The 56,510-nt window shown below is 67.5% G+C and carries 54 protein-coding genes (1 of these 54 running past the window's edge); 48 read left to right on the top strand and 6 right to left on the bottom strand.

Annotated features, from left to right (window positions below):
- Positions 1–523: 523 nt before the first annotated feature.
- From AC5JDC_RS09215 to dhaL (AC5JDC_RS09330), 24 genes are all read left to right on the top strand, one after another.
- Entirely contained in the window at positions 524–1,036 is a 513-nt protein-coding gene (locus AC5JDC_RS09215) for an RNA polymerase sigma factor (RefSeq protein WP_495841079.1), read from the top strand.
- Positions 1,037–1,143: 107 nt separating this feature from the next.
- A complete protein-coding gene (locus tag AC5JDC_RS09220) occupies positions 1,144–2,115 on the top strand; it encodes a FecR family protein (protein ID WP_495841081.1) in 972 nt (323 codons plus the stop codon).
- A gap of 198 nt (positions 2,116–2,313) precedes the next feature.
- On the top strand, positions 2,314–4,524 hold the full coding sequence (locus AC5JDC_RS09225; RefSeq protein WP_495841083.1) for a TonB-dependent receptor: 2,211 nt from the start codon (positions 2,314–2,316) through the stop codon (positions 4,522–4,524).
- A gap of 51 nt (positions 4,525–4,575) precedes the next feature.
- On the top strand, positions 4,576–4,860 hold the full coding sequence (locus tag AC5JDC_RS09230; RefSeq protein ID WP_106771739.1) for a DUF2218 domain-containing protein: 285 nt from the start codon (positions 4,576–4,578) through the stop codon (positions 4,858–4,860).
- 88 nt (positions 4,861–4,948) lie between these two features.
- Positions 4,949–6,733, top strand: a complete 1,785-nt coding sequence (locus tag AC5JDC_RS09235; protein WP_495841086.1) for an IucA/IucC family protein — start codon at positions 4,949–4,951, stop codon at positions 6,731–6,733.
- Positions 6,717–8,417: an IucA/IucC family protein gene (locus tag AC5JDC_RS09240; protein WP_495841088.1), complete on the top strand. Its 1,701-nt coding sequence runs from the start codon at positions 6,717–6,719 to the stop codon at positions 8,415–8,417. The genes AC5JDC_RS09235 and AC5JDC_RS09240 overlap by 17 nt, the downstream gene beginning before the upstream one ends.
- Positions 8,418–8,429: 12 nt before the next feature.
- On the top strand, positions 8,430–9,704 hold the full coding sequence (locus tag AC5JDC_RS09245) for an AMP-binding protein (RefSeq protein WP_495841090.1): 1,275 nt from the start codon (positions 8,430–8,432) through the stop codon (positions 9,702–9,704).
- Positions 9,704–11,011: a DUF6005 family protein gene (locus tag AC5JDC_RS09250; RefSeq protein WP_495841091.1), complete on the top strand. Its 1,308-nt coding sequence runs from the start codon at positions 9,704–9,706 to the stop codon at positions 11,009–11,011. The genes AC5JDC_RS09245 and AC5JDC_RS09250 overlap by 1 nt, the downstream gene beginning before the upstream one ends.
- Complete coding sequence (locus tag AC5JDC_RS09255; protein ID WP_495841093.1) at positions 11,008–11,889, top strand: sugar phosphate isomerase/epimerase family protein; 882 nt, start codon at positions 11,008–11,010, stop codon at positions 11,887–11,889. Before AC5JDC_RS09250 ends, AC5JDC_RS09255 begins: the two co-directional genes overlap by 4 nt.
- A 40-nt stretch (positions 11,890–11,929) precedes the next feature.
- A complete protein-coding gene (locus AC5JDC_RS09260) occupies positions 11,930–12,835 on the top strand; it encodes a siderophore ABC transporter substrate-binding protein (protein ID WP_495841096.1) in 906 nt (301 codons plus the stop codon).
- Entirely contained in the window at positions 12,832–13,800 is a 969-nt protein-coding gene (locus tag AC5JDC_RS09265) for an ABC transporter permease (protein ID WP_495841098.1), read from the top strand. The genes AC5JDC_RS09260 and AC5JDC_RS09265 overlap by 4 nt, the downstream gene beginning before the upstream one ends.
- Positions 13,801–13,867: 67 nt before the next feature.
- A complete protein-coding gene (locus AC5JDC_RS09270; protein WP_495841179.1) occupies positions 13,868–14,761 on the top strand; it encodes an iron chelate uptake ABC transporter family permease subunit in 894 nt (297 codons plus the stop codon).
- Positions 14,758–15,516, top strand: coding sequence for an iron ABC transporter ATP-binding protein (locus AC5JDC_RS09275; protein ID WP_495841100.1), 759 nt, complete (start codon positions 14,758–14,760; stop codon positions 15,514–15,516). The genes AC5JDC_RS09270 and AC5JDC_RS09275 overlap by 4 nt, the downstream gene beginning before the upstream one ends.
- A 229-nt stretch (positions 15,517–15,745) precedes the next feature.
- Positions 15,746–17,236, top strand: coding sequence for an ABC transporter substrate-binding protein (locus AC5JDC_RS09280; RefSeq protein WP_495841101.1), 1,491 nt, complete (start codon positions 15,746–15,748; stop codon positions 17,234–17,236).
- Positions 17,237–17,309: 73 nt separating this feature from the next.
- Positions 17,310–18,221 carry a carbohydrate ABC transporter permease gene (locus AC5JDC_RS09285; protein WP_106771732.1) on the top strand — a complete coding sequence of 304 codons (912 nt, stop codon included), beginning with the start codon at positions 17,310–17,312 and terminating at the stop codon, positions 18,219–18,221.
- Positions 18,221–19,054 carry a carbohydrate ABC transporter permease gene (locus AC5JDC_RS09290; RefSeq protein ID WP_106771731.1) on the top strand — a complete coding sequence of 278 codons (834 nt, stop codon included), beginning with the start codon at positions 18,221–18,223 and terminating at the stop codon, positions 19,052–19,054. The genes AC5JDC_RS09285 and AC5JDC_RS09290 overlap by 1 nt, the downstream gene beginning before the upstream one ends.
- 2 nt (positions 19,055–19,056) lie before the next feature.
- Positions 19,057–19,341 (top strand): hypothetical protein, encoded by a 285-nt coding sequence (locus AC5JDC_RS09295; RefSeq protein ID WP_106771730.1) that lies wholly within the window; start codon positions 19,057–19,059, stop codon positions 19,339–19,341.
- A 1-nt stretch (position 19,342) separates the two neighbouring features.
- Complete coding sequence (locus tag AC5JDC_RS09300) at positions 19,343–20,422, top strand: ABC transporter ATP-binding protein (RefSeq protein WP_495841105.1); 1,080 nt, start codon at positions 19,343–19,345, stop codon at positions 20,420–20,422.
- 1 nt (position 20,423) lies between these two features.
- A complete protein-coding gene (locus AC5JDC_RS09305) occupies positions 20,424–21,503 on the top strand; it encodes an ABC transporter ATP-binding protein (RefSeq protein WP_495841107.1) in 1,080 nt (359 codons plus the stop codon).
- A 41-nt stretch (positions 21,504–21,544) separates the two neighbouring features.
- A complete protein-coding gene (locus AC5JDC_RS09310; RefSeq protein ID WP_495841109.1) occupies positions 21,545–22,492 on the top strand; it encodes a carbohydrate kinase family protein in 948 nt (315 codons plus the stop codon).
- 39 nt (positions 22,493–22,531) lie between these two features.
- Positions 22,532–23,539, top strand: coding sequence for a dihydroxyacetone kinase subunit DhaK (locus AC5JDC_RS09315; RefSeq protein ID WP_495841111.1), 1,008 nt, complete (start codon positions 22,532–22,534; stop codon positions 23,537–23,539).
- Between the two features lie 12 nt (positions 23,540–23,551).
- On the top strand, positions 23,552–24,193 hold the full coding sequence (gene dhaL, locus AC5JDC_RS09320; protein ID WP_106771725.1) for a dihydroxyacetone kinase subunit DhaL: 642 nt from the start codon (positions 23,552–23,554) through the stop codon (positions 24,191–24,193).
- Between the two features lie 572 nt (positions 24,194–24,765).
- Positions 24,766–26,832 carry a bifunctional sugar-binding transcriptional regulator/dihydroxyacetone kinase subunit DhaK gene (locus AC5JDC_RS09325; RefSeq protein ID WP_495841112.1) on the top strand — a complete coding sequence of 689 codons (2,067 nt, stop codon included), beginning with the start codon at positions 24,766–24,768 and terminating at the stop codon, positions 26,830–26,832.
- Positions 26,833–26,886: 54 nt separating this feature from the next.
- Positions 26,887–27,552, top strand: a complete 666-nt coding sequence (gene dhaL, locus AC5JDC_RS09330) for a dihydroxyacetone kinase subunit DhaL (RefSeq protein WP_495841114.1) — start codon at positions 26,887–26,889, stop codon at positions 27,550–27,552.
- A gap of 226 nt (positions 27,553–27,778) precedes the next feature.
- Here dhaL (AC5JDC_RS09330) and AC5JDC_RS09335 read toward each other — a convergent pair whose 3' ends face one another.
- The gene (locus AC5JDC_RS09335; RefSeq protein ID WP_495841116.1) at positions 27,779–28,672 is read right to left on the bottom strand and encodes a LysR family transcriptional regulator; all 894 of its coding nucleotides are present in this window, start codon (positions 28,670–28,672) and stop codon (positions 27,779–27,781) included.
- A 101-nt stretch (positions 28,673–28,773) separates the two neighbouring features.
- On the opposite strand from AC5JDC_RS09335, the gene AC5JDC_RS09340 reads away from it, so the two are divergent.
- The gene (locus AC5JDC_RS09340) at positions 28,774–29,484 is read left to right on the top strand and encodes a glutathione S-transferase family protein (RefSeq protein WP_495841117.1); all 711 of its coding nucleotides are present in this window, start codon (positions 28,774–28,776) and stop codon (positions 29,482–29,484) included.
- Positions 29,485–29,509: 25 nt separating this feature from the next.
- Here AC5JDC_RS09340 and AC5JDC_RS09345 read toward each other — a convergent pair whose 3' ends face one another.
- From AC5JDC_RS09345 to AC5JDC_RS09360, 4 genes are all read right to left on the bottom strand, one after another.
- The gene (locus AC5JDC_RS09345; RefSeq protein WP_495841119.1) at positions 29,510–30,574 is read right to left on the bottom strand and encodes a hypothetical protein; all 1,065 of its coding nucleotides are present in this window, start codon (positions 30,572–30,574) and stop codon (positions 29,510–29,512) included.
- Positions 30,575–30,700: 126 nt separating this feature from the next.
- A complete protein-coding gene (locus AC5JDC_RS09350) occupies positions 30,701–31,825 on the bottom strand; it encodes a Gfo/Idh/MocA family protein (RefSeq protein WP_495841121.1) in 1,125 nt (374 codons plus the stop codon).
- Positions 31,815–32,780, bottom strand: coding sequence for a hydroxyacid dehydrogenase (locus AC5JDC_RS09355; RefSeq protein ID WP_495841123.1), 966 nt, complete (start codon positions 32,778–32,780; stop codon positions 31,815–31,817). Before AC5JDC_RS09355 ends, AC5JDC_RS09350 begins: the two co-directional genes overlap by 11 nt.
- On the bottom strand, positions 32,780–32,953 hold the full coding sequence (locus tag AC5JDC_RS09360) for a hypothetical protein (protein ID WP_495841125.1): 174 nt from the start codon (positions 32,951–32,953) through the stop codon (positions 32,780–32,782). Before AC5JDC_RS09360 ends, AC5JDC_RS09355 begins: the two co-directional genes overlap by 1 nt.
- Before the next feature lie 498 nt (positions 32,954–33,451).
- On the opposite strand from AC5JDC_RS09360, the gene iolE reads away from it, so the two are divergent.
- The 12 genes from iolE (at position 33,452) to AC5JDC_RS09420 (ending at position 46,458) form a co-directional block, all read left to right on the top strand.
- Complete coding sequence (gene iolE, locus AC5JDC_RS09365; protein WP_495841127.1) at positions 33,452–34,351, top strand: myo-inosose-2 dehydratase; 900 nt, start codon at positions 33,452–33,454, stop codon at positions 34,349–34,351.
- 2 nt (positions 34,352–34,353) lie between these two features.
- Positions 34,354–35,166 carry an SDR family oxidoreductase gene (locus AC5JDC_RS09370; RefSeq protein ID WP_495841129.1) on the top strand — a complete coding sequence of 271 codons (813 nt, stop codon included), beginning with the start codon at positions 34,354–34,356 and terminating at the stop codon, positions 35,164–35,166.
- A 421-nt stretch (positions 35,167–35,587) separates the two neighbouring features.
- Positions 35,588–36,580: an inositol 2-dehydrogenase gene (gene iolG / locus AC5JDC_RS09375; protein ID WP_495841131.1), complete on the top strand. Its 993-nt coding sequence runs from the start codon at positions 35,588–35,590 to the stop codon at positions 36,578–36,580.
- A gap of 133 nt (positions 36,581–36,713) precedes the next feature.
- Positions 36,714–37,754, top strand: coding sequence for a hydroxyacid dehydrogenase (locus AC5JDC_RS09380; RefSeq protein WP_495841133.1), 1,041 nt, complete (start codon positions 36,714–36,716; stop codon positions 37,752–37,754).
- A 138-nt stretch (positions 37,755–37,892) separates the two neighbouring features.
- Positions 37,893–38,756: a MurR/RpiR family transcriptional regulator gene (locus tag AC5JDC_RS09385; RefSeq protein WP_495841180.1), complete on the top strand. Its 864-nt coding sequence runs from the start codon at positions 37,893–37,895 to the stop codon at positions 38,754–38,756.
- Between the two features lie 143 nt (positions 38,757–38,899).
- A complete protein-coding gene (gene gntR / locus AC5JDC_RS09390) occupies positions 38,900–39,925 on the top strand; it encodes an HTH-type transcriptional regulator GntR (protein WP_495841135.1) in 1,026 nt (341 codons plus the stop codon).
- A 208-nt stretch (positions 39,926–40,133) separates the two neighbouring features.
- Positions 40,134–41,258: a sugar ABC transporter substrate-binding protein gene (locus AC5JDC_RS09395; protein WP_495841136.1), complete on the top strand. Its 1,125-nt coding sequence runs from the start codon at positions 40,134–40,136 to the stop codon at positions 41,256–41,258.
- A 252-nt stretch (positions 41,259–41,510) separates the two neighbouring features.
- Positions 41,511–43,058, top strand: coding sequence for a sugar ABC transporter ATP-binding protein (locus AC5JDC_RS09400; RefSeq protein WP_495841137.1), 1,548 nt, complete (start codon positions 41,511–41,513; stop codon positions 43,056–43,058).
- Positions 43,059–43,209: 151 nt separating this feature from the next.
- A complete protein-coding gene (locus tag AC5JDC_RS09405; RefSeq protein WP_495841138.1) occupies positions 43,210–44,190 on the top strand; it encodes an ABC transporter permease in 981 nt (326 codons plus the stop codon).
- Positions 44,187–45,176, top strand: a complete 990-nt coding sequence (locus AC5JDC_RS09410) for an ABC transporter permease (RefSeq protein WP_495841139.1) — start codon at positions 44,187–44,189, stop codon at positions 45,174–45,176. Before AC5JDC_RS09405 ends, AC5JDC_RS09410 begins: the two co-directional genes overlap by 4 nt.
- A 12-nt stretch (positions 45,177–45,188) precedes the next feature.
- Positions 45,189–45,719, top strand: coding sequence for a gluconokinase (locus AC5JDC_RS09415; protein ID WP_495841140.1), 531 nt, complete (start codon positions 45,189–45,191; stop codon positions 45,717–45,719).
- 70 nt (positions 45,720–45,789) lie between these two features.
- On the top strand, positions 45,790–46,458 hold the full coding sequence (locus AC5JDC_RS09420) for a 2'-5' RNA ligase family protein (protein ID WP_495841141.1): 669 nt from the start codon (positions 45,790–45,792) through the stop codon (positions 46,456–46,458).
- Between the two features lie 122 nt (positions 46,459–46,580).
- Here AC5JDC_RS09420 and AC5JDC_RS09425 read toward each other — a convergent pair whose 3' ends face one another.
- Complete coding sequence (locus AC5JDC_RS09425) at positions 46,581–47,381, bottom strand: hypothetical protein (RefSeq protein ID WP_495841142.1); 801 nt, start codon at positions 47,379–47,381, stop codon at positions 46,581–46,583.
- A 406-nt stretch (positions 47,382–47,787) separates the two neighbouring features.
- Between AC5JDC_RS09425 and AC5JDC_RS09430 the strand changes: the two genes are divergently transcribed.
- From AC5JDC_RS09430 to AC5JDC_RS09480, 11 genes are all read left to right on the top strand, one after another.
- Complete coding sequence (locus AC5JDC_RS09430; RefSeq protein WP_495841143.1) at positions 47,788–48,108, top strand: hypothetical protein; 321 nt, start codon at positions 47,788–47,790, stop codon at positions 48,106–48,108.
- A 12-nt stretch (positions 48,109–48,120) separates the two neighbouring features.
- Positions 48,121–48,507: a hypothetical protein gene (locus tag AC5JDC_RS09435; RefSeq protein WP_495841144.1), complete on the top strand. Its 387-nt coding sequence runs from the start codon at positions 48,121–48,123 to the stop codon at positions 48,505–48,507.
- Between the two features lie 10 nt (positions 48,508–48,517).
- Positions 48,518–48,685 carry a hypothetical protein gene (locus AC5JDC_RS09440; RefSeq protein WP_165816027.1) on the top strand — a complete coding sequence of 56 codons (168 nt, stop codon included), beginning with the start codon at positions 48,518–48,520 and terminating at the stop codon, positions 48,683–48,685.
- Between the two features lie 9 nt (positions 48,686–48,694).
- Positions 48,695–50,089 carry an APC family permease gene (locus AC5JDC_RS09445; protein WP_106771703.1) on the top strand — a complete coding sequence of 465 codons (1,395 nt, stop codon included), beginning with the start codon at positions 48,695–48,697 and terminating at the stop codon, positions 50,087–50,089.
- Between the two features lie 12 nt (positions 50,090–50,101).
- Positions 50,102–50,845, top strand: coding sequence for a hypothetical protein (locus tag AC5JDC_RS09450; RefSeq protein WP_495841145.1), 744 nt, complete (start codon positions 50,102–50,104; stop codon positions 50,843–50,845).
- A gap of 10 nt (positions 50,846–50,855) precedes the next feature.
- A complete protein-coding gene (locus AC5JDC_RS09455) occupies positions 50,856–51,131 on the top strand; it encodes a hypothetical protein (protein ID WP_106771701.1) in 276 nt (91 codons plus the stop codon).
- A 127-nt stretch (positions 51,132–51,258) separates the two neighbouring features.
- Positions 51,259–52,155, top strand: a complete 897-nt coding sequence (locus tag AC5JDC_RS09460) for a class II glutamine amidotransferase (protein ID WP_495841146.1) — start codon at positions 51,259–51,261, stop codon at positions 52,153–52,155.
- Between the two features lie 4 nt (positions 52,156–52,159).
- Positions 52,160–52,897 carry a GltB/FmdC/FwdC-like GXGXG domain-containing protein gene (locus AC5JDC_RS09465; protein WP_106771699.1) on the top strand — a complete coding sequence of 246 codons (738 nt, stop codon included), beginning with the start codon at positions 52,160–52,162 and terminating at the stop codon, positions 52,895–52,897.
- Positions 52,898–52,908: 11 nt separating this feature from the next.
- The gene (locus tag AC5JDC_RS09470) at positions 52,909–54,237 is read left to right on the top strand and encodes an FMN-binding glutamate synthase family protein (RefSeq protein ID WP_106771698.1); all 1,329 of its coding nucleotides are present in this window, start codon (positions 52,909–52,911) and stop codon (positions 54,235–54,237) included.
- Positions 54,238–54,424: 187 nt separating this feature from the next.
- On the top strand, positions 54,425–55,765 hold the full coding sequence (gene glnT, locus AC5JDC_RS09475; RefSeq protein WP_495841147.1) for a type III glutamate--ammonia ligase: 1,341 nt from the start codon (positions 54,425–54,427) through the stop codon (positions 55,763–55,765).
- Between the two features lie 28 nt (positions 55,766–55,793).
- On the top strand, positions 55,794–56,510 hold the 5' portion of the coding sequence (locus AC5JDC_RS09480; protein WP_495841148.1) for a sarcosine oxidase subunit beta family protein. The gene runs 537 nt beyond the window's last position; only the first 717 of its 1,254 coding nucleotides appear in the window; its start codon is at positions 55,794–55,796; its stop codon lies beyond the right edge, outside the window.

Here is a 56,510-nt window from a genome sequence, read left to right on the forward strand (position 1 = left end):
GGCATGCGCCTGCGGCATTTCGATTCACCAATAACTTTCCCCGGACAGCCCTGCCTCAAGGGGGAGGGGGACTTACGGCCGCCATGCCGAGCGAAATCGTCACCGTTTCATGTCTGGCACAACAGCGGCAAGATCCCCCTCCCCCTTGAGGGGAAGGGTTAGGGGTGGGGGTAACTACATATGCGATCGCCCTGCCTGCGCTAACGGGGGAGGATCGGGCGTGCAGGCGGCACCGCCAATCCTCCCCTGCGAAGCGGGGCGAGCGCGAAGCGGGCAGCTTCCATGCTCCCGGCACCGCTCATACCGAGCGCGTAGCCTGCGACAATTCGCCGCGTGAAGCTTTGGCTCCGACCGTTAGCGCAGCAGAATCAAGCACTAAACATGACGAAAAGAGTAAGGTTTTAGCGAGAGTCCTCGGAAACCCGCCGCTTTCCCTAACGCGTTGGGCTTGCAGGGCATTTTTTCGTGGCCTAGTGGAGCGCTGAAGCTGCTGCTGCCGGCGGTGCCACGAAACGAGGTCCGGATGGAACTCACCAGGCTGCTCTCCAATTTCGCTGCGATGCGCCCGCGCGTCGAAGCGCTGACGCGTGGCCGGGTTGGATGCAGCGCCACCGCCGAGGACCTCGTCCAGGACGTCTGGATCAGGCTCGCCAGCGTCCGCAACGACGACTCCATCGACAACCATACGGCCTTCACCATGCAGGCGGCCAAGAACGCGGTCATCGGGCATTTCCGCAAGCAGAAGCGGCGCGGCGAGATCGACGCCGAGGTGCAGGACCTGCTGTGGCAGTCGGTTGACGAAATCTCGCCCGAGCGCGTGGTCATGGGCCGTGACCTCCTGCGGGCGGTCGAGACGGCGCTGCAGGCGATGCCGGAAAAGAGCCGCCGCATCTTCCTGATGAACCGTCTCGGCGGCGTCTCGCATCGCGAGATCGCGCGCCGCCTCGGCATCAGCGAAGAGGCCGTCTACTACCACATCCGCCGAGTGGTCGAGCGGTTGGCCGAACTGCGCGACACGCTCGACAGCCCGTCTTAGCAAATTTTTTTGCCCAAGAGCTTAGGCGTAGTGCCTTCTCGCCTGTCTATGATAGGCAAACGAGGGAGCATGCCCGGTACCGCGGGCTTTTGCTGCGTGACCGGGCAATGGGCAAAAGGCTGGGACAATCCGAAATCGACCGCAAGGTGGCGCTGGACGCCCGCGACTGGATCGTCCGGTTGTCGTCCGGCAATGTCAGCCGGGCGGAGCTGGAGCGTTTCCATGCCTGGCGGGCGCAGTCGCCGGAGCATGACCGGGCGTTCGCCCGCGAGCAGGAGTTCTGGCAACTGCTGGAGGGCGTGAGCGACCGTGGCGAGCTTGCCGCGATGGCGCCGCCCGCCGCTGCGCGGTGGACCTTCAGCCGCCGTGCGATTCTTGCCGGCACGGCCTTCGCCGGGGCGGCCGCCGCGATCGCCGCGCCGCGCCTGCTGACCTGGATGACCAGCGACTTCGCCACCCGCTCGGGCGAGCAGACGACCGCCCGTCTGCCGGACGGCTCGACCATGCTGCTCAACACCAACAGCCGCGTCGCCCTCGATTTCGGCCCCGACCTGCGCCTGGTGGAACTCATCGACGGCGAAGCCGAGTTCACCGTCCGTCCGGACATCCCTGCGCCGTTCCGCGTCGCTGCGCTCGGCGGCCAAGGCGAAACGGCGGCCGGGCGCTTTGCCATGCGCAGCGTCGAAGGCGAGGTGGCCGTCACGGTGGCCGAAGGCGTGGTTTCGGTCGCCAGCGGCGATCCGGCGGGCGCCCGATCGGCCGTGCTCGTCGCCGCCGGCCAGCAGACCCGCTATGCCGAGGGTGGCGTGCCGCTGCCGGCCGCCGCCGTCGATCTCGACGTCGAGCTCGCCTGGCGGGCCGGCCGGCTGGTGTTCGAGGGCGAACCGTTCCGCGCGGCGGTGCGGGAACTCGGCCGCTACGTGCCCGAGCGGCTGGTCATCGCCACCCACGCCTATGACGACAGCCCCGTCAGCGCGGTCGTGCAGACGCGCGACGCCCATGCCGCCATCGAGGCGCTGGCGCATGTCCACGGCCTCGCCGCGCACCGGATTCCCGGCGTCGTCATCCTGATCTCCTGATCGTCGGCGGGATTCCGAAAAATTCTCAGAAAAAGTGCGGACGGCCTTTAGGCGGCGATCCCCCTCGCGCGTCTTTGCGATCGAGGGCGGCCGATGAACGGATGCGCCCGAGAGTTTCTTGGGGGTTGCTGGATCGTGGGCAAGGATGGGGTTGAATTTGAGGCCGGGGCGACGCGTCGCCTGCTGGCGAGGCTCGGCTTGGCGACGGCGCTCGGCGCGGGGCTGCTGGCGTTGCCGGGTGTGCAGGGCGCGGCTCTTGCCCAGTCGGCCGCGGTCCACAACGTCAACCTTCCGGCCCAGCCGCTCGGCCGCTCGCTGAACCAGCTTTCCCGTCAGACCGGCCTGCAGATCGTCTTCGGCACGTCCGACGTCGCTGGCGCGCGGGCACCGGCGGTGAGCGGGGCGATCCCGGCCGAGCAGGCGCTGGCGCAGCTGCTCGCCGGCACCGGCATGCGATACCGCTTCACCGGGCCGAACACGGTGTCGATCCAGTCCGGCACCGCCGCTGCCGCCGGAGCGCCGAGTATCGCCGCGCCGGCAGCGGACGGCTCGGTGATCCTGGATCCCGTCACAGTGGCGGGCGGAGCCTGGGACGGCGGCGTCAACCAGGTTGAGATCACCGCCGAGGATCTGGAGCGCAAGAACCCGACCGATCTGCGCGACGTCTTCGCCGACGAGCCGAAGATCGCCGTCGGCAGCTCGATCCCGATGTCGCAGAAGGTCTATGTGCAGGGCATCGAGGAGACCAACCTCGCCGTGACGGTCGACGGCTCGCGGCAGAACGCAAAGGTCTTCCACCACAACGCCACCAACCTGATCGACCCGGCCCTGCTCAAGGCCGTCAGCGTCGATGCCGGCGTCGCCCCGGCCGACGCCGGTCCGGGCGCGCTCGCCGGCTCGATCAACTACGAGACCAAGGATGCGCGCGACCTTCTTGAGCCGGGCAGGACCTTCGGCGGGCTTGCCACCGCGAGCTACGACTTCAACAGCAACACCCACACCGTCGGCCTGTCGGCCTTCGGCGCGGAGGATGGCTTCGAATATCTCGGCTACCTGAACTTCGCCAAGGGCGACAATTATACGGCCGGCGACGGCAGCGTGGTTGACGGCTCGAGCTCCGACCTGATCAGCGGCCTCGGCAAGGTCGCCTACGAGATGGAAAGCGGCCACCGCTTCGAGATCAGCCACGAGCAGGTCCGTGACGACGCCCCGCGGCCGTTCCGGGCGAATATCCGTGAACTGACCAATCCCAGGCCGTGGGAGCCGAAGGTCCGCGACTATACGCTGAACCGCACCAACACGGTTTTCACCTATACGGACGTGTCGCCGGAAGGCTGGTGGGATCCGAAGGTGGTGGTCGCCTATTCCCGCAGCGAGGTCGAGACGCCCATCTACACGCGCTTCGACATCTATCCCGGCATCGGTACGACCGACAGCTTCAACGGCAAGGCAGAGAACCGCTTCGCCCTCGAGAACGGCAGCATCACCGCCGGCTTCGACTTCTACAAGGACGATGCCGAACTCGACGCCCGCGAGGATTCGTCCACCGAGCACGCCAGCAATGTCGGCATCTACGCGCAGGCCCGGCTCGAGCCGTGGGACCGTACGCGCCTGTCTTTCGGCGCGCGCGGCGACCACCAGTGGTTCGAGGGCACGACCGGCGAGAAATGGGAAAATGCCGGATTCAGCGGCAACGTGTCGGGTGAATACGACCTCGTCCCTGATTTCCTCACGGCGAAGGCCGGCTTCTCGCATGTCTGGGCCGGCGTGCCGCTGGCCGAGAACTTCATCTTCAACCCGAACTGGAACTACGGCGACGGGCCCGAGCCGGTCACCTCCAACAACGTCACGGCCGGCCTTGTGGCGACCTACAACGGCTTCACGCTAGAGGGCAATGTCTTCCGCACCGACATCTATGATGCGCGGGTTGCTAGGTGGGCGGTGGACAGTTCCATCGCCACGAGTGATGTCCGCTCGGAGGGTTTCGAGATCGGGTTCGGTTATGACTGGGGAGCGGGACGCGCCAGCGTCAAATATGCCGACATCGACGTCACCATCAACGGGGCTGCTGCCAATTCGGACATTGGCACCTATCTCGCCACCCCCGTCGGCCAGATCATCACGCTGATGGCCTATCACCGCTTCGACGAATGGAACGTGACCGTCGGCGGCGACGTCGAGATCGCGCTGAAATACGACAACCCGTCCCTGCCAAGCTACGAGGTCGTCAACGTCTTCGCTGAATACCGGCCGGAGGCGGCGCCGAATTTCACCTTGCGCGGCGACATCAAGAACCTTTTCGACGAGACCTATGTGAGCCGGGCCACCTACGGGCAGGAGTTCGCCAATGTTAAGCCATTGCTCGAGCCTGGCCGCAGCTTCCAGCTCACGGCGACGGCGCGGTTCTGAATAGATGAACGGGCCGGGGGCGGCACGAAGAATCTGACGAGGAAGATCATCATGGTCGAGTCGACGGGACGCTTCGAGACCGCGCACGGTCCGAAATATCTCACCCAGCTGTGCAAGCACTTCGCCCACAAGATCGAGGTGGTGCATGGCGAGCGCCACGGCGAATGCCGTTTTTCATTCGGCACCGCCGTCATGGATGCCGACGACGAGGCGCTGACGGTCCGCCTCGCCGTTTCCGAGGCGGACCAGTTGCCCCAGGCGAAAGCGGTGATCGCCGACCATCTCGCCCGTTTCGCCTTTCGCGAGGAAGATCGGGCCATCGCCTGGAGCAGCTGACGCTCCTGGGAAATCCGTTTCCAACAAACCGTCAGAACCCCAGCCGCTGCCACGGATTCTAATCGGTCAACCCTCGTGGTGGTGACAGATGAAGCAGACCTCGCGGCAGGTCGCGGAACAGGCGACGTTCCAGAATTTCGCCAATTGTTATGTGCGCGAGGTATCGCCCGGCCGGGTGATCCAGCACTGGAGCGACCCCGAAGATGCGGTCGACTGCATCGAATGGACGCTGCCGGCGCAGCAGGCGACGCTCCGCGCGGAACTCGTTTCGCATTCCCGGTGCGGGCCGCATCGTTTCGGGCGGGCGTGGCTGCGGCGCGGCGGCGATGCCGGCTGGCGGCAGGCGGAGCCATTCGCCGCCCTGCAGATGCTGCTGCAGGAAGCCTACCGGCAGCTGCCGGAGGAGCGCAGCGACCGGCTTCGCGGCCATGAGCTCGAACTGCTCGGCCGCGCCCTGCTGAGCTACCAGCAGACGGAGCGCTACATCGACGCGCGGCGGTGGCCGGCCGACGACGATTCTTTCATCGCCGCCGAGCAGTCGCTGGTCTTCGGGCATGCACTGCATCCGACGCCGAAGAGCCGCCAGGGCATGACCGGCTGGCAGGAGCCGGCCTATGCGCCGGAGCTCGGCGGGAACTTCCAGCTGTTCTGGTTCGCCGCCGATGCCACGATGGTGAGCCACAAATCAGTGGCGGACCTTTCGGCGCCGCAGATCGCTGCGTCGCTGATCGGGCCTGAGGCCGCCGGCCTAAAGCTGCGCGACGGCGAAGTGCCGCTGCCCATGCATCCGCTGCAGGCCGAGGCCTTGCTGCTCGATCCCGACGTGCGCGCGCTGGAACGCGCCGGCAGGCTGCGAGCACTTGGTCCGGCCGGTCCCGCCTTCACCGCCACTTCCTCGGTCCGCTCCGTCTACAGCCCGGACGTGCCGTGGATGCTGAAGTTCTCGCTGCCGGTACGCATCACCAACTCCATCAGGCTCAACCGCCGCAAGGAGCTGGAGGCGGGGGTCGCGATGGCCAAGCTGGTCGGACGGACCGGCATCGCCACCGCCAATCCGCGCTTCCGCATGATCCTCGACCCCGCATTTCTCACGCTGGACATGCCGGACCGCGCCGAGAGCGGCTTCGAGGTGATCCTGCGCGAAAACCCCTTCGTCGCCGGCGCCGCACGGGGCAAGGTCACCGTGGCCGCCCTGACCGCGGAGCCGCTTAGCGGCGAGCCGTCTCGGCTGGAGCGCATCGTGCGGACCATCTGCGCCCGCGACGGCGCGCATCCCGCGCTGGTCGCCGAGCAGTGGTTCCGCCGCTATCTCGACTGCGTCCTCGACCCGTTGGTGATGCTCTACGACGACTATGGCGTCGCCCTCGAAGCGCACCAGCAGAACAGCCTGCTGGACGTGAGCGAGCTTTATCCCACGGCCAGCTACTATCGCGACAACCAGGGTTTTTACCTGTCCCGGCGCCACCGCGCCCGCTTCAGCCTGCATGTTCCGGAAACCGCCGGGATCGGCTCGCTCTTCTACGACGACCGCGAGATCCAGGATCGTTTTGCCTATTACCTGATCGTCAACCAGGTCTTCTCCGTCGTCGCCCGCATGGGCCATGACGGCCTGGCCGACGAGGAGCTGCTGCTGCGCATCCTGCGCGACCGCCTGGAGCATCTCGCCCGCACCACCGGCGGCGTGGGTCGCGAATTCGTCCGCGGCCTGCTCGACCGGCCCACCGTCACCTTCAAGGCGAACCTGACGGCCCGGCTGTTCGACGTCGACGAATTGCAGACCGACAACGAGCGCGCGCTCTATGCACGCCTGCCCAATCCGATCTTCGGCCTTACCGCCAGCTTCCATGGAGATGGCAGTGCCATTGCCTCTTGACCTGGGATCGGCACCTGAGCGGCGGGTCGTGCGGCAGCTGGCCGAGGCCATGCTGTTCGAGGGGCTTGTCGACCCCGAACTGCGCAAGAACGGCGACCGGCTCCGCTTCGAATGGCGGGCGGGTGGCAAGCACTTCCGTTGCCTGGGTGCCATCGCCGCTTATGACAGGGTGCGGGTGGAGGCGGATTCGGTCGAGGCCGATTCCGGCAAGGGATGGCGTGCAGCCCGACTCGCGGAACTCGTCGAATGCCTGCCCGGCGAACCGGAGCGCAGGCTGCGCTTGCTGGACGAACTGGAGCGCACCGTCGCCAACTGCCGCTGGAACGACGCCAACCTGCCCGTTGCGCACCGTCGCCCGATGGACTTCGCCGCGCTGGAGGGTGCCCTGGACGAGGGGCACGCCTATCACCCCTGCTTCAAGGCGCGCACCGGCTTCAGCGAGGACGACCAGCGCCGCTACGGGCCGGAAGCGGGCAATGCCTTCCAGCTCGCCTGGCTGCTGGTGGACCGCAGCGAGGTCCACCAGCGCCTGCCGCGCAGCGAGACGGCTTTCTGGACCGAGGAGCTCGGCGAGCCGGTCCTTCGCGAGTTGCAGCAGCGGAGGGCCGAGCGCAGGCTGGACAATGACCGCTTCGCCCTGCTGCCGCTGCATCCCTGGCAGTGGGAGGCGCTCAAGGACGGGCTGCTGGCGCCGTGGCTGGCCGCCGGCAAGGCGCATTTCCTCGGCCTGGCCGGCGACCGCTACACGGCGAGCCAGTCGGTCCGCACCCTGCTCAACGCCGACCGTCCGGCCAGCGCCAACGTCAAGCTGTCCATGAACATGGTCAACACCTCGTCGCTGCGCACCATCGAGCCGCATTCGGTCTGCACCGCACCGCTGCTGTCGCGCTGGCTGGGCGACGTCGTCGCCGGCGATCCGCTGTTCGAGACGCGTTACCCGCTCGCCGTCCTCGACGAATATGCCGGCATCATAGCCGGCCGCGAGGGACCGCTCGCCGGCCAGCTCGCCGCGATCTGGCGCCGCAGCACGACCTCTATCCTCGGCCCCGGCGAGGCCGCCGTGCCGTTCAATGCGTTGATGATGGTCGAGCGCGACGGGGAGCCGTTCGTCGACGAGTGGATCCGACGCTACAGCTTCCATGCCTGGCTGGCGCAGCTGCTGCAGGTCGCCGTCCTGCCGGTCTGGCACCTGCTGGTCGGCCACGGCATCGCCACCGAGTCGCACGGCCAGAACATGGTGCTGATCCATCGCAACGGCTGGCCGGTGCGGCTGGCGCTGCGCGATTTCCACGACAGCCTCGAATACGTCCCGGATTTTTTACGCGACCGGGACCGCGTCCCCGATTTCATGGCGCTCGACCCCGTCTACCGTTCCGCCCGACCGGACCAGTTTTACTGGATGGAAACCGTCGAGAGCCTCGGCGAGCTGGTGAACGACGCGCTTTTCGTCTTCAACCTCGCCGAGGTCTCGCACCTTTTTCACACCTGCTACGGCCTTCCCGAAGCCGATTTCTGGGCGACGGTGCGGCAGTTGCTGGCGGCTTACGCGCGCGAGCGCGGCCTCGTCGCTCGCCAGGATCGCCTTGGCCTCTTCCGGCCGAAGATCGCCGTGGAAACGCTGCTCGCCCGCAAGCTCGGCACCGGCCGATCGAGCCGGCTGGTCGCCAACGCCCTCCATGCCTGAAGGAAAACGACGATGATCGAGATCGACGACAGGTATTTCGACAAACGGCAGTTCGATGAGCTGGTGGCCGGGACCGCCCGCGAGGCAGGTCTGAGCGAAGACCCGGACCGGCGCTATGCCGTCTGCTTCTCCGACACGGCGCGCTGGCTGGCGCTGTTCTTCGCCATCCGCGGCATCGGCGCCAGCGTCTTTCCGATCCATCCGGCGACACCGCACGCGGCGGCGCGGCGCATGGCCGAGGCGGCGGGCTGCGACACGCTGTTCTGCAACAGCCTCGCGGCGGAAGCCTTGTCGTCCGAGCCTTCCCGGGCGCCGCAGGGCCAGCTCATCCAGATGAGCTCCGGCACCACCGGCGCGCCGAAATGCATCGCCCGCGGCTGGCGGGAGATCGACGCCGAAGTGGCGAGCTACGCCGCCGCCTTCCGCGAGCCGCGGGACATGACGCCGGTCGTGGCCTGCCCGACGACGCATTCCTATGGGCTGATCTGCGGCATACTGGTGGCGCTGCATCGCGGCAGGACGCCCGTCGTCGTCGATGCCGGCAATCCGAAATACCTGCTGCGCCGGCTGCGCGGCATCGAGCGGCCGCTGCTCTATTCCTCGCCGGCGGTGCTGCACACGCTGGCGCGGCTCTTGCCGCAGGGCGAGGCGATCCACGCCGCCATGACCTCGGGCACCATCCTGCCCGGGCCGTGGTTCGAGCGCATCCGCGCCCGCACTACCCATCTCTTCCAGCAATATGGCTGCTCGGAAGCCGGCTGCATCGCCGTCAATCCCGACCTCGCCGACCCCGCCGACATGGGCTTCGTGCTGCCGCATCACGTTATGACAGCAAGCAACGATCCGACGGCGCCGGCCGAGATCGTCGTCTCCGGTCCAGCCGGCACGGTCCTCACCCGCGATCTCGGCTATCTCAGGCCCGACGGCATGCTCGTCTTCGTCTCGCGGCTCGACGACACCATCAACGTCTCCGGCCTCAACGTCTATCCGAAGGAGGTCGAGGACGTGGTGATGGCCATGCCTGGCGTCACCGATGCCGTCGCCTTCCGCAAGGCCGATGCGCTGGCGGGCGAGCGGGTCGGTCTGCTGTTCAGCGCCGACAGGGCGCTCGATGGCCAGGCGCTGCGCCAATGGTGCGCCGGGAATCTCGCCGGCCATCAGGTGCCGATGGAATTCGTCCAGGTCGAGGCCGTGCCGCGCCAGGCCAACGGCAAGATCAGCCGCCGCGAGGTGGCGGCGCAGTATGCCGCCGGCCGCTTCGCTGTCCCGGCGCGGGAGGTGGCGTGATGACGAAGGACCAGGTGATCGAGGCGATCCGAAGCGTGCTGCGCGATCAGCTCAACCACGCCCATCTCGACCGCTTCGCGCCCGAGGCGCGGCTCAACGAAGATCTCTATCTCGACTCGGTCCTCATCCTCGAAATCTTCCTCGCCCTGGAACTGCAGTTCGGCCTGTCGGCGCCGGAGGAAGTGATCAACCGGCAGGACATCGCCACCGTGGCGGAACTCGCCGGGCTGTTCACCGGTGACGCCATTGCCGCCGTCGCTCCCGCCAAGGCGGAGCCGGCGGGGGAGGGCGTCCATGGCGAGGACTATATCGACATCAAGGTGCATTGTTTCGTCAGCAGCGTCTGCGACGCGCTGAAGCGCTCCGGCATCGACCAGCGGCCCTTCTATTTCGGTGTCTGGGACGCGGATTTCGCCATCACCGAGCGCTGGGCGCTCGCCTATCACCACGGCTCCGTCGACCACCAGTTCTTCCGCTCCTGGTACGAGCGTCTCTACGGCGTGCGCATGCAGGAATGGTACGACCGCGCCCGCTCGAAGGACGAGAACGTCGCAGTCATGCTCGACCTCATCGAGCGCCGGCGCGACGGCCAATACCTAATGGTGATGCTGGACCTGTTCCACCTGCCGGAGCGCGAGAACAAGTTCAACCAGAACCCTTTCCCGCATTACCTGATGCTGGAGAAGACCGAGGACCCGCGGGTCTGGCAGGTCAACGACCCCGACTTCCGCTGGGAAGGCCGGATAGAGCACGACAAGATTCTTGCCGCGATAAACCAGCCGAGCGTGGCCGGCGGCTTCCTCTTCGACCGCCACGAAGCCCGCCCCCCTGCGGATGCCGACCTGCGCGACTACTTCCTCGCCTGCCACCAGCCGCATGCCAACCCGCTGGTCGCCGCCGTGCGCCGTATCGTCCGCGCCCATCTCGACGGCCGGGACGGCGTGACGCTGGCCGACCTCGCCACGGCGCTGCGCGAACTGCCGGTCATCTCGATCCGCAAATACGCCTATGAGCACGGCTTCGCCTTCTTCTGGCGGTCGCTGAAGCTCGCCAATGCCGATTTCGACTTCTGGTGCGACGAGATCGAGCGGCTGATCCAGGAGTTCAAGGCCGTGCATTACGCCGCCATGAAGCTCGCCCAGACCGGCGACCGCGATCTCGCCACCAACCTGTTCCGCCGGCTCGACACGCTCGACGGCATCGAGAGCCGCATCAAGGCGCGGCTGGGCGAGGTGTTCCGCGACTGGTGCGCCGCCCGTGGACTTGCCCCTGAAAATCCCATCCCGATGCTGGGAGCCGCCGAATGAAGATCTCGCTCTGCACCATCAGCTTCCGCCATCATCTGGTCTCGCTCGAGGACATCGCCGTGTGGGCGGCCGCGAACGATTTCCAGGGCATCGAATTGTGGGGCGTGCACGCCCGCAACCTCGTGCATCAGCCGCACCGCAACGCCGACTGGCTCGCCGGCCTCGGCTTGACCGTGCCGATGCTGAGCGACTACCTGCCGCTCGAGGGCGACGAAGAGGCGCTGCGGAAGAAGACGGTCGATCTCTGCCGCCTCGCCTGCAATTGGCGGGCCGGCAAGCTGCGCACCTTCGCCGGTAGCCGCGGCAGCCGCGACACGCCGGCCGACGTCAGGCGTCTCATCGCCGCGCGGCTGCGCGAGATATCGGCCATCGCCGCCGATTTCGGCCTGTCCATGCTGGCCGAGACCCATCCCGGCACGCTGGCCGACACCTGCGCCTCCACGCTCGACCTGGTCACGGAAGTCGACCACCCGGCCTTCCGGCTGAACTTCGATACCCTGCATGTCTGGGAGGGCGGCGACGACCCGGTCGCGGCCCACGCCGCGCTGCGGCCCTATGTCAGCCACTACCACCTCAAGAACGTCCGCTCGCGCGCCGATCTGTCGGTGTTCGAGCCGGCCAACGTCTATGCCGCCGCCGGCAGTCGCGAGGGCCTGACGCCGCTCTTCGAGGGAGAGGTGGACTATGCGCCGTTCCTCGACGAACTGGCCGGCGATCCGCAGGTCGAAGCCTCGCTCGAATGGTTCGGCAACGACTGCTTCAACGTGCTGCGCAAGGATCGGCTGGCGATAAAACGCCGGATGAGCCGACATGACGCCTTGCCGCGCACCGCCACCTTCCCCTATGTGCAAAACCAGAGCATTGCGCGAAGGATTTAGCGGGCCCGCGGCAACCCGGCCGCCGAGGACGGAGACGGATATGAAGCATGTTCGGCTGCTGGCCGGCCTGATGGCTGCCATGGTCCTTGCCGCGGCGCCCGCCGTCGCTGTCGAGATCGAGACCGCGCGCGGTCCGGCGACGATCGACGCGGTTCCCGCCCGGGTTGCCGTCTACGACATCGCGGCGATCGACACGCTGCTCGCCCTCGGCGTCGTGCCGGCCGGCATTCCCGACAAGCTTTACCTGCCGGAACTGTCTCCCCTGGCCGACAAGGCGACGGTTGTCGGCACCCTGTTCGAGCCCGATCTCGAGGCACTCAATGCGCTGGAGCCTGATCTGGTGATCGTCGGAGGCCGCTCGTCCACCAAGGTCGAGGCCACCGCCCAGGTCGCGCCGACCATCGACATGACCGTCACCGGCGACGACCTTTTGGCCGAGGCGAAGGCGCGCGTCGCCGCCTATGGCGCGGTCTTCGGCAAGACCGAGGAGGCCGAGGCCGCCGCCGCGGAACTGGATGCCGATATCGAGGCCGTCCGGCAGGCGGCGAAGGGCAGGGGCAGGGCGCTGATCGTCATGACCAACGGCCCCAAGGTCACGGCCTACGGCCCGGGGTCGCGCTTCGGCTGGGTGCACAAGACGCTCGGCGTCGAGCCCGCCGTGCCCGATGTCGAGGCGGCGAGCCATGGCGAGGCCGTGTCCTTCGAGTTCATCGCCAAGGCCAACCCCGACTGGCTGCTGGTGCTGGATCGCGCTGCGGCGATCGGCACCGGCGAGCAGAATGCCAGGGCGACGCTCGACAACGAGTTGGTAGTCGGGACGACCGCCTGGAAGAAGGGGCAGGTGATCTATCTGCCCGCCGCCGACTTCTACATCGCCGCCGGTGGCCTGCAGGCGACCCGCCGCGTGCTTTCGGCGATCGAGCAGGGCTTCGCGAAACCGCGATGACGGAAGCGGCACGGCCGGGTTTCCGGCTCCTGCTCCTCGCCGGCCTCATCGCGCTGTTCGTGACAAGCCTCCTTGTCGGCGTCGGCGACCTGCCGTTGCGGCGGGTCGCGGCGGATCCGGCGGCGCTCCAGCTTCTGCTGGTCAGCCGGCTGCCGCGCACGCTCGCCGCGCTGCTCGCCGGCGCCGGCCTGGCGATCTCCGGGCTGGTCCTGCAGATCCTGGCCCGCAACCGCTTCGTCGAGCCGGCGACGACCGGCACCGGCCAGAGCGCCGCGCTCGGCATCCTGATCGTCACGCTGCTGTTTCCGACGGCCTCGATCGCCATGAAGACGGCGGCTGCGACGGTCGCGGCGCTGGCCGGCACGTCGCTCTTCCTAGCCGTGGCGCACCGGCTGCCGCCGACCCAGCCCTTCCTCATCCCGCTGTTCGGCCTGGTCTATGGCGGAGTGGTCGGCGCCGCCGCCACCTACATTGCTTGGCAGGCCGACCTGCTGCAATTCATCGAGGTGTGGACCAATGGCGAGTTCTCCGGCGTGCTGCGCGGCCGCTACGAGCTGTTGTGGATCACCGCGGCGGTCGTCGCCCTTGCCTGGTGGATCGCCGACCGGCTGACCATCGCCTCGATGGGGCGCGAGGTCAGCGTCGGCCTTGGGCTGGACTACCGGCGGATCGTCCAGCTCGGGCTGGTGATGATCGCGGTCGTCTCCTCGCTCTGCGTCGTGGTGGTCGGCATCATCCCCTTCGTCGGGCTGGTCGTGCCCAATCTTGTGTCGCGCCTGCTGGGCGACAATCTGCGGCGCGCCCTGCCGTGGGTCGCGGCGGCTGGCGCGGCGCTGGTGCTCGCCTGCGACATCGTCGGCCGGCTGATCCGCTACCCCTACGAAGTCCCGGTCGGCACCGTGCTCGGCGTTGTCGGCGCCGGCCTGTTCCTGTGGATCCTATTCGGGCGGGCGGCGCGTGCGTAGCCTCGCTGTCTCGCGCCTGTCGGCAGCCACCCGGCTGTGGCTCCTCGCGGCGCTGGCCGTGGCGGCCATGGTGGCGTTCATGACACTCGGCCTGCGCGGCAACCTCACCTTCGCGCTCGAATTGCGGGCCGTGCGGCTGCTGGCACTGGTGCAGGTCGGCGTTGCCGTGGCGGTGTCGACGGTGGTGTTCCAGACGGTCACGGCCAACAGGGTGCTGACCCCTTCGATCATGGGGTTCGACGCCCTCTACGTGTTCGGGCAGATGCTGCTCGTCCTGCTTCTCGGCGCTGCGGGATTCGCGGCGCTCGACCCGCGCCTGAAATTCGCCGGCGAGGCGGTCGTGATGGTGGCGATGGCGCTGCTTTTGTTCGTTCCGCTGCTGCGCCGCCGCTTCGACATCGGCCTGCTGCTGCTGGCCGGGGTGGTGCTCGGCGTGCTGTTCCGCAGCCTCGCCAGCCTCGTCGCCCGGCTGATCGATCCCAACGAGTTCGCCGTGGCCCAGGGCATGAGCTTTGCCAACTTCAACACGGTGCGCCCCGACCTTCTGGCGATCGGCCTGGTCGTTACCGTGGCGGCGGCGGCGATCGTCTGGCGGCAACGCCACCTGCTCGACGTGCTGTCGCTCGGCGCCGACAGCGCCATCGGCCTCGGCGTCGACTGGAGCCGCGTGCTGATCGGCTTGTTGCTGCTGGTGGCGCTGCTGGTCGCGGTGTCGACGGCCCTGGTCGGCCCGGTGACGTTCCTGGGCCTGCTCGTGGTGGCGATCGCCGAGCGGGTGGTCGACAGCCGGCGCCACTTCCTGCTTCTGCCGGCCGCCGTGCTGACGGCGGTCGTCGTGCTGGTCGGCGGGCAGACGGTCCTGCAGCACGGGCTGGGCCAGGCGACGACGCTGGGCGTGGTCATCGAATTCGTGGGGGGCCTGGTGTTTTTGGGCATGCTTCTGGCGGCGGGCAGGCGATGATCGAGATCGAGAACGTTTCGCTGCGGCTGCAGGATACGCGGATCCTGCACGATATCTCCCTCACCCTGCCGAAGGGCGGGCTGACCGCGCTTGTCGGACCGAACGGCGCCGGCAAGTCGAGCCTGCTGTCGCTGGTCGCCCGCCTCCAGCCGCTGCAGTCGGGCAGGATAGTGGTGGATGGGCTGCCGGTGGACGCGACGCCCGGCCGGCAGCTCGCAAAACGCCTCGCCATCCTGCGCCAGGACCCCGCCGTCGCGGCCCGGCTGCGGGTGCGCGAACTCGTCGGCTTCGGCCGCTTTCCGCACGGGCGCGGCCGCCTGGACGATCGCGACCGGGCGCTGATCGACGCAGCCTTGCGGCAGTTCGATCTCGAGGATCTGGCCGACCGCTTCCTCGACACGCTCTCGGGCGGGCAGCGCCAGCGCGCCCTGGTCGCCATGGCCTTCTGCCAGGGCACCGACTACATGCTGCTCGACGAGCCGCTCAACAACCTCGACATGCAGTTCGCCCGCCAGTTGATGCGCGACCTGCGCAGGGCGGTGGAAGAGGAGCGGCGCACCGTCATCGTCGTGCTGCACGACATCAACCATGCCGCCGTCTATGCCGACCGCATCGTCGCGATGAAGGCGGGCAGGGTGGTCGCCGACGGACCGCCGTCGGCCGTGCTGCGGACGGAGGTGCTGGCCGAGGTCTTCGGCTATCCCATGCAGGTCGTCGAGATCGACGGCGCCCCGCTGGTGCTGCATCACCGGTAGATAGTCGATCGATCGAGCGGTCGGATCACCCCTCACCGGCCCCTGCGTCGCTCGCGTTCGGCGGGAGAACTGGTCGCTGGGGACATGGCCATCGACCATATTGACATTTGTCTGGTCTCAGTCGACATATGTCAAAGCTGATGGGCGATCGGAATGGTCCGGCACGCCGGTCGGTTCCCGTCGTCCGCCGGTAGGTGGCGGACGCCAGTCCTTTGGGAGGAAAATCGATATGACTGTTGGTTCCGGATCCCGTGCCGGAAACGGCCTCGTGCTGCCTCGTCGCACGCTGCTCAAGAGCGGCGCGGCGCTCGGCCTCTCCGGCCTCGTTTCGGCTCCGTTCATCAATCGGCTCGTGGCGCAGGAGAGCCACCCGCTCGCCGGCCAGAAGATCGAGATGAACATCCTCGGCATCGCCGGCTGGCTGCCGTCCTCGCTCGGCGTGCAGATGTCGCCGCTGTTCGCCGAGTTCGCCAAGGAGAAATACGGCTACGACGTCAGCTTCGGCTTCGCCGAGGCGCCGTTCTCCGACCTGTTCCAGAAGGCCGCCACGTCGCTCGCGACCCGCAGCCAGGAATACAACATCATCATTTCCGACAGCCAGTGGCTCGGCGCTCTCGCCCGCCCCGGCTGGATCCTGCAGCTCGACGACATCATCGCCAAGAACCCGAACCTGCAGCTCGAGTGGTACTCGCAGACGGTCGTCGACACCTACATGACCTATCCCGACAACTCCGGCAACCGCTGGGGCCTGCCGCAGGAGGGTGACACCATCGCGCTGTTCGTGCGCAAGGACCTGCTCGAGAACGAGGAGGAGAAGTCGGCCTTCCAGGCCAAGTACAACATCCCCCTGCCGCAGACCTTCGAGGACTTCGAGAAGCTGACGATGGAGGACTTCGAGAGGGTCGCCGAGTTCTTCACCCGTCCGGACCAGCAGCTCTGGGGCACCGCCTCGCAGTACAGCCGCGTCTACGACTTCTGCACCTGCTTCCTCTACCCCTATATGTGGAGCCAGGGCGGCGAGATCTGGAACCCGGAAACCGGCCAGGTCGAGGGCATCCTGAACTCGGACATCAACGCCACCGCGATGGACCAGTACAAGGGCCTGCTCAAGTACCAGCCGCAGGGCGCGCTCAACTACGGCATCGCCGAGATCATCGACGTGTTCACCCAGGGTAAGGTGTTCTCGGCCTTCCAGTGGGCGGCCGTCGGCCTCGGCATGATCACCGACGCCAACCGCGACAAGGTCATGGTCGTGCCGCCGCCCTTGCACGGCAAGGGCGCCGAGGCCAAGCGCGTCTATTCGATGGGCGGCCAGCCCTGGGTGCTGAACGCCTTCAACGACGACACCAAGATGCGGGTCGCCATCGACTTCCTGAACTGGTGGTACCTGCCGGAGACGACGCTGGAATTCGCCAAGCGCGGCGGCAATCCGACCGACAAGGCGACGCTGTCCAATCCCGACTTCGACAACATCAATCCGTGGAACCGCGCCTACAAGTACATGCTCGAGCCCGGCCGCTCCCGCGACTTCTGGCACCATCCGCGCTACTCGGAAATGCTGGCCGTCCAGCAGGAGGGCTTCACCTCCTTCATGACCGGCACCACTGCCTCGGCCAGGCAGGCGCTCGACTACATCGCCTGCCAGCAGCAGCAGATCCTCTACGATGACGGCTCGGCCGCCGAGCGTCCGTCGGACGCCTGCTCCGCCGTCTCGCTCTGAGTATCCGACCGTGATGGCGATTGCCGGGGCCGCGCGCCTCGGCAATCGCCGCTTTCCCGAGGGCCGATAAGCGATGTCTTCCCGATTGATGCCCGGCGTGCTGGACAACCGGCGCTTCCTGGTGTTTGCGCTGCTGGTTCCGGTGCTGGCGTTCTTCGTGGTGTTCAACACCATCCCGACGCTGTGGCTGCTGGGCCTGTCCTTCCACAAGTTCTCGCTGATTTCCGGCATGCCGCCGGAGTTCTTCGGCCTGCGCAACTTCGAGGACATCTACTACAACAAGAACGGCATCTGGGGCGATCTCGGCCGCACCTTCCTGTTCGTCGGCGTCGGTGTCACCGTCCAGACGGTGCTCGGCGTGCTGCTCGGCTTCCTGTTCTGGGGATCGAAGGACATGCCCGGCCGGCGCATCGCGCTGACCCTGCTGTTCACGCCGATGGTGCTGACGCCGGTCGCCACCGGCACCTTCTTCCGCTTCATCTACGACCCGACCTTCGGCGTGCTCAACGCCCTGCTGACCGGCGGCCTCGGCATGGGCGTTGTCGATTTCCTAGGCAATCCGAAGATCGCCTACTGGGCGGTGCTGGCCGTCGACTGCTGGATGTGGACGCCGTTCATGACGCTGATGACGCTGGCCGCGCTCGGCTCCGTGCCAAAGGCCGAGCTGGAGGCCGCCGAGATCGACCGCCTGTCATGGCCGAAGCGCATCTCGCTGGTGATCTGGCACCACGGCAAGTTCATCCTGATGCTCGGCATCCTGCTCAGGACCATCGACGCCTTCAAGACGCTCGACCTCATCATCCCGATGACCAAGGGCGGACCCGGCCAGACCACCCGCCTCGTCGCCGTCGAACTCAACAAGCAGAGCTTCGAGAGCTTCAACATGGGCTGGTCGTCGGCCTATTCGGTGCTGTTGCTGCTGATCTCGATCGCCATGACCTCGATCTTCATCTACATCCTCAACCGCCGCAGGAGGGCACGCTGATGTCCCACCGCCTGCGCACCTGGACCTATTACGGGGTCCTCTGGCTGGTCTCGCTGCTGTTCTTCTCGCCGGTCGCCTGGATCATCCTGTCGTCCTTCAAGACGCGCAACGACATCCTGGCGACGCCGCCGAAGCTCGTCTTCACGCCGACGCTCGACAACTACATCGACCTGTTCACGCGCAACACGTCGTTCCTGCTGCAGCTCGGCAATTCGATCCTGCTGTCGGTGTCGGCGGTGGTGATCGCGGTGTTCGTGTCCTTCCTCGCGGCCTTCTGCTTCTCGCGCTTCAAGCCGAAGGGCACCGACTTCCTGATGTTCCTGCTGTTGTCGATCCGCATGCTGCCGGGGCCGGCGGTGATCCTGCCGGTGTTCCTGATGTATGTGGCCTTCGGCTGGAAGGACAATCACCTGGCGCTGATCCTGTTCTACGCGATGTTCTCGATCCCCTTCTCGGTATGGATACTGAAGGGGTTCCTCGACGGCGTGTCGACGCGCTTCGACGAGACCGGTCGCGTCAATGGCGGCTCGTGGTTCCACGTCATCTTCAAGGTGGTGCTGCCGCAGGTAAAGCCCGGCCTGATCGCCGCCTTCATCTTCAACCTGATCTTCGTGTGGAACGAGTTCCTGTTCAACTTCATCATCGGCGGCGTGACCACCCAGAACATCCCCTATGCGCTGGCGGTCGGCGCCTATTCCGATGGCGGTCTCAACTGGACCTTCATCTCGGCGCTCACCTCCATCTACATCGTCCCGCCGGTGCTGTTCATCTACTTCTTCCAGAAGTATCTGCTGGTCGGCATGACCTTCGGCACCGTCCGCGGAGAGGTCTGATCATGGCAAGCAAGACCCCTTTCGCCGAGCGCGCCGAAGGCGTGCTGATGGCCTCGATCCTGGTCGGCATCGTGCTGGTCGCGCAGCAATATTCGCTGCAGCTCTACCGCTTCGGGCTGTGCCTGCTGGTCGCGGCCACCTTGCTGCAGATCGCCGTCGGCAACATCCCGAAGCATCTGGGTGCGGCGGCAAGCCTGGTGCGGATCGTCGTCATCCTCTGCGTCGTGGCGCTTATGTTCCTCCTCGGCATCCTGCTGGTGCCCTATTTCGCACAGTTGGGACGCTGACATGGCGGCGATCGAGTTCGACCGGGTTTCCAAATCCTTCGGTCAGGCGCGCGTCCTCGACACCTTCTCCTTGTCGGTGGAGGAAGGCAGCCTGACGGTGCTGTGCGGTCCGCCCAAGTCGGGCAAGTCGGTGCTGTTCCGCCTGGTGGTCGGGCTGGAGACGCCGGACGGCGGTACCATCCGGCTTTCCGGCCGCGACATCACCCATGAGCCGGCGAGCGCGCGCAACATCGGCTATGTGCCGCAGAGCTTTGCGCTCTACCCGCACCTGACCGTGTTCGACAACATCGGCTACCCGATGCGGCTTGCCGGCGCGCCGCGCGAGGAGATCGCCCGCCGCGTCGACCGCACGGCGGCGATGCTGTCGATCGGCCACCTGCTCAGGAAGACGCCGGACAAGCTCTCCGGCGGCGAGAAGCAGCGTGTGGCGGTGGCGCGCGGCCTGATGAAGGACGCGTCCGTCTTCCTGTTCGACGATCCGCTGGTCGGCCTCGACTACAAGCTGCGCGAGCGCCTGATGGACGAGCTGAAGCAGCTCTGCGAGACACTGAAGGCGACCTTCTTCTACGCCACCTCGGATTCGCTGGAAGCGCTGACCATGGCGCAGACGCTGGTGGTCATCGACGACGGCCGGCTGGTCGAGCGCGCCGATACGCTGAAGCTCTATGCCGAGCCGGGGCAGGTGCGCAGCCTGGAATTGATCGGCTTCCCAAAGGCCAACGTCATCGAAGGGATTTGCCGCAACGGGCGCATCGAGGCGGCCGGGCTGGCGCTGCCGGCGCCGGCCGGTCTCGCCGACGGCCCCGTCAAGGTAGGCATCCGCCCCGAGCATGTCCGCCTCGGCCGCCGCGAAGGCGTCGGCGCCGATGCGCGCGTCGCCATCGTCGAGCATCTGGGCTCGGAGATCGTCGTCTATCTCGACCTGAACGGCCACCCCGTGACGGCCGCCTATGCCGCCGGCCACGCCGCGCCGCCGGAGATCGACAGCGCGGTCAAAATCGACATCGATCCCGTGCGCGCCATGATCTTCGACCCGAACTCGGGCGCGCTGATCGGCCGCTGCGCGGCGGGAGGGCTTTGACATGGTGAAGATCGTCATCGACAAGGTGACCAAGCGTTTCGGCCCGTTCACCGCCATCGACGCCATGGACGCCGTCTTCGACGACGGCGCCGTCACCTGCCTGCTCGGCCCGTCGGGCTGCGGCAAGACCACGCTGATGCGCATGATCGTCGGCCTGGAGCAACCGACCGTCGGCCGCATCCTCTTCGGCGACCGCGACATGAGCGGCCTGCCGCCGCGCAAGCGCAATGTCGGCATGGTCTTCCAGTACCCGGTCATGTACCAGACGCTGTCGGTCGAGGAGAACATCGCCCTGCCGCTGACGCAGGACAGGTCGCTGTCGGCGCAGGAACGCGACAAGCGCATCGAGGAGGTGCTCGACATCCTCGACATGCGCGACAAGCGGAAGCTGTTCATCGGCGATCTCGACGCCGGCAGCCGTCAGAAGGTGGCGGTCGGCCGCGCCGTCGCCCGCCGCTCAGACATCGTGCTGTTCGACGAGCCGACCACCAATGTCGAGGTGCAGGCGAAGCTGCTGCTCATCCGCGCCTTCAAGCTGGTGACGCAGCGGCTGAAGCAGACCATCGTCTATGTCACTCACGACCAGACCGAAGCGATGACGCTGGCCGACCGCGTCGCGCTGATGCGCGACGGCCGCATCATCCAGTACGACCGGCCGGCCGACCTCTATGCGACGCCCGCGACGGAATTCGCCGGCTGGTTCCTGGGCAATCCCGGCATGAATTTCATGCCGGCCCGCAAGACGGCGGCGGGTATCGAGACGCCGCTGACGGCGGCGCCGGTCGCCGCGGACGCCGAGGTGTCCGGCAACGGCACGCTGACCGCCGGCATCCGGCCGGAGCATGTGCGCCTCGGCGCCACCGCCGCCCCCGGCGCGGTGCCCGGCGTGCTGAAGGATCTGAGCGTCACCATCGCCGGCCGCTTCATCGCCAATGTCCGCATCGAGGGCGACACCATCGTCAAGGTAAAGACCGACGAGGCGATCGCCGCGCGGCCGGGCGACACCGTCTACCTGGCGGCCGACCCGGCGGGCTTAAGCTTCTACAGCGGCGGCAACCGCGTCGCGGCGGCGGCGAAATGACGAAGAAGACCGGTGGCCAAAGGTTCTAGGGAGGCTTGGAAATGACTCATGACGTGTCCGTCATCGGACTCTACATCCTCGACATCCTCGGGCGCCCGGTGGATGCCATCCCGGCCGGCGGCAATGTCGAGTTCATCGACGAGATCCGGCTGACGGTGGCCGGCACCGCCGGCGGCACCGTCATCGACCTGGCGAAGCTCGGCCTGAACTGCCTGGCCGTCGGCGCCGTCGGCGAGGACGAGAAGGCCGACTTCATGCTGGCCACCATGCAGCGCTTCGGCATCGACACCTCGGCCATGCAGCGCATTGCCGGCGTGCCGTCCTCGGCGACCATCCTCAACGTGCGCCGCAACGGCGAGCGGCCGGCGCTGCATGTGCGCGGCGCCTCCGACCATTTCGACGTGCCGCCCTCCGACTACGACCGCGTGCTGGCCCCGCGCATCGTTCATCTCGGCGGCACCGGGCTGCTGCGGCGGCTGGACGGAGAGCCGAGCCGCGTCCTGCTGGAAGAGGCCAAGCGGCGCGGCTGCACCGTCACCTTCGACCTGATCGCGGCGACCGCCGAGACCATCGGCCTGATCCGGCCGCTGCTGCCCTACATCGACTACTTCATGCCCTCGGTGGAGGAGGCGACGGTCATGTCCGGCCAGAAGACGGCCGAGGACGCGGCGCGCTGGTTCATCGACGCCGGCGTGCAGTGCTGCGTCTTCACGCTGGGCGGCGAGGGTGCCTTCTACGCCCATGCCGACGGCACGCGCCTGAAGCGGCCGGCCTATGACATCCAGGTGGTCGACACCACCGGCTGTGGCGACGCCTTCGACGCCGGCTTCGTCACCGCGCTGCATCACCAGATGGATACCGAGACCGCCATCTCCTTCGCGCAGGCTTCCGCGGCGCTGGTCGCCACCGGGCTTGGCTCGGACGCGGGCATCCGCTCTTTCGAACATACTCTGGATTTCATGAAGACCTGCCCTGTGCGACAACAGTAACGGTTCGGCATTGCGGCGAAGGCAGGAGGACGGGTTCTGATGCAGACCAAGAAGATCATCAACAACGGTGACGACGCAGTCGACGAGATGGTCGAGGGCATCCTCGCCGCCCATTCCGACACGCTGCGGCCGGTCGGCGGCAACCTTCGCGCCCTCGTCGCGAAGAACGGCCCGCGCCCCGGCAAGGTCGGGCTGGTGATCGGCGGCGGCTCCGGCCACGAGCCGAGCTTCGTCGGCTTCGTCGGCAAGGGCCTGGCCGACGCGGCCGCCATCGGCAACGTCTTCGCCTCGCCGCCGCCCGATCCGATCATGGAATGCACCAAGGCTGCCGACGGCGGCGCCGGCGTGCTCTACATGTACGGCAACTATGCCGGCGACGTGATGAACTTCGACATGGCCGCCGAGATGATCGGCATGGACGGCATCGAGGTCCGCACCGTGCTGACCACCGACGACATCGCCTCGGCGCCGCCCGCCGAGCGGCACAAGCGGCGCGGCGTCGCCGGCAATTTCTTCGTCTTCAAGGCGGCGGGGGCGGCCTGCGACATGATGCTGTCGCTCGACGAATGCGAGCGCATCGCCCGCAAGGCCAACGACCGCACCTTCACCATCGGCGTGGCGCTCGGCGCCTGCTCGCTGCCGCAGACGCGCAAGTGGAACTTCGAGATGGGACCGGACGAGATGGAGGTCGGCATGGGCATCCATGGCGAGCCCGGCATCGCCCGCGAGCCGCTGCAGAGCGCGGATCAAATCGTCGACCGCATCATGGACCAGCTGCTGGCCGAGATGGATGCGCCCAAGGGCTCGAAGGTGGCGGTGCTGGTGAACTCGCTGGGCTCGACGCCGCTGATGGAGCTCTACATCATGAACCGCCGCGTCCACCGCCGCCTGGCCGATGCAGGCATCGAGACCCACCGCACCTTCGTCGGCACCTATTGCTCCTCGCTCGAAATGGCGGGGGCCTCGATCACGCTGATGCATCTCGACGACGAGTTGCAGCGGATGCTCGATCATCCCTGCGACTGCGCGATGTTCCAGGTCAAGTAGAAGGCTATCCCCATGTCGGCACTCACATCGGCGGATCTGATAAAAATGTTCCGGGCGCTGTCGGAGCGCATCGAAGCGGAGAAGGGCTTTCTCTGCGAGCTCGACGGCCATATCGGCGATGCCGACCACGGCATCGCCATGGCCCAGGGGTTCGGCGCCGTCGCCAGGGCGCTGGACGCGCTCGACCCTGCCGCCATCTCTCCGACCGACGTCTTCAACACGGCGGCGAAATCCTTCCTGAACGCGGTCGGCGCGTCCTCCGGGCCGCTCTATGCCACGGCCTTCATGCGCGCCGGCGCCGCCTTCAAGGGCAAGGACGCGATCGCCGCCGACGAGGCGCCGGCGATCATCGAGGCGATGGCGCGCGGCATCCAGGACCGCGGCAAGGCCGAGCCCGGAGACAAGACCATGATCGATGCCTGGCAGCCGGCCGCCGTCGCGGCCGCCGCCGGCCGCGAGGCCGGCAAGCCGGCGGCCGAGGTGTTCGCGGCCGCGCGCAAGGCCGCGGAGGAAGGCGCCGCCGCGACCGCCGGCATGGTGGCCAGCAAGGGCCGCTCCTCGCGCCTCGGCGAGCGCTCGCTCGGCCATGTCGACCCAGGGGCGGCGTCGGCGGCGATCGTCGTCGCGGTGATGGCGGAAAGCCTCGCCGGCTAGGCCCGGCGCGCGACCGGGACGGTTTTGCGGACGGTCGATATGCTTGGGAGCCATGCCACGGCAGCCTGTCTTTGCCGACGCGGTGCGATCGGCCTGTCGCGGCCTCGCACATGCCGGAATTCGCCATCGACTCCGCCTCTGACTGCGCCTTCGACATCTCTTCGTCGATCGACGGGTAGGGCGATCGCATACGGCAATCGACGAGAACCTTCGCCGCCTCGCACCCCCACCCCTAACCCCTCCCCACAAGGGGGAGGGGGACTTTGCGGCCGCCATGCCGCGCGAAACCGTCGACGATTGAGGCCTTGCGGTGATGCCAGCCAGTCCCCCTCCCCCTTGTGGGGAGGGGTTAGGGGTGGGGGTATACTCATATGCGGTCGTTCCCGTTCATCGGGGGAGAGGTGCCGATCCCGAGCTTGGCGAGGGGGAGGCGGTGAGGGGGTCGACGAACCGAGCTTCGGCCCAGGTTCAGAACTCCGCCCCACCCCTGTTGATCGCACCGCGCGCCGGGCGCATGCTTGCGCGCAAAAGCGACTGCCCGGCGGCTCCCGTGCCGGGCGAGGGGAGTGGCGATGAGGGGAAAGCAGGCGGCGCGCGCCGGGACGGCGGAAGCTCCCGTCCCCATACCGCTGCGCTACGGCGACGATCCCCTGGTCTGGGCCTGCTGGCTCTATTACGAAGAGCGCATGACCCAGGGCGACATCGCCGAGGCCATGGGCATCTCGCGCGCCACGGTGAACGCCTACCTGGCCGACGCCCGCGAGCGCGGCATCGTCAACATCACGCTCGACCCCGCCCGTCTGGCCTCACTGACGCTCGCGCAGGAGCTGAAGCGGCATTTCGGCCTGCGCGACTGCCTGGTGGTGCCCAGCGACGGCAGTTCGCGTTCGCTGATCGACCGGCTCGGCATCGCCGGCGGCCAGGCCATGCGGAAGCTGCTCAAGTCGGGCGACACGCTGGCCGTGGTGTGGGGCCGCACGGTGCTCGCGGTCGGCCGCAACACCAAGGTCGCCGGCCTGCATGACGTCACCGTCGTCCAGGCGACGGGCGGGACTGCCGGCAGGACCGACTACACGCCAGATCTCTGCGCCGCAGCCTTCGCCGACGCGGTCGGCGGCCGCTGCGTCACTGTCATGGCGCCGATGCTGGTGAGTTCGCCCGAGATCGGCAGGCTGCTGCTCGCCGAGCCGCTGCTGGAGGAGCAGTTCGCCACGCTTGCCGAAGCCAACAGGGTCGTCTTCGGCATCTCGTCGCTGCGGCCCAATTCGACCATCCATATGAGCGGCCTGCTCGAGAGCGTGTCGCTGCAGGATTATCTGGCGAAGAACGCCGTCGGGGTGATCGCCGGCCGTTTCATCGACGAGCGCGGCCAGCCGGTCGCCGGGCCGCTCGAGCAGCGCACCATCGGCATCTCGCTCGAGGCGCTGAAGGCGATCCCGATGCGCATCGCGGTCGCCGGCGGCTTCGACAAGGTGCCGGCCATTCTCGCCGCGCTGCGCGGAGGCTACGTCAGCATCCTGGTGACCGACGCGGCGACGGCGCGCGGCATCCTCAAGGCCGACGGCATGGCCGGCATCGACGACAAGCTGGTGCACCGGCCGAAGGCGGAGACGCTGCCCAACACCTATCGCAGCCACGTCAAGAAGTTCATCAACGACCCTCAGGACGTGATCGAGGAGATGCTGGCGGGCGCGGTGGCCGCGCACCGCAAGCACGTCGCGCCGATCGGCGGCTCGCACCGGGCGCTGGTCGCCCGCGACGGCCCGCGCCCCGGCAAGGTCGGGCTGGTCGTCGGCGGCGGCTCCGGCCACGAGCCGTGCTTCCTCGGCTATGTCGGCAAGGGCATGGCCGACGCCGTCGCCATCGGCAACGTCTTCTCCTCGCCGCCGCCCGATCCGATCCTGCAATGCGCCAGGGCCGCGTCGCGCGGCCGCGGCGTGCTGTTCGTCTACGGCAACTATGCCGGCGACGTCATGAATTTCGAGATGGCGGCCGAGATGGCGGAGGAGGAGGGCATCGAGGTCCGTACCGTGCTCACCACCGACGACATCGCGTCCTCGCCGGTGGAGGACCGCGACGGGCGGCGCGGGGTGGCCGGCAATGTGTTCGTCTTCAAGATCGCCGGTGCCGCCTGCGATCTCGGTTGGAGCCTCGAGGCCTGCGAGGCGGTGACGCGCAGGGCTAATGCCCGCACCTACACCGTCGGCGTCGCGCTCGAACCCGGTTCGCTGCCGCAGACCAGGCGCCCGAGTTTCGAGATCGGCGCGGACGAGATGGAGATCGGCATGGGCATCCACGGCGAGCCGGGCGTGGCGCGCGAGCGGATGAAGACCGCCGACGAGATCACCGACGCGATGATGGACCGGATCTTCGCGGAGATGACCGCCGGCCGCGGCGACCGCGTCGCCGTGCTGGTCAATTCCTTCACCGCCACGCCGCTGATGGAGCTCTACATCCTCTATCGGCGCGTCGAGCAGCGGCTGTCGGCCAAGGGGATCGACATCGCGGCCAACTGGGTCGGGCCGTATTGCACGTCTCTGGACATGACCGGAGCGTCGATCACCATCCTGCATCTGGACGACGAATTGGACTCGCTGTTGAACCATCCGTGTGAGACTGCTTTCCTCCGCATCGGTTAGCATGGGAAGACGCGTTTGAATGCGTCCGCTGGAGGAGGAGAAGTGGAGGCCAAAATGCCGGGCAACGGGGCGCGCCGCCTGGTCAGGATGTTTCACCTGATCTCGGCCGTTATCGAGCGCGAGAAGGATCGCCTGTCCGAACTGGACGGGGCGATCGGCGATGCCGATCACGGCATCACCATGTCCATCGGCTTCCTCGCCGTGAATGGCGCACTGGCCAGGCTCGATCTCGACCGGACTATGCCGGCCGACGTGCTGTCGGTTGCCGCCACCGCCTTCCTGAACGCCGTGGGCGCTTCCACCGGCCCCCTCTATGCCACGGCCTTCAAGCGGGCGGCTCAAGCCTTCAAGGATCGCGAAGAGGAGACGCTCAATCTCGCCGGCCAGTCGGCGATGCTCGGCGCCATCGCCGCGGGCATCCGCGATCGCGGCAAGGGCCAGCGCGGCGACAAGACCATGCTCGACGTCTGGATTCCGGCGGCCGAAGCGGCGGCGGCCGAAGCGGCGGCGGACGCCGCGGCACGCGGCGACGCGGAAGCCGCGGCATGGGCGAAAATACTCCAGACGGCGCAGGCCGGGGCGGACGCGACGCGCACCATGGTGGCAACGCGCGGCCGCGCCGCCCGCGTCGGTCCGCGCTCGCTGGGCCACATGGATCCGGGCGCCGCCTCGGCAGTCTGCATCCTCGGCGCCATGCGGGATGCTTTCTGCGAGGGATGAGTTCGCAACGCTCTGGTCGCCCACGCAGTCGGCGCTGTGCCAAGCCCCCCTCTCCGTCTCGCCCTTCGGGCTCGCCACCTCTCCCCCACTGCGTGGGGGCGAGGAACCGCTGCCACGATGCCGGCGCCTCTCCAGCCTGGGTTCCTCGCCCCCACGAAGTGAGGGAGAGGTGGCGAGCCCGAAGGGCGAGACGGAGAGGGGGCTTCAGCGGTCAAAAATCGCGGCGTCACCCCACTTCCGCTTCACCTCGCCCCGCCAGGAAATCGATGACGGCCCGCACCGAAGGCAATTGCCCGCGGCGGTGATGCGTGAGGATCGTCGTGGTGACCGAGCCGGCGGTCCATTCGGGCAGCACCCGCACGAGCTCGCCCCGCCCGATGGCCGGCGCGGCGATGGTCTCCGGCAAGCAGGCGATGCCGAGCCCCGCAGTAGCGGCGCCGAGCAGCACCACGGATTCATCGGCCAGGAAGCGCGGGACCGGCGTCACCTCGACGGCGTCGTCGGCCCGCCTCAGCCGCCATTGCCTTGCCGAGGGGCCGACGAGCAGGCCGTCGTGTTCCGCGAGAGCGTCGGGCTGTCTCGGCTCGCCTCTCCCTGCGAGGTAGCCGGGCGCGGCCACCAGGATGATATGCTCGGTACCCAGCCGCCGCTGCACCAGCCCGGAATCGGGCAGCGGTCCGAAATGGCTGCGAACCGCGATGTCGAAACCTTCCTGGACGAGGTCGACGAACCGGTCGGTGACGTGAAGCTGCACCTCCAGCTTCGGATAGGCGCGCGCCAGCGCCGGCAAGCGGTCGGCAAGCTGGAACTGCGCCGTCGGCACCGAGGTGGTGATCTTCACCACGCCGCTCGGCTCCGCCAGCCGCCGCCGCACCACGCTCTCGGCCGCCTCGGCCTCGATGACCGCGGCGCGCGCGTGGTCATGGAAATCGCGGCCGAGTTCGGTGAGCGCGAAGCTGCGCGAGGTGCGGTGGATCAGCCGCGCGCCCAGCGTCGCTTCCAGCTCGGCCACCCGCTTGCTGACGGTGGACTTCGGCAGGCCGAGCCGCCGCCCCGCCGCCGCGAATCCGCCCGTCTCGACAGCCTGCACGAAAATCAGCAGATCGTTGAGGTTGTACATGCAATGTCCATATATGTGGACTTTGAAGCGCATAATGCCCGTCTACAGGGTAAAAGTCCATACAGCCATATTGCCGTCACCGACAACCAAGGAGACGGCACATGGAACCCATCCTTTTCTACGGCATCCCTTCCGGCTGCTCGTTCGGCTCGATCGTGGCGCTGGAGTGGCTCGGCATTCCCTACCGGCTCAGCCGTATCGAGATGCCCGAAACGGTGCAGAGCGAGCGCTACCGCCGCATCAACCCGGTCGGCGAGACGCCGACGCTGATGACCGCCGACGGCCGGCTGGTCTCGGAAAGCATGGCGATCCTCAACCATATCGCCCCGCACGGCGTCGGCAACGGCCTCGCCTTCGCACAGGGCACACCCGGCTTCGACCGTCTCAACCAGATGATCGCCTATCTGAACACCAGCCTCTTCAACGGCTTCAGCCCGCTCTGGTACGCACTCGAGCACGAGCTGGAGGGCGGCGAGAAGAAGGCCCTGCGGTCCTACGGCGCCGCCAACCTGCACAAGGTGCACGCCGATCTGGAGCGGATGCTCGGCGCGAGCGACTGGCTGCTGGGCGAGAGCCGCACGCTGGCCGACGCCTATTTCGCCGGCATCGCCCGCTGGACGAAATACCACGACGTCATCGACCGCAAGGACTATCCGGGGCTGCAGCGCCTGTTCGAGCGCCTGGAGGCCGATCCGGCGGTGCGGTTCGCCCATGCGATCGAGCGTGGCGAGGAGGCGCGCGGCGCCGGCGGCTTCCGCGGCCATGTCGGCCTCGACGAGGCGCTGGAGCGGCTTGGCGCGGCCTACGCCTGAGCCCGGCCGGGCGCCGCCGGAACGATCACCTGAAGTGCCCGCCGTCGAACGGCAGGACGCGTGCATCGCCGCCGACGTCGGTCAGCGTGATCGTGTCGGCGGCGATCTGGATGTCGCCCACCTCGGTCCAGCCTTGCGGCGCGGCGATGGCGCCGAAGGCATAGCGGATCGCCGTCGTCTTGCCGTCGCCGAGCGTCAGCCCGGTCGGCAGGCCGTCGGTATCGCCGCCGCCGGCGAGATGAAAGCCGACGACGGCTTCCTCCATGCCGATCACCGCCCGGTGCCGGCTGTTCCAGGGGGAATAGCTGCGGCCGCCATTGCTCATCCACAGCACCGTATGCGGCAAGGACCTTGCGTCCTTGACGGCGAAGAACAGGAAGCCGCCGGACGCCGCCAGCGCCGCCGTCCAGCCCATCGCGGTGCCGGGCATTTCCGACAGCGCCACCAGATCCTCGTGTCCGTCGTCGAACGGATAGAGGCGCGCATCGGCGACGCCGCCATCGGCCCGCCGCACCGCCGCAAGCGACGCGAAGCGCTGCGGATAGGCGAGGATGGAGCGGCCGCGGGCCGGATCGGGCTCCGGCGCGCCGGAGGGGGTCCTGCCCGCCGATTTGGGCGAGAAGCTGAGCCGTGCGCCGCCCGGAACATGCAGCATGGCATGGTGCGCCACCGGGATCTTTCCGGCACCGCCCTCGAAGACATGGGTCTGGTAGACGACCGGATGGCCGTCGCGCAGCGCGATCTCCTTGGTGAGCCGCGCGCCTTCGACCGTCTCGCGCAGGCGGTAGCGTGCCGTCACCGTCCCGCCCGTCCGCGCGGCCGTGCCGGCGCTCTCCCAGGTGCCGTTGGCCGGCCAGCCATGGATCGGCACGTCCGGCCCGGCATCGCCGAACGGTGCGCAGAAGAAGTCGCCGGCGAGCCGCCGCTCGACCGGCGCCACATGGTCGGGCAGCACCTCGCCGCTCTCCAGCCACGGCGCGCGGTACAGCGGGCGCAGGTCGCCCTTCTCCGTGGCGATGACGAGGCCGTCGATGACCCCGCCCTCCGGCCGGAAGGAAAGCGTAATGCCCTCTGCCTCGATCGTGTCCATCGGTCTCTCTCCGGGCGCCTCGTCCGGGAACCCTTCTAGCGGAAGATCGAATGGAAAAGCATCCCCGCCACCCCGATGCAGTCTCGTCGCGCCCGGACGGACCTTCGCGTCGGCACCGCCGCGAGCTTAGCCCACCCGGACCCGGACGCCTTCGCGCGAGGAGCGCTGGATGGCCTCCACCAGCTCCTGCACGCGCTGGCCGGCGCGGAAACCGAACGGTTCCGGCCGCCTGCCGGCGATCGCCTCGAGGAAGCGGGCGGCTTCGATCGCCTTCAAGTCGTTGAAGCCGAGTTGGTGGCCGGGCGCCACGCAGAACAGGCCGTAGGGCTCGTGGTCCGGCCCGGCCTCGATCCTGCGGAAGCCGCGCCGGCCGGAGGGATCGGCGGCGCTGTAGAAGTGGAGTTCGTTGAAGCGCTCCTGGCTGAAGACCAGCGCGCCCTTGCTGCCGTAGACTTCGAAATCGTGCTGCATCTTGCGGCCCATGGCGATCCAGTTGGCCTCGATGCTGCCGGTGGCGCCGCTGGCGAAACGCAGGAAGGCGCGGCCGATGTCGTCCACCTCGACGCGTCGCCTCCCGCCCCTGCCGTCGGGGCGTTCGCCGATCACGGTGACGCACTCGCCCGTCACCGCGCTGATCGGCCCGAGCAGGTATTCCGCCGTGGCGAGCGCATGGCTGCCGATGTCGGCGAGCGCGCCACCGCCCGCCGGGTCATGGCGGAAGGTGAAGGGGCCTTCCGCATCGGCCATGTAGTCCTCGGCATGGACGCCGCGATAGCTGCGGATCTCGCCGAGCTCGCCGCCGGCGATCAGCTCGCGCGCCAGGCCGAGCATCGGGTTGCACAGATAGTTGAAGCCGACCTGCGTCCTGACGCCGGCCTTTTCTGCCGCCTCCGCCATCGTCCGCGCATCCTGCGCGGAGGGCGCCAGCGGCTTCTCGCAATAGACGTGTTTTCCCGCCGCGATCGCCGCCAGCGCCATCTCCTTGTGAAAGGCGTTGGGCGCGGTGATGTCGATCAGGTCGATCTCGGGGTCGGCGACGAGCGCCCTCCAGTCGCCGCTCGATTTTTCGAAGCCGAGCGTGCGTGCGGCGTCCGCCGCTAACGCTTCGGTGCGGTCGGCTATCGCGTGCAGCACGATCTCGAACGGCAGGTCGAACACCCGTTGCGCGGTGGTGAAGCCGAACACATGGGTCTTGCCCATGAAGCCCGTGCCGATCAGGCCGACGCGCAGGGGCGGCTTGTCACTTGCCATTGAGGTGGGCTCCGTTGACGACAAGGGCAGGATCGATGCGGCCGGCGAAGAAATCCAGCACGTTCCGCACGGCAGAGATCGCCATGCGCTCGCCGCATTCGGCGCTGAGCCCGGCAATGTGCGGCGTCAGCACCACCTGGTCGAGCGCAAGCAGCGGATTGTCCGGTTTCGGCGGCTCGTCGTCGAACACGTCGAGGCCGGCGCCGGCGATGCGGCCGGCGCGCAGCGCCTCGGCAAGGGCCGCCTCGTCGACCAGGCCGCCGCGCGCGGCGTTGACCAGGATGGCGGAGGGTTTCATGGCGGCGAGCTCGGCGGCGCCGATCAGCGGCCGCTCGGTCCTCGGCACGTTGAGCGACACGAAATCGGCCCAGGCGAGCGCCGCCGGCAGATCGCTGGCCGGCAAGGCCGGCCCGTCCGGCCAGCCGGACCGTTCGAGATAGGGGTCGTGCGCCCTGACCTCCATTCTGAAGGCGGCCGCCATGTGCGCCAGATGCCGGCCGATGCGGCCGTAGCCGACGATGAGCAGGTGCTTTCCGGCGAGGTCGACCGGCTCCAGCCGGTCGCGCCAGCTCCAGTCGCCTTGCCGCACCGACCGGTCGGCCGGCAGCGCCCGCTTGGCGGCGGCAAGCAGCAGCATCATCGCATGCTCGGCCACCGACACCGAATTGACGTCGCCGACGATCGCCAGCGCGATGCCGCGCGCGTTGAGCGAGCGCAGGTGCACGGCATCGTAGCCGACGCCGTGGCGCGACACGATCTTCAACTTCTCCGCCCGCGCCACCGTGGCGGCGGAAAGCGGCTGCGTGCGGATCACCAGCCCGTCGGCGGCGGAAATCAGCGGCGCATAGCTCGGCTCCGATACCGCCTCGATATAGTCGTAGGTGACATCGGGGGCGCCCTCGAGCAGCGCCATCCCGCTCGGGTGGATATTTCCGGCGACCAGCACATGCGGCATCAGTAGCCTCCCTGGCCGCCCGTCGCGCCTGCCGCATCGCCGCCGGTCAGCGCGCGGAATGTCCTGACATTGGCCGCCGCCGCGGTGGCGAGCATGCGCACGCCGTTGGAAACCGTGGTCATGTCGAAACCCCAGCGGATGGCGCGGGCCGCTGCCGCCTTGCGGCTGATCATCTCGTCGGCCGCCGCGTGCCGGGCGTCAGCCCGCGCGGCGCGAGGGCGCGCAGCGATGTCCGCCGATGCACCCTGCCGATGCGACCGCAGCCGACGACGGCAATGCGCAACATCTAATCCTCCCAGGATTTTTGCAATGATCGTTGCGATCGAATTGCACTGTCAATAATCATTCTGTAGGAATCGAGAAAATCGCCGCAGGGGGCGGGAATGCGTGCCGCGCATGCGGCGCAGGTGGGGGCGCCCACGTCAACGCGTCGGGGTCTGACTTTCCCGTCCGGCTTTGGCCGGCACTGCCCGCAGGGGCGCTCTGCCGGCGCGGTGAGGGCTTAGGCCTCCCCCGCTTCGCCGCGCCGGCAGTTGGAGGCTGGGGCATGATCCCGGAAGTTGCAGGCGTTTCAGACAAAGATCATGCGCCAAAAGGCGGAGTGCCGATCCATTCCTGATCGTATTCGGCTCTAGTATCGTCCCGTCACCTTGTCGAAGCGGAGACCTGACATGAAAGCCAAACTGGGCATCGCGCCCATCGCCTGGTGGAACGACGATCTCGCCGAACTCAGCGACGACGTTTCGCTGGAGGAGTGCCTGTCGCAGGCGCGCCAGGCCGGCTTCACCGGCATGGAGACGGGCCGCCGCTTTCCGCTCGATCCGAACGAGCTCGGCCCCATCCTGACAGCGCATGGCATCCAGGTGTGCGGCGGCTGGTTCTCCGGACGCCTGCTGGACGGCGACATCGAAGCGGAGAAGGACCGCATCGCGGCGCAGATGGCGCTGTTCAAGGCGATGGACGCGCCCTGCATCGTCTACGGCGAGACCGCCGGCACCATCCAGGGCGACCGCAACGCGCCGCTCGCCACGCGGCTGCGCCTCGACGAGGATCAGATCAAGGCCTACGGCCGCAAGATGACGGCCTTCGGCGAGTGGTGCGCCGATCAGGGCATGCCGATCTCCTATCACCACCACATGGCCGCGCCGATCGAATCGGAGGAGGATGTCGACCTGCTGATGAAACATTCCGGCGCGGGACTGCCGCTGCTCTACGATGCCGGCCATATGGCTTTCGCCGGCGGCGACGTGCTTCGCGTCATCGACAGGCACCACAGGCGCATCTCCCATGTCCACACCAAGGACGTGCGCCGGACCGTGATCGACGGCCTCGACCGGACGAAGGAGAGTTTTCTCGACGCGGTGGTGAAGGGCGCCTTCACCGTGCCGGGCGACGGCTCGCTCGACTTCGTCGCGATCGTCAGAAAGCTGGCGGGCTACGGCTACGAGGGCTGGTTCGTCGTCGAGGCCGAGCAGGACCCGGTGAAGAGCCCGCCGCTGGAGATGGCGCGGATCGGCCATGCCGAGCTGCTGCGCGTCATGGCTGCGTCCGGCTATACGGTGGAGGGGTGAGCATGAACCGCATGGATGGGAAGATCTGCGTCGTCACCGGCTCCACCCAGGGGCTCGGCGCGGCGGTCGCACGCCGCTTCGCCGAAGCCGGCGCGGCGGGCATCGTGGTGCTCGGCCGCAACGCGGAGAAGGGCGGGGCGGTGGCCGAGGCGATCACCCGCGACATCGGCGTTGCCGCGCATTTCGTCGCCGCCGACGTCGGCAGCGTCGAGGATTGCCGCAAGGTGATGGCCGAGACGGACCGCCTGTTCGGCAAGGTGCATGTGCTGGTCAACGCCGCCGGCATGACCGATCGCGGCACCATCCTCGACACCTCGCCGGAGCTGTTCGACCGCATGTTCGCGGTCAATGTGCGCGGCCCCTATTTCCTGATGCAGGAGGCGATCCGCCGCATGATCCGCGACGGCATCGAGGGTGCGATCGTCAACATCGGCTCGATCTCGGCGCTCTCCGGCCAGCCGTTCATCAACACCTATTGCGCCTCCAAGGGCGCGCTGACGACGCTGACCGCCAATACCGCCTTTTCCGTCGCGGCCAACCGCATCAGGGTGAACCAGCTCAACGTCGGCTGGATGTCGTCCGACAACGAGCGAGCGCTGCAGGCGCGCTCCGGCGACCCCGACTGGGAAGCCAAGGCTGCGGCGAACCTTCCCTTCGGGCGGCTGATCGATCCCGAGGAGGCGGCGCGCGCGATCAACTTCCTGGCTTCCGACGATGCCGGCCTGATGACGGGCGCCATCGTCAATTTCGATCAGACGGTCTGGGGTGCGGCAGCCGGCGGCATGCCGGTGCCGGATGGCCCGATGAAGCTCTGAATGCGGCTTCGCCGTTGACAGAGCCATGCAGGGATGCACTAAATATTGCGCAATTGATGTGGAGGGAAAAGTCGTTGCAACAAACTCGCCCGCCGACTTTCCAACCTGGGGAGTTGAGTGGGATTGGCTGACGCTGCTCCGGCTCCGCTTCTCGAAGCGAAGGGCATTTCGAAATATTTCGGGGCGATCATCGCATTGCACGGCGTGAGTTCCACGTCGATGCCGGCGAAGTGCTCGGCGACAAGTGGACGCTGATCAAGGCGGGCAAGACCGTCGACGAGGTGATCGACACGGGCACGCAACTCGTCGCCGGGGAGAATGCCGGACAGTACAAATAACCGGCGGGATGCAATTATCTCCCCGTCCGCGGCTTCTACCCGCAAGCCGGGAGCAACTCGCCATTGAAACCAGGAGAACTTCCATGCTGGGAATAGCCGTTCTGGGCGCCGGACGGATAGGCAAGATCCACGCGGCGAACGCAGCCACGAACAAGCGGAGCAGGCTGGTCGCCGTCGCCGACCCGGTCGACGCGGCGGCGGCGGCCCTCGCGGCGGAATGGGCCGCCGCCCCGCTCGCCGATCCGATCGCCGCGATCGAACGCGCCGACGTCGATGCCATCGTCATCGGCACACCGACGCCGACCCATGTGGAGCTGATGCTGCACGCGGCAAAACTCGGCAAGGCGGTGCTGTGCGAGAAGCCGGTCGACCTCGACCTTGCGCGCGCCGACATGGCCGCGAAGGAGATCGGCCGGCTCGGCGCCCGTGTCATGGTCGCCTTCAACCGCCGCTTCGATCCCTCCGCGCGGCAGTTGCGCAAGGCGATCGACGACGGCGAGATCGGCGACGTCCGGCAGGTGGTCATCACCAGCCGCGACCCGGGACTAGCCCCGCGTGACTATCTGCGCAGCTCCGGCGGCATCTTCCGCGACATGACCATCCACGATTTCGACATGGCGCGCTGGTTCCTCGGCGAGGAGCCGGTCGAGGTCTCCGCCGTCGGCAGCCGGCTGGTCGACCCGACGCTCGACGAGCTCGACGACTACGACACGGTCATGGTGCAGATGAAGACGGCGTCCGGCAAGCAGTGCCACATCAACTGCTGCCGCGAGGCGGTCTACGGCTACGACCAGCGCTTCGAGATCTACGGCGCCCGGGGGATGGTGATGAACGAGAACCTGCGCCCCTCCACCATCCGCCGCTGGTCGGGCACCGCCACCGAGGTGCGCGAGCCGCTGCTCAACTTCTTCCTCGAGCGCTATGCCGACGCCTACAGGCTGGAGCTCGACGCCTTCATCGACGCGGTGGTCGACGGGCAGCCGATGCCGGTCACTGTGCATGACGGCCGCCAGGCGCTGCGGCTCGCCGACTGCGCGGTGGAATCGGCCGCCACCGGCCGGGCCGTCGCGGTCTGACATCAGGCGCGGGAGGACGGACGATGACGGCCGCTCCCCGCCGCCGTCGCGGCTGCCGCGACTGGAGGCAGGCTGGAGGTGTGACCGGCATGCATAACCAACGGAATCGGTACCGGCATTCGGAGCCCGCCCTATGACCGCGGAAGAAAAACCGCTGATCCTGATCGCCGATCCGGAACCGCGCACGCTCGACATGATCTTCGAGCCGGACGATCTCCGACGTCTTCATGCGCTGGGCGAGGTGGTCGTCCATGCCGACGGCAGCCGGCTCGCCGCCGCCGATCTGGAGGCGGCGCTGGCGCGCGCGAAAGTGGTGATCGGCCAGGTCGACCTGCCGGCCGAGCGGCTGTCGCGCATGCCGAACCTGCGCGGCGTCATCAATGTCGAGGGCAATTTTTTGCCCAATGTCGACTACGACCACTGCTTCGCCCATGGCATCCACGTGCTCGTCACCAGCCCGGTCTTCGCGACCTCGGTGGCCGAAACGGCGCTCGGCATGGCGCTCGATCTTTCGCGCGAGATCACCGCCACCCACGAAGCCTTCCGCGACGGTTCGGAGAAATGGGGACTGGCCAGCAATGCCGGCAGCTTCCTGCTCACCGGCGCAAAGGTCGGCATCGTCGGCCTGGGCGATCTCGGCACGGCGCTGCGCCGCATGCTGGTGCCGTTCCACTGCGAGGTGCGCGTCTACGACCCGTGGCAGCCGGAGCGCCGCATCCTCGAGCAGAACTGCATCCCGAGCGGGCTGGACGAGTTGCTGTCGGCGTCGCGCGTTGTCTTCCTGTTCGCCAGCTCGACCAGCGAGAACCAGGGTTTCATCGGCGCGCGCGAGTTCGCGCTGATGCCGAAGGGGGCGGTGCTGCTGCTGATGAGCCGGGCCGGCATCGTCGATTTCCCGGCGCTGGAGGAGGCGGTGCGCAGCGGCCATGTCCGCGCCGGCATCGACGTCTTTCCGGTCGAGCCGCTCTCCGCCGACGCGCCCCTGCGCAAGCTGGACGGAGTGATCCTGTCCAGCCACCGCAGCGGCGGCATGCGCGAGAGCTTCCTGGAGATCGGCCGCCTCGTGCTCGCCGACACCGAACTCCTGCTGCGCGGCCTGCCGCCGCAGATCTGCAAGCGCGCGGAGCGCGAGACGGTTGCCCGGATGCGCAGCAAGCCGGTCGACGTGTCGTGACAAGCCTCGCCCGACCTGCGCGAGCGGCCGGACGAGACGGCTGGCCCGTGTCTGAACGAAGGGCTTCCAACGGACCGGGACAACGGTAAGAACCGCTGTCGGCACGCGGCCAGGAAAGAGGGAACCGACGTGGCAAAGATGCCGCCAGCCAACTACGAAGCCTTCATGCGCGTCATCGAGGAAAGCTATGACGACCTCAGCGCGACTTACCAGCTCATCGGGCGGTTCCTGACCCAAAACCCCAACGACGTGGCGATCCGGACGCTCAACTGGATCGCCGATCGTTGCGGCGTGCATGCTTCCAGCCTCGTCCGCTTCGCCCAGCTCTTCGGCTACTCCGGCTTCAAGGAACTGCAGAGCATCTTCCAGGCCCGGCTGGCCACCGCGGCTCCCGGCTACGAGACCAGGGTGAGTGCGCTGAAGTCCGAGCTGGAGCTGCACAAGAGCGGCCCGCGCGGCGTGCTTGGCGACCTGGTGGCGCGCGACATCGCCTCGCTGCAGGATCTGCTCGGCCAGGCCGACGGGGACAAGTTCGCCCGGGCGGTCGACGTGCTCGCGGCAGCCGACACCATCTATCTTGCCGGCCAGCTGCGGTCCGAGCCGATCGCGCTGTTCATGCGTTACGTGCTGTCGATGCTGAACCGCCGGGTGGTGCTTCTCGATGCCAATGGCGGACTCGCCACCGAGATGGCCAAGGTCATGCGCCCGGGCGACGCGCTCGTCGCGGTGTCGTTCCGCTTCTACGCCAAGGAGGTCGTCGCCATCGCCGAGACCGCGCATGCGGCCGGCATTCCCGTTGTCGCCATCACCGACAGCCGGCTGTCGCCGCTCACCAAGACGGCAAGCGTGCTGTTCGAGATTCCGGAGGACGAGTACACCTTCTCGCGCTCGCTCGCCGCGCCGATGTGCCTCGCCCAGGCGCTGATGGTGGCGCTCGCGGCAAAGCTGCAGTCGGTCGAAGTGACGCATATCCGCATCCCGACCGTCACGCAGCCGGGGTGACGGAGCGGACACGCGCTTGACAAGCACCTGCCGTTGCGCGAACCGACGGCTATCTTCGTCCAGGTGAGGGAGGGCGGCGTGCGGCTCGGATGGTTGCGGCTCCCGCAATGCACAGGCGCATCGCGCCGCGTCGGCAGGCCGCGATGAGGCCGCGCACGCGACGCGGCGGCGGGCGGCCGACCATCGCCGACGTGGCGCGCAAGGCCGGCGTCGGCGCCATCACCGTGTCGCGCGCCCTGCGCGAGCCGGACCGCGTTTCCCGCGAGCTGCGCGAGCAGATCGACAAGGCCGTGGCGGAGCTCGGCTATGTGCTCGACCGCAATGCCCGGGCGCTCGCCTCGGCGCGTGCCGACGTGGTGGCGGTGCTGGTGCCGTCGCTCACCAACAATGTCTTCGCCGATGTCGTGCGCGGCCTCTATGACGGCCTCGGCGACAGCCACCTGCAGCTCCACATCGGCAATACCCATTATTCCGGGCTCGAGGAGGAGCGGCTGCTGCAGGGTTTCATCGGCCAGCGTCCTTCCGCGGTGGTCCTGTCCGGCATCGACCAGACGGCGACGTCGCGGGCGATCCTGAAGGAGGCGGGCTGTCCCGTGGTGCAGATCATGGAGATCGGCACCGATCCGATCGACATGATGATCGGCTTCTCGCATGTCGAGGGCGGCCGCGCGGTGACGCGCCACCTGATCGAGGCCGGCTATCGCCGGATCGGCTTCATCGGCGCGCGCATGGACCCGCGCTCGCAGCGGCGCTTGGCGGGCTACCGGGCGGCGCTCGAGGAGGCGGGACTGTTCGACCTGCGCCTCGTCACCACGACGACGGCGCCATCGAGCGTGTCGCTCGGCCGCGAGCTGTTCCGCGACGCGCTGGCCAAGGTGCCGACGCTGGACGCCGTCTTCTGCAACAACGACGACCTGGCGCTCGGCGTGCTGTTCGAGTGCAATCGCGCCGCGCTCGCGGTGCCTGGCAAGATCGGCATCGCCGGCTTCAACGACCTGGAGATGATGGACGTCGCCTATCCCTCGATCACCAGCGTGCGCACCCCCCGCTACGATATCGGCCGGCGCGCCATCGCCATGGCGCGCGCGGCGATCGCCGGGGAGCGTCCCGAGCAGCGGGTGGTCGACACCGGATTCGAACTGATGCGGCGGGAAAGCACGGCGCGCTGAGACCGCCGTGACGTGTTCCGGATTCCGCTTTACACCGGTATCTGGTAGCGCTACCATTTCCCTTGCGTCATGAGCGCTACGGGCAGGTCCCCGTCCCGGTGACATAAGAAACACAACGCACTGGAGAGGACCGGGCGCAGCTGGTGACACGGGCGGAATGGAGGCCGCTCGACCTAAGCAACAAAAGCAAATGAGTGGGAGGAAATAGATGATCAGATCCGTCGCTGGCGGCGTTTTCGCCGCTGCAGCATTCATGCTTCTTTCTTCGTCCGCCATCGCCGAGCCGGAGATCGTCAGCGGCCCGGCTGCCGAGCCGGAATGCTTCGTTCCGTGGGCGGCCGAGACGAAGTTCTTCAAGTTCCCGAAGAAGGAAGGTCCGTACAGGATCGCGCTCGCCAACGGCTACATCGCCAACACCTGGCGCATCCAGATGATCCAGACCGCCAAGGCCTATGCGGCGCAGCCGGAGGTCGCCGCCAAGCTGAAGGAGTTCAAGGTGGTCTCGACCGGCGAGGACGTGCCGGCGCAGATCTCGGCCATCAACAACTTCATCGATTCCGGCTATGACGCCATCGTCGTCAATGCCCAGAACCCGACCGCCTTCACGCCGGTGATCAAGCGTGCCAGGGAAGCCGGCGTCGTGCTGGTCGCCTTCGACAACATCCTCGACACCGAGGACGCCATCAACGTCAATGTCGACCAGAAGGGCCTTGGCGTGCTGTGGGCGAACTGGCTGGCGAAACACCTGCCCGAGGGCGGCAAGATACTCGAGGTGCGCGGCGTCGCCGGCACGTCGGTCGACACCGACCGCCACAACGGCATTCACGATACCTTCGCCGCCACCGGCAAGAAGTGGGACGTCGTCGAGGTGCTCGGCAAGTGGGACGATCCGACCGCGCAGAAGGCCACCGCCGACGCGATCGCCGTGCACAAGAAATTCGACGGCATCACCGCCCAGGGCGGCGACACCGGCGTGGTGCAGGCGATGATCGACGCCAAGCATCCGTTCGTGCCGTTCGGTGGCGAGACCGAAAACGGCTTCCGAAAATTCTGCGCCAAGTTTGCCGGCGAGGGCCTGAAATGCTCGTCGGCCGGCACCGGCCCGGCGCAGGTCGCCGTCGCCGTCAAGACGGCCATAGCCGCGCTCGAGGGCCAGGTGGTGCCGCAGTCGGTCAAGCTGCCGCTGGCGATCGTCGAGGATCCGAACTTCAAGGAAGGGCAGGACTTCTATCCCGACCAGTCCGACAATTTCTTCGTCGGCAACGCCTTCCCGACCTGCGGCATCAACTTCACCGCCCAGGAGATCATGGGACAGTCGAAGGAGAACCAGTAGGCGAGTGGCTCTCTTCTCCCCGTCGACGGGGAGAAGATGCCGGCAGGCAGATGGGGGGCCGCGCGAACAGGTCGTGCCTGGCGCAGCCCCTCACCCTTACCCTCTGCCCGTGATCCTTCGAACGGCTCGGGACGGGGAGGGGGCGTCATCGCCGGCCGGCCCTCTTCCTGCCCTTTGTGGGAAGCCGGTGCCGGCAGGCGAATGAGGGCTGCCCGGACCGGCCAAATCCAGCTCCGGCGATCGAAAACAGCGATGCTTCAGGAACAAACGGACCAACCTTCCCTCTTCCGCATGGAAGGCATCTCCAAGCGCTACGGCGGCGTGCGCGCGCTGGAGAAGGCCGAGCTTGTCGTCGAGGCGGGCCGCATCCACGCCATCCTCGGCGAGAACGGCGCGGGCAAGTCGACCCTGATCAAGGTCATGGCCGGCGTCGTCTCGCCCGACGAGGGCAGGATGCTGCTCGACGGAAACGAGGTGCGCTTCGCCGCGCCGGCCGACGCCAAAGCGGCCGGCATCGCCTGCATCTTCCAGGAGCTGTCGCTGGTTCCCGACCTCAGCGTCGCCGACAACATCGCGATCGCCGATCCGCCGCGCCGCTTCGGCCTGATCGACCACCGCGCCCAGCGCCTGCTTGCCGAGGAGGCGCTGGCGCGTGCCGGCGCCGGCGACATCCATCCCCGCGCCCTGGTCCGCGACCTGCCGCTGTCGCGCCGGCAGATGGTGGAGATCGCCAAGGCGCTGGCATCGAAGCCGCGCATCCTCATCCTCGACGAGGCGACCTCGGCGCTGACCGCCGCCGACGTCGCCAAGGTCTTTGCTGTGCTCAAGCGGCTGCGCGCCGAGGGCCTGGCGCTGCTCTACATCTCGCACCGCATGCACGAGATCGCCGAGCTGGCGGACGAGTGCACGGTCTTCCGCAACGGCCGCAACGTCGAAAGCTACAAGGCCGGCACGCGGACCGACGCGGAAGTCGTGCAGATGATGATCGGGCGCGAATACAGCAATGTCTTCCCGCCCAAGCCGCAGCGTCCGGCCTCCCCCGAGGCGCCGATGCTCGAATGCCGGGAGCTCGGCTGGGCCGGCAGGCTGCGCGACATCAATTTTTCCGTCCGCGCCGGCGAGGTCGTCGGCCTGGGCGGGCTGGACGGGCAGGGCCAGCGCGACCTGCTGCTGGCGCTGTTCGGCGTCTTGCGCGGCACGACCGGCGAGGTGCTGGTCGATGGCCGGCCGGCGACGATCGCCAGCCCGGCGCAGGCGCGCTCGGCCAAGGTCGGCATGGCGCTGATCCCCGAGGACCGCAAGACCGAGGGGCTGATGCTGCCCATGACGGTGCGCGAGAACCTGTCCTTCGCCGTCCTCGACCGCGTGTCGATGGCGGGCATCATCGATCGCGAGGCGGAGGAGCGGCTGATCGACGAGATGGTGCAACTGCTCGCCATCAAGACGGCCGGCATCGACGTGCCGGTCGGCGCGCTGTCGGGCGGCAACCAGCAGAAGGTGGTGATCGCCAAATGGCTGATGCGAAAGCCTCGCATCATCCTGCTCAACGATCCGACCCGCGGCATCGACGTCGGCACCAAGCAGGAGATCTACCAGCTGCTGCGCCGGCTGGCCGACGCGGGCGCGGCGATCCTGTTCTATTCAACCGACTACGACGAGCTGATCGGCTGCTGCGACCGCGTGCTCGTCCTCTATGACGGCCGCATCGTGCGCGAGCTCGAAGGTGGCGGCATCACCGAGCATGCGCTGATCTCCAGCGCGCTCAATGTCGAGGCGGAGACGAGAGGGGCGGCGGCATGAACCGGAGTGCAGCGCGAGCAGGGCGACTCTGTAGGCCACTCAGGGGACAGTTTACTTTTTTCGGCCCGCGCGACGTCTGGACTGCTGCGGCCCTTCTGCCGAAAGAAAGTAAACTGTCCCCGGTGCTTCTTTCCGATCCGGAGCCACGCGCATGACGGAATGGCGCTACTGGTTCGCCGAGCAGCGGGCCACGCTGATGGCGGTCGGCATCTTCGCCCTGATGTTCCTGATCTATGTCGCCAACCATCCCGCCGGCTTCACCGCCAATGTCGTGCAGACGGCTTCCAACAAGGGCGTGCTGCTCGCCTTCGTGGCGATGGCGCAGACGCTGGTCGTCATCACCGCCGGCATCGACCTGTCGGTCGGCATGATCTTCATCCTCACCAATTGCCTGGCCTCCTGGCTGGTGGTCGGCACCGCGATGGAGACGACCTTGGGACTGTTCGCCGTGCTCGGCACCGGGCTCGCCTGCGGGGCGCTCAACGGGGCGATCGTCATCTTCGGACGGCTGCAGCCGATCGTCGCGACGATCGCCACCGGCGCCATCTATTTCGGCCTGGCGCTGCTGCTGCGGCCTTTCCCCGGCGGCTCGGTCAACGAGGGGCTGGCGGACGCGCTGACCGGCCGGCTGTTCGGCGTCATACCCGCCAGCCTGGTGGTGCTGGCGGTCGTGGTGCTGGTGGTCTGGGTGCCGTTCAGCCGCTCGCTCACCGGCCGCACCGCCTATGCCTCGGGCTCTTCCGAGGTCGCGGCCTACATGTCGGGCGTGCCGATCAGGCGGGCAAAATTCGCCGCCTACACGCTGGCGGGGCTGCTGGCGGCGATCGGCGGGCTGTTCCTCACCTTCTTCACCTATACGGGCGAGGCGGCGCTGGCGAGCGGCAACGCCTACACGCTGTTCTCCATCGCCGCCGTGGTGCTGGGCGGGGTGTCGCTGTTCGGCGGCAAGGGCAGCGTCATCGGTGCGATCTTCGGGGCGCTCGCCTTCCGCACCATCGGCGACCTGCTGTTCGTCTTCGACCTCGAGCCGCTGTGGCAGCCGCTGTTCCAGGGCGTGGTGCTGCTGCTCGCCGTCAGCCTCGGCGCCTTCGCGCTGTTCCGGGTCAGGAACCGGCTGGAGTGGTTCGGATGAGCGACATGACCACCGAACGGCGGCCGGTGCTGCGCCTGCCGAAATTCCTGCACGGGGTCGACCCGGCCGTGGCGACGTCCTTCGCCTGCATCCTGCTGCTGCTCGTCTTCGGCAGTTTCTATTCGACCAGCTTCCTGTCGCCGGAATACCTGCTGCAGCAGCTCAAGGTGGCGTCGTTCCTCGGCGTCATCGCTACCGGCATGATGCTGGTCGTCCTGCTCGGCCAGATCGACCTGTCGGTGCCGTGGTCGGTGGCCGTCGGCGGCATGATGGCCTGCGCGGCCGCCGCCTACGGTCCGGCGGGGGAGGTGCTGGCCATTCCCTTCGGCATCGCCTGCGGCATGGCGGTCGGCCTGGTCAACGGCATCGGCGTGGCGTATCTGCGCATCCCGTCGATGATCATCACGCTCGCCACCAACGCCGTCGCCCAGGGTCTGATGGTCGTCTACACCGGCGGCTTCTCGCCGCAGGATTCGGCGACGGCGGCGATGCGCTGGCTGGCCACCGGCTCGCTGCTGCCGGGCGTTCCCAACGCAGTGATCATTTGGGCCGTCATCGGGGCGGCGGCCGTCTTCCTGCTCACCCGCACGACCTTCGGCCGCGCCGTCTACGGCATCGGCAACCGCGAGCGCGCCGCCTATCTCTCCGGCGTCGACACGCGGCGCATCGTCATGGTGGCCTTCGTCGTCTCGGGGGCGCTGAGCGCCTTCGGCGGCGTGCTGCTCGCCGGCTACGCGTCCAAGGCGGCGCAGTCGATGGGCGACACCTACCTGCTGCCGGCGATCGCCGCCGTGGTGCTCGGCGGCACTTCCATCCTCGGCGGCCGGGGCTCCTATCTCGGCACGGTCGCCGGCGTCATCCTCATCACGCTGCTGCAGTCGATCCTGTCGGTCATGCAGATGCCGGAGGCCGGCCGGCAGATCATCTACGGCGTGGTGATCGTGGCGATGCTGCTGCTCTACGGCCGCACGCCTCCGGTCCGGTGAATTGAGCAGTCCATGAGCATACGATCTGCCGCTGCGGCGGGCATCCTTTCCGTCGTGGTGATGGGCGTAACCGGTTGCGGCAAGACCGAGGTCGGCCGGGCGCTCGCCGCCCGCCTCGGTGCGCGCTTCATCGAAGGCGACAGCCTTCACCCGCCCGAGAACATCGCCAAGATGTCGGCCGGCGTTCCGCTCACGGACGACGACCGCGCCGGCTGGCTGGAAAAGATCGCCGCGGAGATTGCAGCATCGACCGCAGCCGGCGAGAGGACGGTTGCCGGCTGCTCCGCGCTCAAGCGCCGCTACCGCGACCGGCTGCGCGCGAAAAATCCGCGACTTGTCTTCGTCCATCTCGTCATCGACCGCGAGACCGCGCATCGCCGCGTCGCCGCGCGGCGCGGGCATTTCATGCCGTCCAGCCTGGTCGACAGCCAGTTTGCCGCCCTCGAACCGCCGGGGCCCGATGAGGCGGCACTTCCCCTCGACGGGACGCGGCCCGTGGACGAACTGGTCTCCGAGGCGGCTGCCGTCCTGGCCGAAGCCTGAAGCGCCGAGTTCGGACCTTCCGAGCTTTTTTCGACTTTTCCATGTTCATGATTTGTTCTAAGCTGTGCCGATGCAGTACGAACTGGAGCTGGACGGCGGCCCGGAGGTCGCGGGCAAGGTGCGTCCGAAGCCGGCACCCCGTCCTCGGCTTCGCCGGACGGATGAAGGGCAGCCATTCCTTCCCGGTTGCCAGGTCGCCCGACTCGACAGTCTCTTCTTCGGCATCCGTCCCGACGGTGCCGCCGCTCTGCGGATCACTGCCGAAACGGAAAGGCTGCGTGCCGAGCATGGCCTCACCGGCAGGCCGCTCGGCACGAAACGCCTTCACGTAAGCCTGCATGGCGTCGGGATCTATGAAGGCGTGCCGGCGGGGATCGAGACCAGGGCGATCGCCGCCGCCGGGTTGCTGCGGGAGGCAAGTTTCGAGATCTGTTTCGACCGTGCGATGAGTTTTGGGCAGGAGGACGGCGGCCGGCCGCTGGTGCTGTGCGGCCGCGGCGAGGATCTCGTGCAACTGCACGCCTTCCACCGGCGGCTTGGCGAGGTCATGAAAACGGCCCGGCTCGGAAATATCCGCAAATCCTTCACACCGCACATGACGCTGCTCTACGACAGGCGCGCGGTGGCGGCGGAGGCGATCGCTCCCATTCGCTGGCGCGTCGAAAGCTTCGTCCTCGTCCACAGTCTTCAGGGTCTTTCGCGCCACCACGATCTGTGCCGATGGGAACTGGCGACGTGACGAGGATCGTATTGAGATTTCTCCCCTGCGAGACGGTATTCCCGACAGCAGATATCGCCGCCACGCCGCGAAAAACGCCGCGCGGACCGTGCATCCCGATCTTCGTGCCCGGCAGGCCGCCGTCACGACGTATCCGGCGGCTCCAGCGCCCACTGGGCAAGGCCGTGCACGACGTCCAGAACCTCGTGCACCTCATGGACGGGCTTTTTTCGCCGCCAGCCCGGCGGGCGGCCGGGTTTCAGCGGCGAGAAGCGGCCGAACCGGCGCAGACCGCCGGTTTCCTGCTCGCGCGCCAGGGCGGCGTCGCGGCGTGCCCGCCAGCGGGCGAAGCGTCTTGCCTGGCCGGGCAGGTCGTCGAGCGCCAAAATCAGCGCCCGCAGCCGCGCGTCCAGCCGCCTCGCGTCGATCGGATCTTTGGGCGACCAGACGGGGATGCGGAACGGCTCGCTGTAGCCGGGACAGGAGATGCGCGGCACGCCCCTGGGCGCCCGCCGCGGGCGGCGGTTCCAGGGTTTTAGCGGATCGAGCAGAGGCAGGGTCGCGCGCCGGGCGCGGGTTTTCGGCCGCGCCGGCATGCGGACGGGGCCGGCTCCGGGCCGGAATTTCGGCTGCGGTTTCTGCCGGGGCGCCGGCAAGGCGACGACGAGGCCACGTGCGGCCACGACGATGAGGCGCCGCACCGCGGCTTCGGCAGGGCGCAAGAGCCGGAGTATGGCACGGTGGAGGCGGCGTTGAAGGGTAAGTTCTGGGGACAGTTTACTTTTTTCGGCCCGCGAAAACCTTGAAGCGGCTGTGCCCTTCTGCCGAAAGAAAGTAAACTGTCCCCTGAGTTCCTCGAGTTCCAGCCCGGCCATGGCGACGAGCATGGCGACGATGCGCTTCAGCGCTTCGCGATTCTTCTCGATTGCCGCATCCCAGTCCACCACCGCCTCCTTTCCTGCACAGGCGGCAGGATTGTCGCTCCGGTCGGGAGGGCGGGGATAAAATGAGGGAAAATCATCCTGACGGATGCTGACAATGATCCGGGGCTGGCGTCGGCGCGGCGCTCCATCCAGCATCCCTCATCCGGCCTCGCTTCGCTAGGCCACCTTCTTCCACAAGGGGAGAAGGGGGGAGCGTTGCTTTCCGCCTCGGCCAATCGCCGATGCAGGAGATTTGCCGAAGCGTTGGGTATGGCCTGATCAAAAGATGTGCATTTGCATCGAATTGCTGCAATGCAGCACGTGCGACCGCTTGACGCAGCCGGCGAACGGGCGGACATTCCTCGCAGGCAAGTTTTTTTATCAGACAATCGCCGCCGGACGGGCGGCTTGCCTCCGGGAGGGAACCTTGGCAGTCAGTGTCGGAGAAGGGATCGATGCACGATCCCTCGAAACGCGCATCGAGCGCATGCATCAGCGAGACAGAAAGGGCGCGATCGCCTTCGTCGTCGGCCTGTGGGTCGCGGTGCTGTTCGTGCTGTTCACCATGTGGCCGCTGGTCGGCGACGGCACCATCCGCATCGTGCTGGCGGTAGCCGGCATCGCGGTGCTCGCCTTCAACACGGCGGCCATCGTCGCGATGCTGCGCCACTACCGCGACGACAAGCATTTCATCTACGGCCTCGACATCAAGCATCTCGACGAGATGCGTCGCCGCAAGCGGATCTAGGAGGAGCGCGTCATGGCTTATCAACCTCCGAAACAGAGCCTCGCCGGCCAGGTCGTCGACGTCATCGTGCTGCTGGTGCTGACCGTCGGGGCGCTCTACCTGCCGCTCTACATGGGACTCGCGGGCGCGGCCAAGACGCCGGCTCCGATCGAGAACCCGACCTGGGAAGCGCTCGGCCAGAACGCGGCCGAACAGCAGCAGTGGGCGGCGCTCGGCTTCCCGGACGCGGCGTCGGCAAACGACATCATCACCGCGCGCTTCGATTACACCTTCAGCTGGACCGCGCTGATCGTCATGGTGGTCGCGGTCGTCGGCTACTTCATCCTCGTGGTCCGGCTTTCCGACAAGGAGTACCGCGAGGTGATCGACGAGCGCTTCGGCAAGAACGGCAAGGGCTGAGGGGCGCGTCATGGATATCTGGAATTATCTCGAAATCGCGGCCTGGGTGATCTCGGCGATCATCGCGGGGATCATGCTGCTCGACATGATCAAGGTCGACACGACCTACGACAACGAGCTTCTCACTTCATCTCGAGAGGGTGAGCTCGAGCTGACGCAAGAACGTCACGAGCTTTAGGGGACGACGATGAGCAACGCTTCTGCTGTTCAGGCGCCAGAGAGGCTCGGCCTCCTGCGCGTGCTCGGTCCCGGCCATGTCTGGGCGCTCGGCGTCGGCATCGTGCTGGTCGGCGAATACATGGGTTGGAATTTCTCGGTCGGCAAAGGCGGCATGATCGCCGGCCTTGTGGCCTGCTGGGTCGCCGGCCTGCTCTACACCTGCGTCGCCATGATCGACTCCGAGGTGACCTCGACGGTCGCCGCCGCGGGCGGCCAGTACGCGCAGGCCAAGCACATCGTCGGACCGCTGATGGCCTTCAATGTCGGCCTGTTCCTCGTCATGGCCTACACCATGCTGGAGGCGGCGAACGCCATCACCATCGGCTTCCTGCTCGACACGGTGGCGGGCATGCTCGGCCATACCGGCCTCAACCAGCAGCCCTTCATCATCATGACCATCCTGGCGCTCGCCTATCTCAACTATCGCGGCGTGCTGGCCTCGCTGTCCTTCAACCTTGTCATCACGGCCTTCGCCTTCGTCGCCATCATCGTGCTGTTCCTCGCGGTGCAGTTCGGCGCGTCGGCGGTGCCGCTCGACTTCTCGGCGGTGACCAACGAGCCGCTGCCCTATGGCTGGCTCGGCATCATCGCGGCGCTGCATTTCGGGCTCTGGTACTATCTCGGCATCGAAGGCACCTGCCAGGCGGCCGAGGAAGTGCGCTCGCCCGCCCGCTCGCTGCCCTTCGGCACGATGGCCGGCATCATGACGCTGGTGATCGCCGCCACGCTGACCTGGTACGTCTGCTCGGGTCTGATCCCGTGGGAGTATCTCGGCAGCGCCGGCACGCCGCTCTTCGACGCGGCGCGCGTGACGGGCAATTCGAGCCTGATGGTGCTGCTCTTCATCGGCACGGTCTTCGCGACGACCGCATCGGCCAACGGCTGCATCAACGATGCGTCGCGCGCGTGGTTCTCCATGGGTCGCGACCGCTACCTGCCGAGCTGGTTCGGCGCCGTGCATCCGCGCTACCGCACGCCCTACCGGTCGATCGTCTTCCTCATCCCGATCGCGCTGATCTTCGCGCTCGGCGCACCGCTCGACCAGGTGGTGACCTTCTCCATCCTGTCGGGCCTGCTCGGCTACACCTTCATGACCTTCAACATGGTGATGTTCAGAAAGAAATGGCCGCTCGACACGATCAAGCGCGGCTACGTGCATCCTTGGCATCCGCTGCCGGCGGTCGTGCTGCTGGTGCTGTGCGCGGCGACCTATTTCGCGGTGTTCCTCGGCTACGGCACGCAGCTCATCGCGATGCTCTGCTTCTACATCATCGCGTCGCTGTGGTTCCATTTCTGGCGCTACCGCTTCGTCAAGCGTGGCGACCAGTTCACCATGCCTTGGCCCAGGCCGCAGGGTTACTGAGGGCGTAGACCCATGCCCTCGGCGTTCGAGCAGTTCGCGATGCCGCTCTCCCTTCAGGGCATTGGGCTGCTCGTCTTCTGCCTAGCCGGCGTCGCGGTCATCGCGATGCTGGCCCGCAGGGAACTGTCGCGCGACCTCCAGGCGCGAAAAGCCCTGCTCGACACGGCCGCCGCGCTGATCGACGACGCGCGCGTCTCGATCGGCGCCGACGGTTATCCCCGGCTCGACGGCAAGAGTGGCGGCAACCGGGTCAGCCTGGAAGTCGTCGCCGACAGCCTCGTGCCGCGCCGGCTGCCGCAACTCTGGCTGAAGCTCACCATGCTGAATCCCGAAGCCGCCGATTCTCGACAGAGTGGCGCCTCCATCGGCGTGCTGGCGCGGCCCTTCGGCACCGAATTCTATTCGCGCGTGCTCGGCCTGCCCGACACGATCGTGCCGCCCTTCTCCGCCGATTTTTCCCTTCTCGCGCGCGGCCGTGGCGTCACCGCTGCCACCGTCGAGAAGACAGGCGCACTTTTCCGCACGCTGTTCGCCGATCCGACCTTGAAGGAAGCCGTCATCACGCCGCGCGGCGCGGGCATCGTCCGGCGCATCGCCGAGGGCGATCGCGGCGCGCATGTGCTCTACCGGCAGATGCGCTTTCCGGTCGCTTCGGTGCCGGCCGACCTCGTGCGCACCGCGCTCGCGGAGCTGAAGCTGCTTAACGAGGCGCTCGGCCACGAAGCGGACCGCGAGCCGGAATCCATTCCCGCGTGACGGAGTTTCGATGAACCGCCCGATCAACCCCCGTCTCGTCCTCCTCCTCGCCATCCTGCTGCCCGGCGCCGGGCATGTCGCAATCGGCCAGGTGCTGCGCGGGCTGTGCTTCGTGCTCTTCGCCATCCTGCTGATGGTCTTGACGTACGTCACCACGACGCCCGATCAGTCCTTCATCGGCCGCCACGCCGGCGGGCTGTTCGTCTGGGCGCTGTCGATCACCGACGCCTACAAGCTGGCGAAGATACGCTGGGAAGCGTTTCGCCGGGCGGGCGTCCGGGGCTGAAGCGCCCCGTTTTCCGTAAACGCTGGACGTTACGAAAAATCGCTTCCTCATATGAAGATTAGTTTCATGGGAGTTGAAAACGTCGCGCCTTCCTGATAGCAGTCTGATCACACGGGAGATTGCAGCCATGTGCGGAATTGTCGGACTGTTTCTGAAAGACAAATCGCTGGAACCGCAGCTCGGCGCCTTGCTGTCCGAAATGCTGGTCCTGCTGACCGATCGCGGGCCTGACAGCGCCGGCATCGCCATCTATGGCGGCGCCAAGGAAGGACGAGCCAAGATCACCATCCAGTCGCCGTCGCCGGCCAGGGATTTTCCAAAACTCGCCGTCGAGCTGGAGAAGGAGATCGGCGCCAGGCCGACGGTGACGGTCAAGTCGACCCATGCCGTCGTCGAGGTGCCGGCCGACAAAGTCGGCGAGGCGCGCGAGGCCATCCTGGCGCTGCGCCCGGACGCGCGCATCATGGGCTCGGGCGAGGCAGTCGAGATCTACAAGGAGGTCGGCCTGCCCGAGGCGGTGGCGAAGCGCTTCGATCTCTCCGCAATGACCGGCACGCACGGCATCGGCCATACCCGCATGGCGACCGAATCGGCCGTCACCACCATGGGCGCCCACCCGTTCTCGACCGGCCCCGACCAGTGCCTCGTCCACAACGGCTCGCTGTCCAACCACAACAATCTGCGCCGCGAGCTGAAGCGCGAAGGCATGAGCTTCGAGACGGAGAACGACACCGAGGTCGCCGCCGCCTATCTGTCCTCGAAGATCGCGCACGGCCAGAACCTGGGCGAGGCGCTGGAGAGCGGGCTCAAGGATCTCGACGGGTTCTACACCTTCGTTGTCGGCACCAAGAACGGCTTCGGCGTGCTGCGCGACCCGATCGCCTGCAAGCCGGCGGTGCTGGCCGAGACCGACCGCTACGTCGCCTTCGGCTCGGAATACCGGGCGCTGGCCAATCTTCCCGGAATCGAGGACGCCAAGGTCTGGGAGCCCGAGCCCTCCACCGTCTATTTCTGGGAGCATTGAGACCATGAACGTTTCCAATGTCGCGACGGCGCCGGCGCGCGCGGTGAACTACGCGCCGCGGGTCTTCGACCTTGCGGCGACGCCGCTGCGCGAGCTCAACCTTGCTCTCCACCAGATCGCCGACGCGGCCGACGAGCCGGCCTGGGAGGTCGTCAACCCCAAGGGCAGCCACGCGGTGGCCGCCGGCGTCGACAAGCCGGTCGCGGTCGAGGTGCGCGGCAGCGTCGGTTATTATTGCGGCGGCATGAACGACGGCGGCGAGATCACCGTCCACGGCTCCGCCGGCCCCGGCGTCGGCGAGAACATGATGTCCGGCAAGATCGTGGTGAAGGGCGACGCCAGCCAGTATGCGGGCGCCACCGGCCGCGGCGGCCTGCTGGTCATCGAGGGCAATGCCTCGTCGCGCTGCGGCATCTCGATGAAGGGCATCGACATCGTCGTGCGCGGCAATGTCGGCCACATGTCGGCCTTCATGGCCCAGTCGGGCAACCTCGTCGTGCTCGGCGACGCTGGCGACGCGCTGGGCGATTCGATCTACGAGGCAAAGCTGTTCGTGCGCGGCAGCGTGAAGAGCCTCGGCGCCGACTGCATCAAGAAGAAGATGCACCCGAAGCACCTCGCCCGGCTCCAGGCGATCCTCGACCGCGCCGGCATCACCGACGTCAAGCCCGAGGAATTCACGCGCTATGGCTCGGCCCGCACGCTCTACAATTTCAACATCGACAACGCCGACGCGTATTGAGGGGCGCCAGCATGACCTACCACAATCCGCCGACGACGCCGCGCCGCTCGGCGACGTTCGACGACTACACGCTGTCGGAAATCCGCCGCGCCGCGGCGACGGGGATCTATGACATCCGCGGCGGCGGCGCCAAGCGCAAGGTCCCGCATTTCGACGACCTGTTGTTCCTCGGTGCCTCGATCTCGCGCTATCCGCTCGAAGGCTATCGCGAGAAGTGCGAGACCAGCGTCACGCTCGGCACTCGCTACGCGAAGAAGCCGATCGAGCTGAAGATCCCGATCACCATCGCCGGCATGAGCTTCGGCTCGCTGTCCGGCCCCGCCAAGGAGGCGCTGGGCCGCGGCGCCACTATCGCCGGCACCTCCACCACCACCGGCGACGGCGGCATGACCGAGGAGGAGCGCGGCCATTCCAGGACGCTGGTCTACCAGTACCTGCCGTCGCGCTACGGCATGAACCCGCGCGATCTGCGCCGCGCCGACGCCATCGAGATCGTGGTGGGGCAGGGCGCCAAGCCGGGCGGCGGCGGCATGCTGCTCGGCCAGAAGATTTCCGACCGTGTCGCCGAGATGCGCACGCTGCCCAAGGGCATCGACCAGCGCTCGGCCTGCCGCCATCCCGACTGGACCGGGCCGGACGACCTCGAGATCAAGATCCTCGAGCTGCGCGAGATCACCGACTGGGAGAAGCCAATCTATGTGAAGGTCGGCGGCGCGCGGCCCTATTACGACACCGCGCTGGCGGTGAAGTCGGGCGCCGACGTGGTGGTGCTCGACGGCATGCAGGGCGGCACGGCGGCGACGCAGGAGGTGTTCATCGAGAATGTCGGCCAGCCGACGCTCGCCTGCATCCGCCCGGCGGTGAAGGCGCTGCAGGAACTCGGCATGCATCGAAAGGTCCAGCTCGTCGTCTCCGGCGGCATCCGCAACGGCGCCGACGTGGCCAAGGCGCTGGCGCTGGGCGCCGACGCCGTGTCCATCGGCACGGCCGCGCTGGTGGCGCTCGGCGACAACGACCCGCGCTGGGAGAGCGAATACGAGAAGCTCGGCACCACCGCCGGCGCCTATGACGACTGGCACGAGGGCAAGGACCCGGCGGGCATCACCACGCAGGATCCGGAGCTGATGAAGCGCGTCGATCCGATCGCGGCCGGCAGGCGCCTGGCGAATTATCTGAAAGTCATGACGCTGGAGGCACAGACGATCGCGCGCGCCTGCGGCAAGAATCATGTCCACAATCTCGAGCCGGAGGATCTCTGCGCCCTGACCATCGAAGCCGCCGCCATGGCCGGCGTTCCGCTTGCCGGAACGAGCTGGATACCGGGGCAGGGCGGTTTCTAGGAGGTCCCGCCGGGGACGGTTTGCGTTCTTGCCCCGGAGAAGGAGCGGCAGTTCAGGACATGGCGTCTGGGGCAAAAGGTAAACCGTGCCCAGCGCATTCGCGGGGAAAGCCCCGGGAGAAACCGGCAATCGGAAGGAGGCGCGGCGGACAACAGGAACTGTCCCGGCGCCAGACAGGGGAACGGCAATGAACAAGACGGTCGAAACGAAGGTGAACGCCGAGGTGGGCGATCTTCGGGAATTCGCCAAGGCGCGCGGCGTCAAATATTTCATGATCTCCTATACCGACCTGTTCGGCGGCCAGCGCGCCAAGCTGGTGCCGGCGCAGGCGATCGCGGACATGCAGCAGGACGGCGCGGGTTTCGCCGGCTTCGCCACCTGGCTCGACCTGACCCCGGCGCATCCCGACATGCTCGCCGTGCCGGACCCGTCCTCGGTCATCCAGCTGCCGTGGAAGCCGGACGTCGCGTGGCTCGCCTCGGACTGCCTGATGGAAGGCAAGAGCGTCGCCCAGGCGCCGCGCAACACGCTGAAGCGGCTGGTCGCCGAGGCGGCAGAGCTCGGCATGTCGGTGAAGACCGGCGTCGAGCCGGAATTCTTTCTGACCACGCCGGACGGCAAGCAGATCTCCGACGAATACGACACGGCGGCAAAATCCTGCTACGACCAGCAGGCCGTGATGCGCCGCTACGACGTGATCGCCGAGATCTGCGACGGCATGCTGGGTCTCGGCTGGGAGCCCTACCAGAACGACCATGAGGACGCGAACGGCCAGTTCGAGATGAACTGGGCCTTCGACAACGTGCTGGCCACCGCCGACAAGCACTCCTTCTTCAAGTTCATGGTGAAGTCGATCGCCGAGAAGCATGGCCTGCGCGCCACCTTCATGCCGAAACCGTTCCAGGGACTGACCGGCAATGGCTGCCATGCCCACATCTCGGTGTGGGATCTCGCTGGCAAGACCAACGCCTTCGCCGACAAGAACATGGAGCTCGGCCTGTCCGAGCAGGGCCGCCACTTCCTCGGCGGCATCATGAAGCACGCCTCCGCGCTCGCCGCCATCACCAACCCGACCGTCAATTCCTACAAGCGCATCAACGCGCCGCGCACCGTCTCCGGCGCCACCTGGGCGCCGAACACGGTGACCTGGACCGGCAACAACCGCACCCACATGGTGCGCGTCCCCGGCCCCGGCCGCTTCGAGCTGCGTCTGCCCGACGGCGCCGCCAACCCCTATCTGATGCAGGCCGTCATCATCGCCGCCGGCCTCGACGGCATCCGCTCGAAGGCCGATCCCGGCCCGCGCAGCGACATCGACATGTACAAGGACGGCCACACCGTCAGCCATGGCGCGAAGCTGCCGCTCAACCTGCTCGACGCGCTGCGCGAATACGACAAGGACACGTCGCTGAAGGCGGCCATGGGCGAGGAGTTCTCGCAGGCCTTCCTGCGGCTGAAGCACCAGGAGTGGAACGCCTTCGCGTCGCACTTCACCCAGTGGGAACGCGACAACACGCTCGACGTCTGAGGCTGCCGGCAAGGACCGGAAGAGGCAAATGCGGTATTCGATCTTCTCGCTCGCCAAGGCGGCGCTTTCCGGCCACAAGGGCTGGACGCGCGCCTGGCGCGACCCCGAGCCCAAGAAGCACTACGACGTGGTCATAATCGGCGGCGGCGGCCACGGGCTGGCGACCGCCTATTTCCTGGCCAGGGAATACGGCATCCGCAACGTCGCCGTGCTGGAGAAGGGCTGGATCGGTTCCGGCAATGCCGGCCGCAACACCACCATCATCCGCTCCAACTACATGCTTCCCGGCAATACTGGCTTCTACGAGCTGTCGATGAAGCTGTGGGAACGCCAAGAGCAGGACCTCAACTACAACACCATGGTGAGCCAGCGCGGCATCATCAACCTCTACCATTCCGACGGGCAGCGCGACGCCTTCGCGCGGCGCGGCAACGTCATGCGCATCAACGGCATCGACGCGGAGCTGCTGGACGCCGTGCAGATCCGCAAGATGCTGCCGTTCCTCAACTACGACAACGCCCGCTTCCCGGTGATGGGCGGGCTGCTGCAGCGCCGCGCCGGCACCGCCCGCCACGACGCGGTGGTGTGGGGCTATGCGCGCGCCGCCGATTCCTTCGGCGTCGACATCATCCAGAACTGCGAGGTCACCAGCTTCACCCGCGACCAGAACGGCAAGGTCATGGGGGTGGAGACGACACGCGGCGCGATCGGCGCCGGCAAGGTCGGCATGGCGGTGGCCGGCAGC

It is taken from the genome of Kumtagia sp., from assembly GCF_059502445.1.

What these genes read in the sequence shown, in the direction of transcription:
- AC5JDC_RS09255 (WP_495841093.1), top strand. Translation starts at nt 11,008, where the DNA reads ATGAAGATCTCGCTCTGCACCATCAGCTTCCGCCATCATCTGGTCTCG.
- AC5JDC_RS09370 (WP_495841129.1), top strand. Translation starts at nt 34,354, where the DNA reads ATGAACCGCATGGATGGGAAGATCTGCGTCGTCACCGGCTCCACCCAG.
- AC5JDC_RS09340 (WP_495841117.1), top strand. Translation starts at nt 28,774, where the DNA reads ATGGAACCCATCCTTTTCTACGGCATCCCTTCCGGCTGCTCGTTCGGC.
- AC5JDC_RS09275 (WP_495841100.1), top strand. Translation starts at nt 14,758, where the DNA reads ATGATCGAGATCGAGAACGTTTCGCTGCGGCTGCAGGATACGCGGATC.
- AC5JDC_RS09305 (WP_495841107.1), top strand. Translation starts at nt 20,424, where the DNA reads ATGGTGAAGATCGTCATCGACAAGGTGACCAAGCGTTTCGGCCCGTTC.
- dhaL (WP_106771725.1), top strand. Translation starts at nt 23,552, where the DNA reads ATGTCGGCACTCACATCGGCGGATCTGATAAAAATGTTCCGGGCGCTG.
- AC5JDC_RS09460 (WP_495841146.1), top strand. Translation starts at nt 51,259, where the DNA reads ATGTGCGGAATTGTCGGACTGTTTCTGAAAGACAAATCGCTGGAACCG.
- AC5JDC_RS09450 (WP_495841145.1), top strand. Translation starts at nt 50,102, where the DNA reads ATGCCCTCGGCGTTCGAGCAGTTCGCGATGCCGCTCTCCCTTCAGGGC.
- AC5JDC_RS09380 (WP_495841133.1), top strand. Translation starts at nt 36,714, where the DNA reads ATGACCGCGGAAGAAAAACCGCTGATCCTGATCGCCGATCCGGAACCG.
- AC5JDC_RS09265 (WP_495841098.1), top strand. Translation starts at nt 12,832, where the DNA reads ATGACGGAAGCGGCACGGCCGGGTTTCCGGCTCCTGCTCCTCGCCGGC.
- AC5JDC_RS09270 (WP_495841179.1), top strand. Translation starts at nt 13,868, where the DNA reads ATGGTGGCGTTCATGACACTCGGCCTGCGCGGCAACCTCACCTTCGCG.
- AC5JDC_RS09215 (WP_495841079.1), top strand. Translation starts at nt 524, where the DNA reads ATGGAACTCACCAGGCTGCTCTCCAATTTCGCTGCGATGCGCCCGCGC.
- gntR (WP_495841135.1), top strand. Translation starts at nt 38,900, where the DNA reads ATGAGGCCGCGCACGCGACGCGGCGGCGGGCGGCCGACCATCGCCGAC.
- AC5JDC_RS09285 (WP_106771732.1), top strand. Translation starts at nt 17,310, where the DNA reads ATGTCTTCCCGATTGATGCCCGGCGTGCTGGACAACCGGCGCTTCCTG.
- AC5JDC_RS09400 (WP_495841137.1), top strand. Translation starts at nt 41,511, where the DNA reads ATGCTTCAGGAACAAACGGACCAACCTTCCCTCTTCCGCATGGAAGGC.
- AC5JDC_RS09470 (WP_106771698.1), top strand. Translation starts at nt 52,909, where the DNA reads ATGACCTACCACAATCCGCCGACGACGCCGCGCCGCTCGGCGACGTTC.
- iolG (WP_495841131.1), top strand. Translation starts at nt 35,588, where the DNA reads ATGCTGGGAATAGCCGTTCTGGGCGCCGGACGGATAGGCAAGATCCAC.
- AC5JDC_RS09310 (WP_495841109.1), top strand. Translation starts at nt 21,545, where the DNA reads ATGACTCATGACGTGTCCGTCATCGGACTCTACATCCTCGACATCCTC.
- AC5JDC_RS09415 (WP_495841140.1), top strand. Translation starts at nt 45,189, where the DNA reads ATGAGCATACGATCTGCCGCTGCGGCGGGCATCCTTTCCGTCGTGGTG.
- AC5JDC_RS09405 (WP_495841138.1), top strand. Translation starts at nt 43,210, where the DNA reads ATGACGGAATGGCGCTACTGGTTCGCCGAGCAGCGGGCCACGCTGATG.
- AC5JDC_RS09295 (WP_106771730.1), top strand. Translation starts at nt 19,057, where the DNA reads ATGGCAAGCAAGACCCCTTTCGCCGAGCGCGCCGAAGGCGTGCTGATG.
- AC5JDC_RS09235 (WP_495841086.1), top strand. Translation starts at nt 4,949, where the DNA reads ATGAAGCAGACCTCGCGGCAGGTCGCGGAACAGGCGACGTTCCAGAAT.
- AC5JDC_RS09220 (WP_495841081.1), top strand. Translation starts at nt 1,144, where the DNA reads ATGGGCAAAAGGCTGGGACAATCCGAAATCGACCGCAAGGTGGCGCTG.
- AC5JDC_RS09260 (WP_495841096.1), top strand. Translation starts at nt 11,930, where the DNA reads ATGAAGCATGTTCGGCTGCTGGCCGGCCTGATGGCTGCCATGGTCCTT.
- AC5JDC_RS09280 (WP_495841101.1), top strand. Translation starts at nt 15,746, where the DNA reads ATGACTGTTGGTTCCGGATCCCGTGCCGGAAACGGCCTCGTGCTGCCT.
- AC5JDC_RS09315 (WP_495841111.1), top strand. Translation starts at nt 22,532, where the DNA reads ATGCAGACCAAGAAGATCATCAACAACGGTGACGACGCAGTCGACGAG.
- AC5JDC_RS09245 (WP_495841090.1), top strand. Translation starts at nt 8,430, where the DNA reads ATGATCGAGATCGACGACAGGTATTTCGACAAACGGCAGTTCGATGAG.
- AC5JDC_RS09465 (WP_106771699.1), top strand. Translation starts at nt 52,160, where the DNA reads ATGAACGTTTCCAATGTCGCGACGGCGCCGGCGCGCGCGGTGAACTAC.
- AC5JDC_RS09230 (WP_106771739.1), top strand. Translation starts at nt 4,576, where the DNA reads ATGGTCGAGTCGACGGGACGCTTCGAGACCGCGCACGGTCCGAAATAT.
- AC5JDC_RS09290 (WP_106771731.1), top strand. Translation starts at nt 18,221, where the DNA reads ATGTCCCACCGCCTGCGCACCTGGACCTATTACGGGGTCCTCTGGCTG.
- AC5JDC_RS09435 (WP_495841144.1), top strand. Translation starts at nt 48,121, where the DNA reads ATGGCTTATCAACCTCCGAAACAGAGCCTCGCCGGCCAGGTCGTCGAC.
- AC5JDC_RS09440 (WP_165816027.1), top strand. Translation starts at nt 48,518, where the DNA reads ATGGATATCTGGAATTATCTCGAAATCGCGGCCTGGGTGATCTCGGCG.
- AC5JDC_RS09250 (WP_495841091.1), top strand. Translation starts at nt 9,704, where the DNA reads ATGACGAAGGACCAGGTGATCGAGGCGATCCGAAGCGTGCTGCGCGAT.
- glnT (WP_495841147.1), top strand. Translation starts at nt 54,425, where the DNA reads ATGAACAAGACGGTCGAAACGAAGGTGAACGCCGAGGTGGGCGATCTT.
- AC5JDC_RS09325 (WP_495841112.1), top strand. Translation starts at nt 24,766, where the DNA reads ATGAGGGGAAAGCAGGCGGCGCGCGCCGGGACGGCGGAAGCTCCCGTC.
- AC5JDC_RS09300 (WP_495841105.1), top strand. Translation starts at nt 19,343, where the DNA reads ATGGCGGCGATCGAGTTCGACCGGGTTTCCAAATCCTTCGGTCAGGCG.
- AC5JDC_RS09455 (WP_106771701.1), top strand. Translation starts at nt 50,856, where the DNA reads ATGAACCGCCCGATCAACCCCCGTCTCGTCCTCCTCCTCGCCATCCTG.
- AC5JDC_RS09350 (WP_495841121.1), bottom strand. Translation starts at nt 31,825, where the DNA reads ATGGCAAGTGACAAGCCGCCCCTGCGCGTCGGCCTGATCGGCACGGGC.
- AC5JDC_RS09420 (WP_495841141.1), top strand. Translation starts at nt 45,790, where the DNA reads ATGCAGTACGAACTGGAGCTGGACGGCGGCCCGGAGGTCGCGGGCAAG.
- AC5JDC_RS09360 (WP_495841125.1), bottom strand. Translation starts at nt 32,953, where the DNA reads ATGATCAGCCGCAAGGCGGCAGCGGCCCGCGCCATCCGCTGGGGTTTC.
- AC5JDC_RS09395 (WP_495841136.1), top strand. Translation starts at nt 40,134, where the DNA reads ATGATCAGATCCGTCGCTGGCGGCGTTTTCGCCGCTGCAGCATTCATG.
- AC5JDC_RS09385 (WP_495841180.1), top strand. Translation starts at nt 37,893, where the DNA reads ATGCCGCCAGCCAACTACGAAGCCTTCATGCGCGTCATCGAGGAAAGC.
- AC5JDC_RS09410 (WP_495841139.1), top strand. Translation starts at nt 44,187, where the DNA reads ATGAGCGACATGACCACCGAACGGCGGCCGGTGCTGCGCCTGCCGAAA.
- iolE (WP_495841127.1), top strand. Translation starts at nt 33,452, where the DNA reads ATGAAAGCCAAACTGGGCATCGCGCCCATCGCCTGGTGGAACGACGAT.
- AC5JDC_RS09345 (WP_495841119.1), bottom strand. Translation starts at nt 30,574, where the DNA reads ATGGACACGATCGAGGCAGAGGGCATTACGCTTTCCTTCCGGCCGGAG.
- AC5JDC_RS09355 (WP_495841123.1), bottom strand. Translation starts at nt 32,780, where the DNA reads ATGCCGCATGTGCTGGTCGCCGGAAATATCCACCCGAGCGGGATGGCG.
- AC5JDC_RS09335 (WP_495841116.1), bottom strand. Translation starts at nt 28,672, where the DNA reads ATGTACAACCTCAACGATCTGCTGATTTTCGTGCAGGCTGTCGAGACG.
- AC5JDC_RS09445 (WP_106771703.1), top strand. Translation starts at nt 48,695, where the DNA reads ATGAGCAACGCTTCTGCTGTTCAGGCGCCAGAGAGGCTCGGCCTCCTG.
- dhaL (WP_495841114.1), top strand. Translation starts at nt 26,887, where the DNA reads ATGCCGGGCAACGGGGCGCGCCGCCTGGTCAGGATGTTTCACCTGATC.